Source organism: Aquitalea pelogenes (assembly GCF_001515305.1).
GTDB classification, from domain to species: domain Bacteria; phylum Pseudomonadota; class Gammaproteobacteria; order Burkholderiales; family Chromobacteriaceae; genus Aquitalea; species Aquitalea pelogenes.
Genome location: NZ_LNQV01000011.1, coordinates 54,959 through 103,131, shown reverse-complemented (window position 1 = coordinate 103,131; position 48,173 = coordinate 54,959). Strand labels below are relative to the sequence as shown.

Annotated in this window: 45 protein-coding genes and 1 pseudogene (1 of these 46 cut by a window edge); 33 read left to right on the top strand and 13 right to left on the bottom strand. The window is 60.6% G+C overall.

Going from position 1 to position 48,173, the window contains the following annotated elements; genetic code table 11:
• From AWT75_RS21210 to AWT75_RS06915, 3 genes are all read right to left on the bottom strand, one after another.
• Window positions 1–834 (bottom strand): fimbrial protein (locus AWT75_RS21210; RefSeq protein WP_161937729.1); only part of this gene is annotated, 834 nt, incomplete at its 3' end.
• A 368-nt stretch (window positions 835–1,202) separates the two neighbouring features.
• A complete protein-coding gene (locus AWT75_RS06920; RefSeq protein WP_045846441.1) occupies window positions 1,203–2,519 on the bottom strand; it encodes an ABC transporter ATP-binding protein in 1,317 nt (438 codons plus the stop codon).
• 14 nt (window positions 2,520–2,533) lie between these two features.
• A complete protein-coding gene (locus AWT75_RS06915; protein ID WP_045846440.1) occupies window positions 2,534–4,273 on the bottom strand; it encodes an ABC transporter permease in 1,740 nt (579 codons plus the stop codon).
• Between the two features lie 478 nt (window positions 4,274–4,751).
• On the opposite strand from AWT75_RS06915, the gene secA reads away from it, so the two are divergent.
• The 7 genes from secA to AWT75_RS06880 all read left to right on the top strand — a co-directional run bounded on the left by secA (window position 4,752) and on the right by AWT75_RS06880 (window position 13,173).
• Entirely contained in the window at window positions 4,752–7,469 is a 2,718-nt protein-coding gene (gene secA, locus AWT75_RS06910) for a preprotein translocase subunit SecA (RefSeq protein ID WP_062788430.1), read from the top strand.
• A gap of 319 nt (window positions 7,470–7,788) precedes the next feature.
• Complete coding sequence (locus AWT75_RS06905; protein ID WP_045846555.1) at window positions 7,789–8,385, top strand: Maf family protein; 597 nt, start codon at window positions 7,789–7,791, stop codon at window positions 8,383–8,385.
• Between the two features lie 14 nt (window positions 8,386–8,399).
• Window positions 8,400–9,896 carry a ribonuclease G gene (gene rng / locus AWT75_RS06900; protein WP_045846438.1) on the top strand — a complete coding sequence of 499 codons (1,497 nt, stop codon included), beginning with the start codon at window positions 8,400–8,402 and terminating at the stop codon, window positions 9,894–9,896.
• A 46-nt stretch (window positions 9,897–9,942) separates the two neighbouring features.
• Window positions 9,943–10,728 carry a serine O-acetyltransferase gene (cysE, locus tag AWT75_RS06895; RefSeq protein ID WP_045846437.1) on the top strand — a complete coding sequence of 262 codons (786 nt, stop codon included), beginning with the start codon at window positions 9,943–9,945 and terminating at the stop codon, window positions 10,726–10,728.
• On the top strand, window positions 10,725–11,504 hold the full coding sequence (locus AWT75_RS06890; protein ID WP_062788428.1) for a DUF3658 domain-containing protein: 780 nt from the start codon (window positions 10,725–10,727) through the stop codon (window positions 11,502–11,504). Before cysE ends, AWT75_RS06890 begins: the two co-directional genes overlap by 4 nt.
• Before the next feature lie 105 nt (window positions 11,505–11,609).
• The gene (locus AWT75_RS06885; RefSeq protein WP_045846435.1) at window positions 11,610–12,452 is read left to right on the top strand and encodes an isopenicillin N synthase family dioxygenase; all 843 of its coding nucleotides are present in this window, start codon (window positions 11,610–11,612) and stop codon (window positions 12,450–12,452) included.
• 184 nt (window positions 12,453–12,636) lie between these two features.
• Entirely contained in the window at window positions 12,637–13,173 is a 537-nt protein-coding gene (locus AWT75_RS06880; protein ID WP_153013259.1) for a cell division protein FtsI, read from the top strand.
• On the opposite strand, the gene AWT75_RS06875 is transcribed toward AWT75_RS06880, so the two are convergent.
• Window positions 13,160–13,846, bottom strand: coding sequence for a flagellar basal body L-ring protein FlgH (locus AWT75_RS06875; RefSeq protein ID WP_153013258.1), 687 nt, complete (start codon window positions 13,844–13,846; stop codon window positions 13,160–13,162). The two genes, AWT75_RS06880 and AWT75_RS06875, sit on opposite strands and share 14 nt — an antisense overlap.
• A 205-nt stretch (window positions 13,847–14,051) precedes the next feature.
• Here AWT75_RS06875 and AWT75_RS06870 point away from each other — a divergent pair, with 205 nt between their 5' ends.
• On the top strand, window positions 14,052–14,273 hold the full coding sequence (locus tag AWT75_RS06870) for a hypothetical protein (protein ID WP_062788424.1): 222 nt from the start codon (window positions 14,052–14,054) through the stop codon (window positions 14,271–14,273).
• On the opposite strand, the gene AWT75_RS06865 is transcribed toward AWT75_RS06870, so the two are convergent.
• The gene (locus AWT75_RS06865) at window positions 14,257–15,171 is read right to left on the bottom strand and encodes a substrate-binding periplasmic protein (protein ID WP_082695989.1); all 915 of its coding nucleotides are present in this window, start codon (window positions 15,169–15,171) and stop codon (window positions 14,257–14,259) included. The genes AWT75_RS06870 and AWT75_RS06865 overlap by 17 nt on opposite strands.
• A gap of 126 nt (window positions 15,172–15,297) precedes the next feature.
• On the opposite strand from AWT75_RS06865, the gene uvrD reads away from it, so the two are divergent.
• From uvrD to AWT75_RS06775, 18 genes and pseudogenes are all read left to right on the top strand, one after another.
• A complete protein-coding gene (gene uvrD, locus AWT75_RS06860) occupies window positions 15,298–17,448 on the top strand; it encodes a DNA helicase II (protein WP_045846432.1) in 2,151 nt (716 codons plus the stop codon).
• A 34-nt stretch (window positions 17,449–17,482) separates the two neighbouring features.
• Window positions 17,483–19,195, top strand: coding sequence for a tetratricopeptide repeat-containing response regulator (locus AWT75_RS06855; protein WP_045846431.1), 1,713 nt, complete (start codon window positions 17,483–17,485; stop codon window positions 19,193–19,195).
• Entirely contained in the window at window positions 19,183–19,923 is a 741-nt protein-coding gene (locus AWT75_RS06850) for a LytR/AlgR family response regulator transcription factor (protein WP_045846430.1), read from the top strand. The genes AWT75_RS06855 and AWT75_RS06850 overlap by 13 nt, the downstream gene beginning before the upstream one ends.
• A gap of 236 nt (window positions 19,924–20,159) precedes the next feature.
• A complete protein-coding gene (locus tag AWT75_RS06845) occupies window positions 20,160–21,641 on the top strand; it encodes a sensor domain-containing diguanylate cyclase (protein ID WP_052693968.1) in 1,482 nt (493 codons plus the stop codon).
• Between the two features lie 105 nt (window positions 21,642–21,746).
• A complete protein-coding gene (locus AWT75_RS06840) occupies window positions 21,747–21,926 on the top strand; it encodes a DUF3460 family protein (RefSeq protein ID WP_045846552.1) in 180 nt (59 codons plus the stop codon).
• A 118-nt stretch (window positions 21,927–22,044) separates the two neighbouring features.
• On the top strand, window positions 22,045–22,713 hold the full coding sequence (locus AWT75_RS06835; protein WP_045846428.1) for a class I SAM-dependent methyltransferase: 669 nt from the start codon (window positions 22,045–22,047) through the stop codon (window positions 22,711–22,713).
• A gap of 133 nt (window positions 22,714–22,846) precedes the next feature.
• Window positions 22,847–23,260 (top strand): biopolymer transporter ExbD, encoded by a 414-nt coding sequence (locus tag AWT75_RS06830; protein ID WP_045846427.1) that lies wholly within the window; start codon window positions 22,847–22,849, stop codon window positions 23,258–23,260.
• A 3-nt stretch (window positions 23,261–23,263) separates the two neighbouring features.
• A complete protein-coding gene (locus tag AWT75_RS06825; RefSeq protein WP_062788421.1) occupies window positions 23,264–24,223 on the top strand; it encodes a TonB C-terminal domain-containing protein in 960 nt (319 codons plus the stop codon).
• Window positions 24,224–24,317: 94 nt separating this feature from the next.
• Window positions 24,318–25,583: a Tol-Pal system beta propeller repeat protein TolB gene (tolB, locus tag AWT75_RS06820; RefSeq protein ID WP_233160798.1), complete on the top strand. Its 1,266-nt coding sequence runs from the start codon at window positions 24,318–24,320 to the stop codon at window positions 25,581–25,583.
• A gap of 31 nt (window positions 25,584–25,614) precedes the next feature.
• A complete protein-coding gene (pal, locus tag AWT75_RS06815; protein ID WP_062788417.1) occupies window positions 25,615–26,142 on the top strand; it encodes a peptidoglycan-associated lipoprotein Pal in 528 nt (175 codons plus the stop codon).
• Between the two features lie 129 nt (window positions 26,143–26,271).
• A complete protein-coding gene (gene ybgF / locus AWT75_RS06810) occupies window positions 26,272–27,027 on the top strand; it encodes a tol-pal system protein YbgF (RefSeq protein ID WP_062788440.1) in 756 nt (251 codons plus the stop codon).
• Window positions 27,028–27,180: 153 nt separating this feature from the next.
• On the top strand, window positions 27,181–27,903 hold the full coding sequence (locus AWT75_RS06805) for a CPBP family intramembrane glutamic endopeptidase (protein ID WP_204376894.1): 723 nt from the start codon (window positions 27,181–27,183) through the stop codon (window positions 27,901–27,903).
• 121 nt (window positions 27,904–28,024) lie between these two features.
• Window positions 28,025–28,513 carry a 5-(carboxyamino)imidazole ribonucleotide mutase gene (gene purE, locus AWT75_RS06800; protein WP_045846422.1) on the top strand — a complete coding sequence of 163 codons (489 nt, stop codon included), beginning with the start codon at window positions 28,025–28,027 and terminating at the stop codon, window positions 28,511–28,513.
• Entirely contained in the window at window positions 28,514–29,644 is a 1,131-nt protein-coding gene (locus AWT75_RS06795) for a 5-(carboxyamino)imidazole ribonucleotide synthase (RefSeq protein ID WP_045846421.1), read from the top strand.
• 111 nt (window positions 29,645–29,755) lie between these two features.
• Window positions 29,756–30,636, top strand: a pseudogene (locus tag AWT75_RS06790) (phosphoribosylaminoimidazolesuccinocarboxamide synthase).
• A gap of 134 nt (window positions 30,637–30,770) precedes the next feature.
• Window positions 30,771–31,352, top strand: coding sequence for a GNAT family N-acetyltransferase (locus AWT75_RS06785; RefSeq protein ID WP_062788413.1), 582 nt, complete (start codon window positions 30,771–30,773; stop codon window positions 31,350–31,352).
• Window positions 31,353–31,543: 191 nt separating this feature from the next.
• Entirely contained in the window at window positions 31,544–32,485 is a 942-nt protein-coding gene (locus AWT75_RS06780; protein WP_062788411.1) for an AEC family transporter, read from the top strand.
• Between the two features lie 130 nt (window positions 32,486–32,615).
• A complete protein-coding gene (locus AWT75_RS06775; RefSeq protein ID WP_062788438.1) occupies window positions 32,616–33,560 on the top strand; it encodes an alpha/beta hydrolase in 945 nt (314 codons plus the stop codon).
• On the opposite strand, the gene AWT75_RS06770 is transcribed toward AWT75_RS06775, so the two are convergent.
• The gene (locus AWT75_RS06770; RefSeq protein ID WP_045846418.1) at window positions 33,557–33,925 is read right to left on the bottom strand and encodes a DUF1294 domain-containing protein; all 369 of its coding nucleotides are present in this window, start codon (window positions 33,923–33,925) and stop codon (window positions 33,557–33,559) included. The two genes, AWT75_RS06775 and AWT75_RS06770, sit on opposite strands and share 4 nt — an antisense overlap.
• A 228-nt stretch (window positions 33,926–34,153) precedes the next feature.
• Between AWT75_RS06770 and AWT75_RS06765 the strand changes: the two genes are divergently transcribed.
• Complete coding sequence (locus AWT75_RS06765) at window positions 34,154–36,175, top strand: NADPH-dependent 2,4-dienoyl-CoA reductase (protein ID WP_062788409.1); 2,022 nt, start codon at window positions 34,154–34,156, stop codon at window positions 36,173–36,175.
• Between the two features lie 80 nt (window positions 36,176–36,255).
• On the opposite strand, the gene AWT75_RS06760 is transcribed toward AWT75_RS06765, so the two are convergent.
• Window positions 36,256–36,744 carry a TlpA family protein disulfide reductase gene (locus tag AWT75_RS06760; protein WP_062788406.1) on the bottom strand — a complete coding sequence of 163 codons (489 nt, stop codon included), beginning with the start codon at window positions 36,742–36,744 and terminating at the stop codon, window positions 36,256–36,258.
• Between the two features lie 138 nt (window positions 36,745–36,882).
• Here AWT75_RS06760 and AWT75_RS06755 point away from each other — a divergent pair, with 138 nt between their 5' ends.
• The 5 genes from AWT75_RS06755 (at window position 36,883) to AWT75_RS06735 (ending at window position 41,758) form a co-directional block, all read left to right on the top strand.
• On the top strand, window positions 36,883–37,830 hold the full coding sequence (locus AWT75_RS06755) for a carbohydrate kinase family protein (protein WP_062788404.1): 948 nt from the start codon (window positions 36,883–36,885) through the stop codon (window positions 37,828–37,830).
• Between the two features lie 163 nt (window positions 37,831–37,993).
• A complete protein-coding gene (gene gshA / locus AWT75_RS06750) occupies window positions 37,994–39,277 on the top strand; it encodes a glutamate--cysteine ligase (protein WP_062788402.1) in 1,284 nt (427 codons plus the stop codon).
• Between the two features lie 4 nt (window positions 39,278–39,281).
• Entirely contained in the window at window positions 39,282–40,223 is a 942-nt protein-coding gene (locus AWT75_RS06745; protein WP_062788400.1) for an XAC2610-related protein, read from the top strand.
• Window positions 40,224–40,266: 43 nt separating this feature from the next.
• The gene (gene gshB, locus AWT75_RS06740; protein ID WP_062788398.1) at window positions 40,267–41,223 is read left to right on the top strand and encodes a glutathione synthase; all 957 of its coding nucleotides are present in this window, start codon (window positions 40,267–40,269) and stop codon (window positions 41,221–41,223) included.
• 148 nt (window positions 41,224–41,371) lie between these two features.
• Window positions 41,372–41,758, top strand: coding sequence for a diacylglycerol kinase (locus tag AWT75_RS06735; protein WP_045846412.1), 387 nt, complete (start codon window positions 41,372–41,374; stop codon window positions 41,756–41,758).
• On the opposite strand, the gene AWT75_RS06730 is transcribed toward AWT75_RS06735, so the two are convergent.
• Window positions 41,755–42,504 (bottom strand): hypothetical protein, encoded by a 750-nt coding sequence (locus AWT75_RS06730; protein WP_062788396.1) that lies wholly within the window; start codon window positions 42,502–42,504, stop codon window positions 41,755–41,757. The genes AWT75_RS06735 and AWT75_RS06730 overlap by 4 nt on opposite strands.
• 125 nt (window positions 42,505–42,629) lie before the next feature.
• On the opposite strand from AWT75_RS06730, the gene AWT75_RS06725 reads away from it, so the two are divergent.
• A complete protein-coding gene (locus AWT75_RS06725) occupies window positions 42,630–43,010 on the top strand; it encodes a DUF1622 domain-containing protein (RefSeq protein ID WP_082695987.1) in 381 nt (126 codons plus the stop codon).
• On the opposite strand, the gene AWT75_RS06720 is transcribed toward AWT75_RS06725, so the two are convergent.
• From AWT75_RS06720 to AWT75_RS06700, 5 genes are all read right to left on the bottom strand, one after another.
• Window positions 43,001–43,399 (bottom strand): hypothetical protein, encoded by a 399-nt coding sequence (locus AWT75_RS06720; protein ID WP_062788392.1) that lies wholly within the window; start codon window positions 43,397–43,399, stop codon window positions 43,001–43,003. The two genes, AWT75_RS06725 and AWT75_RS06720, sit on opposite strands and share 10 nt — an antisense overlap.
• A gap of 493 nt (window positions 43,400–43,892) precedes the next feature.
• Window positions 43,893–46,190, bottom strand: coding sequence for a type I DNA topoisomerase (gene topA, locus AWT75_RS06715; RefSeq protein ID WP_045846408.1), 2,298 nt, complete (start codon window positions 46,188–46,190; stop codon window positions 43,893–43,895).
• A 169-nt stretch (window positions 46,191–46,359) separates the two neighbouring features.
• Entirely contained in the window at window positions 46,360–46,818 is a 459-nt protein-coding gene (locus AWT75_RS06710; RefSeq protein ID WP_045846407.1) for a Smg family protein, read from the bottom strand.
• Between the two features lie 41 nt (window positions 46,819–46,859).
• Window positions 46,860–47,942 (bottom strand): DNA-processing protein DprA, encoded by a 1,083-nt coding sequence (dprA, locus tag AWT75_RS06705; protein ID WP_062788390.1) that lies wholly within the window; start codon window positions 47,940–47,942, stop codon window positions 46,860–46,862.
• On the bottom strand, window positions 47,939–48,173 hold the 3' end of the coding sequence (locus AWT75_RS06700) for a LysM peptidoglycan-binding domain-containing protein (RefSeq protein WP_275575695.1). Its footprint extends 641 nt past the window's final position; the window shows 235 of its 876 coding nt (coding positions 642–876); its start codon lies beyond the right edge, outside the window; the stop codon is at window positions 47,939–47,941. Before AWT75_RS06700 ends, dprA begins: the two co-directional genes overlap by 4 nt.

The following is a 48,173-nucleotide window of genomic DNA, read 5'->3' as shown; positions in this document are numbered from 1 at the left end:
CAGGCTAACAATATTGCTTGTCTGCCCGGGGGCGCTTATATCCGTGATGGTCATGTACAAATTAACCGGGCTTGGACAGTTAAGAGGCAGGCTGAATGCTGTATTGCCAGTAGTGGAATTAATGCTGTTCAATTGATTGCTGTTGATGTTCGGTAGTTTTATTTGCAAATTGCTAGCTGTGACTGAACAAGTTTGAAATAAAGTATTGGTATATGTGGCGTTTCCCGTAATGTATATGGCGTTTGGGTTGCTCGCATAAGGTTGAGTAGCGTATTTCCATTTAAAAATGGCTACTTGTAAGCCCATTAGGTTGATGGGTGCGGTGTTCGCGAGCGGAGCATGGCGAATTAGGCGGACTCGTGTAGTTATGGTAATGTAGTTGGTGTTACCAGGGTCGAATGAGTTATTTATGCCTGTATTTGCTTCCGGGATGACTGGAATAAGGTTGGATGCGTCAGGGCCAGCTGCGCCAATAAAGCCAACACCTGCTGGGAAACCTGTTTGGGTATATATTGCATACTGCTTGCCATCTGCAGGGTCGACATAATAACCTGCAAGATAAAATGATGATGGCCCATACACAAGAACCGTTCTGGCTACTCCATCATTACAGCCGGAGAATATGTTCATTGTCACTGGTGAGGACCATGGTCCCAGTGGGGTAATCAAGGGTGCATCGCGTGCTGGTACGCTTACTGTGGGTGAAATAGAAATCGATCCGAAAGACGTAGCAGTGCACGCTTCGCTTGTTATTGCCTGCAGTAAGCAAAGTATGGTGAGAAGGTAGTAGAGCAATGACAATTTCATTGTGGTGAGGCGGAGTGTAAGAGTCATGATGTTATTCAGCCAATTAGTATTGCCCAGCGATATGTTGTAGCTGTGCTTTTGCAGTAGTCGATAGTGGTATGCAGGTTCTGCATCCTTTTGGAGTGTCTTTGAGTCGCACTTTATCAGTAATAAAAACCATAATTTTTAATCTTTTTTTTGGTGATGATTCATAGGAAATTTCCTAAATATAAATAGGAAATTTTCTTAATATTAAGAGTCCCTGCGGTGATGTATTTTCACTATTTTTCTGGCTGATTAAAGGCATGGCATGTGCAGCAAAGTATTCAAATTATTTGTAGCAGCAGCTTGGCAGGCAAAGCAATAAAAAAAGGCCACATCGAGTGATGTGGCCTTGATGCTGGGGAAGAGCTGGCTTACTGCCCACCCTCCATGTCTTCCAGACTGAATGTTTCGCTGTGGTCGTTGTAAGAGAAGATTTCCGCGTAACGGCCCCAGCTGATCACGGTATCCAGCGTTTCCTCGGCGGCACCGTCACTCAGCGAGTCTTCCAGCTCCTGTTCAAAGCGCAGGCGCGGCGCGCGTTGACCCGGACGTTCCTGCAGCACGCGGCGAATACGGGCGGCCAGCGGAATATGACGCAGCAGATGCTCGGCAAACAGCACCTTGCGTTCCTGTGTGCCGTAGTCGGCAAACAGCTTGCCGGCGGCCGTCAGTTCGATATCACCGTCGCGCAGTTCGACAAAGCCCAGGTGTTCCAGCGTTTCGGCCACCGGGAACAGGTCGTCCACTTCCAGCAGCAGCTTGCTGCCGATTTCCGGCAGGTCGGCGCGGCCGTTGTACGGTGCGGCGGCCAGCGCTTCCATCAGGCCGGCCATCAGGTTGGTGGACACCTCGGTCAAGGGACTGCCGATTTCCAGTTGCACCTTGTGCAGGGTGTCGGCGCTGCGGCGCTGGGTCATCAGTGCGTAGATGTCATCCACCATCTTGCGGAATGCCGGATCCAGCCGGTTGCGCGGATGGGCGAACGGTACCTTGATTTCTGCCACCACACGGCCCGGATTGGACGACAGCACCATGATGCGGTCACACATGAACACCGCTTCCTCGATGTTGTGGGTGACGATCAGCACGGACTTGATCGGCAGCTGCTTCTGGTTCCACAGGTCGAGCAGGTCGGTACGCAGGGTTTCGGCGGTCAGCACGTCCAGCGCGGAGAACGGTTCGTCCATCAGCAGCAGGGTGGGGTTCACCACCAGGCCACGGGCAAAGCCCACGCGTTGGCGCATGCCACCGGACAACTCGCGCGGGTAGGCGTTTTCAAAACCGTCCAGGCCGATCAGGTCGATGGCGGCCAGTGCGCGGCGGCGGCGCTCCTTGGGTTCCACGCCCAGGGCTTCCAGCCCCGCTTCCACGTTTTGCAGCACGGTCAGCCACGGGAACAGGGCAAAGGTCTGGAACACCATGGCCACGCCTTCGGCCGGGCCGGTCAGCGGCTGGCCGCAGTAGTTCACTTCACCGCTGCTGGCCTGAATCAGCCCGGCAATGATGCGCAGCAAGGTGGACTTGCCCGAACCGGAACGGCCCAAGAGGCCGACGATTTCGCCTTCATGCAAGGTGAGGTTGACGTCGTCCAGTACCTGGATATCGTCTTCGCCACCCTTGTGATAGCCCTTGTCGACATGCTTGAGGGAGAAGATTTCCTGCCGCAGGGTTGTGGTTTCGTTGTGCATGATTTTCCCCCTGGTCAGTTGAGACGGAGTTTGTTTTCGGCAATGGCGTACAGCGGACGCCACAGCAGACGGTTGAACAACACGACAAACAGCGACATCACGCAGATGCCGAGCAGAATCTTGGGAAAGTCACCAGCAGCGGTCATTTGGGCGATATACGCGCCCAGGCCGTGGGCTGCCAGCTTGTCATCGCCCCAGGACACCATTTCCGACACGATGCTGGCATTCCAGGCACCGCCGGAAGCGGTGATGGCACCGGTGATGTAGTAGGGGAAAATGCCCGGCAGCATCACTTGCCGCCACCATTGCCAGCCCTTGATGTGGAAATTGGTGGCTGCTTCGCGGAAGTCATTGGGGAAGGCGCTGGCACCGGCCACCACATTGAACAGGATGTACCACTGGGTACCCAGCACGATCAGCGGCGACAGCCAGATATCCGGATTCAGCTTGAAGTGGACAATGAACACCACGAATACCGGAAACAGCAGGTTGGCCGGGAAGGCTGCCAGGAATTGGGCAATCGGCTGGATCATCTCGGCCAGGCGCGGACGCAGGCCGATCAGCACGCCCAGCGGCACCCAGATGACGGAGGCCAGCGCAATCAGCAAGGTGACGCGGATCAGGGTGATGAAGCCCAGGCCAACTACCTTGAAGGTTTCACCCAGCCCCACTTCACTGCTGATGAAGCTGTACAGCCGCCAGCAGACATAGCCTACCAGCAGGGTGATGAAGGCTCCCCATACGATATCCAGCCCGCGGGATACGCCGGAGTGGGATTCGGTGTGGATGGCACGCGGCAGGCTGATGTTCAGGCGCAGGCGCGCCAGTTTTTTCAGCAGCTTGCCAAACGGACGCAGGATCTGCTGGATGACGCGGGTGCGCTGGATCAGGTTCAGCACCCAGGATTCCGGTGCTGCCTGCGACATGGTGTCTTCCAGGCGGAACTTGTCGGCCCAGGCCACCAGCGGGCGGAACAGGAACTGGTCGTAGATGATGATGACCACGGTCATGGTGAGAATCACCCAGCCAACCGCCGTCAGGTTTTTCTGCGCAATGGCCATGGCCAGGTAGGAACCCACCCCCGGCAGGGTGACGGTCTTGTCACCCACGGTGATGGCTTCGGACGCCACCACGAAGAACCAGCCGCCGGACATGGACATCATCATGTTCCAGATCATGCCCGGCATGGAGAAGGGCACTTCCAGCTTCCAGAACTTCTGCCAGCCGGACAGGCGCAGGTTTTGCGACACTTCTTTCAGGTCGTTGGGCACGGTGCGCAGCGACTGGTAAAAGCTGAAGGTCATGTTCCAGGCTTGCGAGGTGAAAATCGCAAAAATGGCGGCAAATTCAGCGCCCAGTACCCGGCCGGGAAACAGCGCCAGGAAGAATGTCACGGTAAACGAGATATAACCCAGCACCGGCACCGATTGCAGGATGTCCAGAATAGGCACCAGCAACTGGCCGGCGCGGCGGCTTTTTGCTGCCAGCGTGCCGTAGATCAGCGTGAACACGATGGACGCAAACATGGCGGCCAGCATGCGCAAGGTGGTACGCAAGGCGTATTCGGGCAGATTGGCCGCATCCAGCGAGATGGGTTCGGTCTGCAAGGCGCTGATCGGGGCCCAGGTTCCTTGAATGCCGGTGGTGGCAAACAACAGGAAACCCAGGATCAGCGGGAAAGCAATCAAGTCCCAGCGATTGGGCAGCAGCCGCTTGGCTGTGGCGGGAATAAACGGACGGATAACGCTAGTCATCAGGCCTCTCCGATTGGTGTGGTTAACCTGGCGGCACGGTGCAGGCCCCGTTCCGCTTCTTCATCAGATGAGCACCATCTTTTGTTATGGCACGGCATGCCGTGGGCAAACATCAAACTGGCTCTGCAAATGCGCACGAATGATAACAAGGCGCTCATAAAATTTTGATGAAATTTGACATTTTTTTGTATGGATTATGTAACGACACGATTCGGTAGAAAAATAGCGGGAAATCAGCCATTTGCCGGTCTTTATGCTTGCTCTGCCTTAATTGGCAAATCAGGATTCATTGCCGTGTTGTGAAATTGCTTGTCATGGCAACGATGACAGCTTGTCATGACTGCCGTATGGCGGCGACAAGTTTGGCCCACATGGCTTGATTCAGCGCAAGCTCGCCCCCATAACCTTGTTCTCGGGATGTGCTACACTTTCGCCTATTTTGTTTTATCGGCCCGTCCGGGCCTCTGGATTGGAATACATGATTTCCTCGCTACTCAAGAAAGTATTTGGCAGCCGCAACGACCGTCTGCTGAAGCAGTATCGTCAGGAAGTGGCGCGCATCAATGCCCTCGAAGATGGCATGAAAGCGCTGTCCGACGAGGCTTTGGCGGGAAAAACCGCCGAGTTCAAGAAGCGCATCGCTGATGGCGCAACGCTGGACAGTATCCTGCCGGAGGCCTTTGCCGTCTGCCGCGAGGCCTCGCGCCGCGTGCTGGGCATGCGTCACTTCGACGTGCAGCTGATTGGCGGCATGGTGCTGCACAACGGCAAGATTGCCGAAATGCGCACCGGTGAGGGCAAGACCCTGGTGGGCACCTTGCCGGTGTACCTGAATGCGCTGACCGGCAACGGCGTGCATGTCATCACCGTCAACGACTACCTGGCCAGCCGTGACGCCGGCATCATGGGCCGCCTGTACAACTTCCTCGGCCTGACCGTGGGCGTGAACCTGTCGCAGATGGCGCATGACGACAAACAGGCTGCCTATGCCTGCGACATCACTTACGGTACCAATAACGAATTCGGTTTCGACTACCTGCGCGACAACATGGTGTTCACCACCGGCGAAAAAGTGCAGCGCAAGCTGGCCTTTGCCGTGGTCGACGAAGTGGACTCCATCCTGATTGACGAAGCGCGTACCCCGCTGATCATCTCCGGCCCGGCCGAAGACAATATCGACATGTACCAGCGCATGAACGCGGTACCGCCGCTGCTCAAGCGTCAGGAAACCGAAGACGGCGAGGGCGACTACTGGGTGGATGAAAAAGCCCATAGCGTGCTGCTGTCCGAAGCCGGTCACGAGCATTGCGAAGACATCCTGGTACAGCTGGGCATGCTGAAGGAAGGCGACAGCCTGTATTCCGCCACCAACATCACCCTGATGCACCACCTGATGGCCGCCTTGCGCGCCCATTCGCTCTTCCATCTGGACCAGCACTACGTGGTGCAGGATGGTGAAGTGGTGATCGTGGATGAATTCACCGGCCGCCTGATGGCTGGCCGCCGTTGGTCCGAAGGCCTGCACCAGGCAGTGGAAGCCAAGGAAGGCGTGGAAATCAACCGCGAAAACCAGACCCTGGCGTCCATTACCTTCCAGAACTACTTCCGCCTGTACGGCAAGCTGTCCGGCATGACCGGCACGGCCGATACCGAAGCCTACGAATTCCAGAGCATCTACGGCCTGGAAACGGTGGTGATCCCCACCAACCGTCCGATGCAGCGCAAGGACGCGCAGGACAAGGTGTATCGTTCGGCACGCGAGAAGTACGACGCCATCCTGGCCGACATCAAGGACTGCCACGAGCGTGGCCAGCCGGTACTGGTGGGTACCACCAGCATCGAAAACTCCGAGCTGATTGCCGAGCTGCTCAAGCAGGCCAAGCTGCCGCACAACGTGCTGAACGCCAAGGAACATGCGCGTGAAGCCGACATCGTGGTGCAGGCCGGTCGTCCGGGCGTGATCACCGTGGCCACCAATATGGCCGGTCGTGGTACCGACATCGTGCTGGGTGGCAACCCGGAACCGGAAATCCGCGCGGTACAGAAGGACGACAGCCTGTCCGAGGCCGAGCAGAACGCCCGCATCGAAGCCATCCGTGCTGAGTGGAAGCAACGCCACGACGCAGTGCTGGCTGCCGGCGGCCTGCACATCATCGGTACCGAGCGTCATGAATCGCGCCGTATCGATAACCAGCTGCGTGGCCGTTCCGGCCGTCAGGGCGACCCGGGTTCCTCCCGCTTCTACCTGAGCCTGGAAGACCCGCTGCTGCGCATTTTTGCTTCCGACCGCGTGGCCGCCATCATGGACCGTCTGAAAATGCCGGACGGCGAAGCCATCGAACACCCGTGGGTATCGCGCTCCATCGAAAACGCTCAGCGCAAGGTGGAAGGCCGTAACTTCGACATCCGCAAGCAATTGCTGGAATACGATGACGTGGCCAACGACCAGCGCAAGGTGATCTATCAGCAGCGTAACGACATCCTGCAGGATGAAGACGTCAGCGCGGTGGTGATCAATATGCGCGAAGGCGTGCTGTCCGACCTGGTAGACCTGCACCTGCCGCCGGAATCCATGGAAGAGCAGTGGGACCTGGTCGGTCTGGAGAAAACCCTGGAAGCCGAATTCCAGCTGGCCGCCCCGGTGGCCGACTGGATCAAGGCCGAATCCTCGCTGGACATTCCGGATATCAAGGCCCGCATCATCCAGCAGGCTGCCGATGCCTATCAGGCCAAGGTGGAGCTGGCTGGCGAGCAGGTGATGCGCCAGTTCGAACGCAGCCTGGTGCTGCAGATGCTGGATACCCACTGGCGCGAACATCTGGCCGCCATGGACCACCTGCGTCAGGGCATTCACCTGCGCGGCTATGCGCAGAAGAACCCGAAGCAGGAATACAAGCGCGAAGCGTTTGAGCTGTTTGCCGACATGCTGGAGCGTATCAAGCGCAGCGTGGTCAATGTCCTGATGACCGTGCAGATTCGCGGTCAGGAAGACGTTGACGCGGTCGAACCGCATCAGCATGGCGAGTACGAAATGCAGCATGCCGAGCCGGGCTCTTCGCTGGGTGCCGCGGACGAAGAGGACAATCCCTTGTCGCCCGAAGCGCTGGCCGAGCAGGGCCTGCGCGTGAGCCGCAACGACCCTTGTCCCTGCGGCAGCGGTAAAAAATACAAGCAGTGCCACGGCCGCCTGGCCTGAGTCCGACCTCGTCTGACCATGCCATACCAGCAAGCGCCCTGCTTTATGCAGGGCGTTTTGTTTGGAACCTGTTCATAGTCGGCTGCGCTTCGGTGATACTGCGTTAAAAACGTCTGCGGAATGCTCATTTACTTTATGTAAACTTCGCTTCCTTAGCCGTTTTCGCCTTGTCTCACTCTAGCTCGCGAGACTCTGAACCGGCTCCGTAGGTGCAGCTACGTAGCCGGGTACATTTTGCGGCGCAGCAGATGGTGGGCCAAGGGCCGCTCTGCTACCCTTGCAGCTCATAAATATTGATAACACTGGCAGCGACAACATCATGACCCCAAGCGATACCCGAATTTACCTGGCATCCGGCAGCCCGCGTCGTCGCGAACTGCTGGAACAGCTGGGCGTGCACCTGGAACGCATCCACGCCGACATCGACGAATCGGTGCTGCCCGGTGAAAACGCCGTAGCCTATACCGAGCGCCTGGCGCGTGAAAAAGCCGCTGCCGGCTGGGCCGTGGTGCAAAAATGTGGTTTGCCTTCACGCCCGCTGTTGTCTGCCGACACCACCGTGGTGCTGGACGGCGAAATCTTCGGCAAGCCGGCCGATGCGGCCGACGCTGCGCGCATGCTGCGGGCCTTTTCCGGCCGCAGCCATCAGGTGGTCACCAGCGTGGCCGTGCGTCAGGACGAGCGTGTAGAACTGCGCACCAGCATCACCGAAGTGCATTTCCGTGCACTGAGCGACAGCGATATCCAGCGTTACATCGACAGCGGCGAGCCGTTTGACAAGGCTGGTGCCTATGGCATCCAGGGCCTGGCGGCGGTGTTCATCGACCATATCGCCGGCAGCTATACCGGCGTGATGGGCCTGCCGATGTTTGAAACCGCAGAACTGCTGGGCCTGTTCGGCCACCCATTCCCTTGAGCGGAGACAAGACCATGCTGCATCAGTCCATTCCGCTGCCGCGCGACATCCAGCGCCCCAAGGAACAAATCCTCGTCAACATCACCCCGCAGGAAACCCGCGTGGCGGTGCTGGAGGACTCCATCGTGCAGGAGCTGCACGTGGAACGCGCCGCCAGCCGCGGCATTGTCGGCAATATCTATCTGGGCCAGGTCAAGCGCGTGCTGCCCGGCATGCAGAGCGCTTTCATCGAAATCGGCCTGGAACGGGCGGCTTTCCTGCACATTGCCGATGTACTGGAACAGCGCCAGCACCCCACCGAACCGCAACGCATCGAAAAAATGCTGTTCGAAGGTCAGACCGTGCTGGTACAGGTGATCAAGGACCCGATCGGCACCAAGGGTGCGCGCCTGTCCACGCAAATCTCGCTGGCCGGGCGTTTCCTGGTGCATCTGCCGCAGGAAGAACACATCGGCATCTCGCAAAAGATAGAGAGCGAGTCGGAACGCCACAGCCTGAAGGCGCGGCTGGAAAAGCTGCTGCCGCCCAGCACGCCGCGTGGCTACATCATCCGCACCAGCGCGGAAACCGCCACCGATACCGAGCTGCAGGCTGACATCGAATACCTGTCCAAGCTGTGGGCCGACATCCGCCACAAATCGCAGCACCTGCCGGCGCAAAGCCTGTTGTACGAAGACCTGCCGCTGGCGGTGCGCGTGCTGCGCGACATGGTGAGCGACACCACCGAGCACGTGATTGTCGACTCGACCGAAAACTACAGCCGCATGGTGGAATTTGCCGAGCAATACGTGCAGTCTGCCGTGCGCAAGATCGAGCGCTATTCCGGTGAGCGCCCGCTGTTCGAGCTGTTTTCCATCGAGGCGGAAATCGACAAGGCATTGTCGCGACGGGTGAACCTGAAGTTTGGTGGCTACCTGATCATCGACCAGACCGAGGCGATGACCACCATCGACGTCAATACCGGCGGCTTTGTCGGCAACCGCAATTTCGACGAAACCATCTTCAAGACCAATCTGGAAGCCACCCAGGCCATTGCCCGCCAGCTGCGGCTGCGTAATCTGGGCGGCATCATCATTGTCGATTTCATCGACATGGACAATGAAGAGCACCAGACTGCGGTATTGAGCGAAGTGGCCAAGGCACTGGCGCGCGACCGCACCCGTGTCACCCTCAACGGCTTTACCAGCCTGGGGCTGGTGGAAATCACCCGCAAGCGCACCCGCGAGAGCCTGGCGCACGTGTTGTGCGAACCCTGCCCCACCTGCCAGGGGCGCGGCGAAATCAAGACCGCCCAGACCGTGTGTTATGAGGTACAGCGCGAAATCGTGCGCGAGGCACGCCAGTTCGATGCCAAGGGCTATCGCATCCTGGCGGCCCAGCCGGTGATCGATATGTTCCTCGACGAGGAATCGCAAAGCCTGGCCATGCTGGTGGACTTCATTGGCAAGCCGATTTCGCTGTCGGTGGAAAGCACCTATACCCAGGAACAGTTTGACGTGGTCCTGTTGTAAGCACGGCCCGGCATGGTCCGGGCCGCGTGGTAATGGAGTAACAAGCATGAAGCAAGATTCCGGCGACGCCCTGTGGCTCGCCATTTTGCAGGAAGCCGAACAGGCCGCGCGTGACGAGCCGCTGCTGGCCAGCTTCCTGCACATGACGGTATTGCGGCACAGCACGCTGGAAGACGTGCTGGCCTTTCACCTGTCCAGCAAGCTGGCCAGCCCGGTGATGGATGCCCGCGCCCTGATGGAACTGTTCCGTGAAGCACTGGCATCCGACCCGGTGATCAGCGCCTCGGTGCGGGCCGACATCCGCGCCTGTTTCGAGCGCGACCCCGCCTGCGACAGCTATTCCACCCCCTTGCTGTATTTCAAGGGCTTCCATGCGCTGCAAAGCCAGCGCATCACCCACTGGCTGTGGCAGCAGCAGCGCAAGACCCTGGCCTTGTTCCTGCAGAACCGCATTTCCGAAGTCACCGGGGCGGATATCCACCCGGCAGCGCGTATCGGCCAGGGCGTGATGCTGGACCACGGCACCGCGCTGGTGGTGGGTGAAACCGCCGTCATCGGCAATAACGTGTCCATCCTGCATGGCGTGACGCTGGGTGGTTCCGGCAAGGAGCGGGGCGATCGTCACCCCAAGATCGGCGACGGCGTGATGCTGGGTGCCGGTGCCGCCGTGCTGGGTAATATCCGCGTTGGCGACTGTGCCAAAGTGGGCGCAGGCAGCGTGGTGCTGGAAGACGTACCGCCACACACCACGGTAGCCGGTGTACCGGCCCGCGTGGTGGCGCAAACGGTGGAAGGCGCCATGCCCGCCCTCGACATGGACCAGCGCGTGTGACCCAGTCCACCGTGCACCTGCTGACCGGCCCTTCAGCCGCCCAGGCCTTGCGCACCCTGTTACCGGGCGATGAGGTGCTGGAGGTGGTGGAAGACTTCGCCCACGGCCCGCTGGCCGATGCCGATGCCATCGACCCGCAGGCGCGGGTGGCGTGGTGGAACCGCATCTGGTGGTCCATGCGCTGGCTGCCGGACATCGACGAAGCCTTTCTCAAGGACTACTGGCACTGTCGCAAGCAGTTGTTCCGCGTGTTTGCCCAGCGCCAGCCGCTCTGCCTGTGGCTGGGCGATGGCGCGCATGACCGCCTGCTGCTTGCCATGGTGTGCGCCCATGCCCACGCCAGCCAGCCGCTGTCGCTGGTGGAAGCCGGTGGCAAGGTGGCTATCCAGCACAACGGCCGTGTCGCCATGGGCATGTGTGGCCAGCAGGAAATCCGGCAGTTGATCGGCACAGCAAGGCCTGTCGGGCAGGCAGAGCGCCAGCGCCTTGCCGCCGAATGGGAACACTGGCAGCAGGCCCCGGCCGGCTGGCGTGAATTGCAACATGGCCAGCTGCTACAGCAGTCTGCTGACTGTTTCGATGCTGCCTTGCTTGATGCATTGCGTTGTGATGGGCCGCAGGCAGCCGCCCGGCTGGTGGGTGGCGTCATGGGGCAACATGTCACGGCTTTTGTGCCCGACACGTATCTGTTCTGGCGGCTGTCCATGCTGGCGGAAGCCGGCCTTGTGGTATTGACGCCGCAAGCGGACGGCCCGCCCCACGTGGCCCTGCGCTGAGTTCACTGCGCTGTGCTTTGCCTGCGACGGCGGCAAGGGTAGAATCCGCCGCCGCGGTCCGTCCCGATCTTGCCTGACGGCCGCATTCCGCGAGGATACCCTCCCATGAACGTCCGCATTGTCGACTACCGCGCAGCCGATGCTGCCGAACAATTCACCCGTTCCCTGCACGAAACCGGTTTTGGCGTGCTGGTGAACCACCCCATCGACCAGCAGCTGGTGGAAAAGATCTACAGCGACTGGCTGGCCTTCTTCGGCACCCCGCAAAAGCACGATTACGCTTTTTCCGTAGAGAAGCAGGACGGTTATTTTTCCCCGGCCATTTCGGAAACGGCCAAGGGCGCCAGCCTGAAGGACATCAAGGAATACTTCCACATCTACCCCTGGGGCCGTGTGCCGCCACAGCTGGCCGATGATGCCCGCCGCTACTATGCCAGTACCAATGCGCTGGCGCGCGAGCTGCTGGGCTGGGTAGAGCAGTACACCCCGGCCGACATTGCAGCCCATTACAGCGAACCGCTGTCCGGCATGATTGCCGACAGCCAGCAAACCCTGCTGCGGGTGCTGCATTATCCGCCGCTGACCGGGCAGGAAGCGCCCGGCGCATTGCGTGCCGCCGCGCATGGCGACATCAATCTGCTCACCATCCTGCCTGCTGCCAGCGAACCCGGCCTGCAAGTGCAGGACAAGACAGGCAACTGGGTGGACGTGCCGTGTGACTTCGGCATGCTCATCATCAATATCGGCGACATGCTGCAAGAGGCATCACGCGGCTACTACCCGTCCACCCAGCACCGGGTGGTGAATCCGCAAGGCGAGGCCGCGCGTAGCAGCCGGGTGTCGCTGCCGCTGTTCCTGCATCCGCGCCCGGAGGTGGTACTGTCGGAACGCCACACGGCAGGCAGTTATCTGGATGAACGCCTGCGCGAACTGGGCGTGAAAAAGTAAGACCGGTCAATCCGGTGTAAATGACTGTAAATGCCCTTCGGGGCATTTTTTTTTGCTGCTAGGGTGGCTCTGTTTCAATTGTCCGGTGAGTTTCAAGGTGAATGTTCTGTGGCGCTGTCTTATTGCACCTGCGGCCCTTTCTTTAAGTGCCTGCAGCCTGATTACCTCACCGCTGGTGGCCGGTGTGCAATTGGCCAGTACCGCCATCACATCGGTTGCCAATATGGCACCCAATACCAGTACCAATGGCATGGCTCATCCGCATGATGAGCTGCGCAATATCTGTATCGAATTGAATGCCAATGTGATCGTGGCGGATTTCATTCCCGAATTGCAAAAGCAATTGCGCGACCGCGAAGTGGAAAGCCGCATTTATGCGCCCGGCAATGCGCCGTCAGATTGCGAAGCCATGCTGTATTACACCGTGCTCACGCAATGGGGCTCGCCCATGTTCAGCGATGAATTGCGGCCCTACATCACCGACATCAACCTGCTGCTGAAAAAGAATGGCAAGGTGCTGGCCAATGCCGCTTACCGGCTGGATGGCATGGCCTATGACAAGTGGAGTTCGACCGGCAGGAAGCTGTCACCCTTGCTGAACAAGATGTTGTCCGGCGAAAACATGGCCCAGTGGCAGGGCAGTGGTGATGGTGCCAATGGCGCGGCCCGCTTTGAGCAGGATGTCAGCAAGCGGGCCGGTGCAACGACTACCAGAAATTGATCAGCCCGGCGAAGAAGCGCTGGGCATCGGTGCGCGAAGCCACTTCGCTGGCGATCCCGTTGACGATCTGCTCGATGCGGGCATCACCCACATCACTGGAAGACACCACATTGCCCACCTTGATGTCACGCTTGTTCACAATGCCGGAAAAGCGCAGCACGGTGGTATTGCCACTGGCCGCCACGGCCTTTTCCCCGGCAATCGCCAGATAGCCATTGGGCAATACATCGGTGACCGACACCATCAGGCTGCCGCTGATCTGGTTGGAGTTGCTGACCTGACCGGTGCCTTTAAGGCTGCTGCTGCCGGATGCCTTGCCGCTGTAATCAAAGATCTCCTTCAGCAAGCCACCCATGGAAGACAAGGCACCGGGGCCGGATTCGGAAATGGTGGAGGTGCGGTTGGAGGTGGTATTGGCGTTATTGCTGGACGTCAGGTTTTCCGCAATATTGATTTTCAGCGCATCACCCACATGGCTGGCAATCGGCTCTTCAAACAGCAGCATGGCCTTGTTGGGCTGGTAGATGGAGCCTGGGCTGTCTTCTAATGCCACCGGGGTAAATTGTGGACGAATATGTACCGGTGCAGTCACCAGCATTTGCGGAGAAGAACAGCCGGTGACGAAACCGGAAATGAGCAAACCAGCCATTATCTTGATTGCCTGATTTTTCACGATATCACCTGCTTTCTCTTTGATTACTCCTTATTAATTCTATTGGCATGGAAAGTTAATTAGGGTTACCGATGCCAAATTAAGGTAATAAGATGTAAAGCAATTGGCTCTGGCTCTTAACCCTGCATAACGTAAATTTACATGGCAGCCGGTACTGACCATGTAATGGCGGACAACAGCCAATTAACGGTATGGGGAGAACAAAATGAGCACAATCGGCGGTATCACTAATCAGGCACCCACGACTTACCAGGTGCTGAAGCAGGGGGCGAAGAAGGTGGCAGACGACGTGGAGTCAGTGGCCAGGGCGGCGGGAAGTGGCCTGGCAAGTGGTGCCAGCGGTACCGGCAGTGCCATCGCGCATGGCCTGACCGCGGCGGGCGACGGCCTGAGCACGCTGGGACGTACCATCAATACCCTGGTTTGAGCGGGCAAATGCCTTCCGGCCCGGCCCGGTGCTTGTGGCGCCAGCCACTGCCCTGGCCGGGTTCGGGGCAACGGGCGGAAGGCTTGTCGTTGTCCGCCAGCAAGAGCGGGCCATCCTGACGCAGTTGCGCATACAGATCGACCAGCTCGCCAGGGAACTCTTCCGTGCCGATGTATTTCAGGCGCAGCCGTTTGAGCTCGCCGTTTCTCACCAGCGCATCCAGTGCATTCTGCAGCTGCCGGATGGTGGCATCCGGGGTTTGCCGGTTCAGGGCAAACCAGTACTGTGCCTGACCATCCAGCAGCGCTACTGGGCGGACCTGATTGTCCGGCATGCCGGTTTGCCGTGTCTGCCAGTGCATGGCCCAGTCCAGCATGGCCACCATGTCCACGCGCCCCATTCTCAGCTTGGCCAGGTTGCTGGCATCATCCGGTGCATTGTCCTGCTCTATTCCCGGCCGCAAACCAAGTTGCTCCAACTGCTTTTGCGAGGCAGAAGCAAAAATGGTACCGACACGCCATTGCGCCAGCTGCCGGATATCGTTGAGCCGGATGTCCTCGCGCTTGCTCAAGCGGTACAGATAAATATGGCGTTTGCCGATGGGGCCAACCCAGCGGAACTGGTTCTCCCGCTCCGCGGTGCGTACGGTGCTGAACAGGATGGTGTCCGGCGTGGATTGCACCGTGGCATAAGCGCGCGACCAGGGCAGCAGTTGCAGCCTGAGCGCCAGGCCGGCCTTGCTGGCCATGGCAGTCAGCAATTCGCTGGCAAAGCCACTCACCTGCTGGCCTTGCAGATAATTCAGCGGCGGCAATTCCTCGGTATAGGCAGTCAGCCCCGCCGCGTGGGCAGGGAAGTGCAGCAGCAGGAATAACGCGACAAGCAGGCGTGAGCGCATGGGGAAGGGGGCAGTTGTTTGACAGAAATTAACCTGTCGCCGCCTGTCAGGCAAGCCTGCCCACGGCTTGCCGGTCAGCTGGTGTAAAATGCCACCCATCAACCACGCCCAGAAGAAATACCTGTCATGAGTGAGCTTTTAGCCGGATTGAATAATGAACAGCTGCGTGCCGTCACCTGGCCGGCCAAAAGTGCGCTGGTACTGGCAGGTGCGGGCAGTGGCAAGACACGGGTACTGACCACCCGCATTGCCTGGCTGATAGCCACCGGCCAGGTCAATCCCTCCGGCATTCTGGCGGTTACCTTTACCAACAAGGCGGCGCGGGAAATGCATACCCGGCTGGGGGCCATGGTGCCGGTCAATGTGCGCACCATGTGGATTGGTACTTTCCACGGCCTGTGCAACCGCTTCTTGCGTGCCCATTACCGCGATGCCGGACTGCCGCAGGCGTTCCAGATTCTGGATTCCGCCGACCAGCAAGCCGCGATCAAACGCCTGCTCAAAAGCCTGGAGCTGTCGGACGAGAAATATCCGCCACGCGCGGTACAAAGCTTCATCAACGGCAACAAGGAAGCCGGGCTGCGCGCCGACCGCCTGCCGCCAGCCCTGACGCCGTACGAAGCCAAGCTGGTGGAACTGTACGCCGCCTACGATGCCCAGTGCCGTCGCGAAGGCGTGGTGGATTTTGCCGAGCTGCTGCTGCGCAGCTACGAACTGTTGCAGGCCAACGCTGCCTTGCGCGCCCATTATCAGGGGCGCTTCCGCCATATCCTGGTGGACGAGTTCCAGGATACCAACCGTCTGCAATACGCCTGGCTCAAGCTGTTGTCCGGCGAGCACAACGTCCTGTTTGCCGTGGGCGATGACGACCAGTCCATCTACGCCTTCCGCGGTGCCGAAGTGGGCAATATGCGCGCCTTGCTGACCGACTTCCAGGTAGCCGAGCCGGTGCGGCTGGAGCAGAACTACCGCTCGGTGGGCACCATCCTCAATGCCGCCAATGCCCTGATCGAACGCAACGATGGCCGGTTGGGCAAGAATTTGTGGACCGACGCGGGCGAGGGCGAGCAGATCCGCCTGTACGAAGCCTATTCCGATGGTGACGAAGCCCAGTTCATCATCGATGAAGTGAAGAACCTGCAGCGCGAAGGCATGAATCTGTCGGACATGGCCATCCTGTACCGTTCCAATGCCCAGTCACGGGTGCTGGAACATGTATTGGTGAATGCCCAGCTGCCCTACCGCATTTATGGTGGCCTGCGCTTCTTCGAGCGCCAGGAAATCAAGCATGCTCTGGCCTACTTGCGTCTGGTGAGCAATCCGGATGACGACAATGCCCTGCTACGTGTCATCAATGTACCGGCGCGCGGCATCGGTGCCCGCACCGTGGAAAACCTGCAAGCCATCAGCCGCGAGCAGGGTGTCACCCTGTGGCAGGCCTGCTGCGCCGCGGGTGGTGGCCGTACCGCCGCCAAGCTGGGCGAGTTCGTGCTGCTGATCGAAGCCTTGCGCAACAAGAGCACTGACATGACGCTGGCGGAAACGGTCAGCCTGATCATCGACCACTCCGGCCTGCGCGCCATGTACGAGCAGGACAAGAAAGAAGGCGAAGAGCGGCTGGCCAACCTGGACGAACTGGTCAGCGCCGCGGCCGGTTTCTTCCCGGATCAGCCGGAGCTGGCCATTGTCGAATTCCTCAGTGCGGCCAGTCTGGAAGCGGGAGAGCATCAGGCCGAAGCCGGCGAGGACGCGCTGCAACTGATGACGGTGCATGCGGCCAAGGGCCTGGAGTTCGACGCCGTGTTTGTGTCCGGTCTGGAAGAAGGGCTGTTCCCGCACGAAAACAGCATGAACGACAGCAAGGGGCTGGAGGAAGAGCGCCGCCTGATGTATGTGGCCGTCACCCGCGCCCGCAAACGCCTGTACCTGAGCTGCGCCCAGAGCCGCATGCTGCATGGCCAGAGCCGCTATCCCATCCGTTCGCGCTTTGTTGAGGAAATACCGGCCGAGCTGGTACGGATACTGTCTGCTACAGTGAAACCTGTGCCGCCAGCAAGCCCGCGTCGCGCGCCCTGGCTGGACGAGGCGGCTGCGCCGGCCGCCAGCGTCTCCTTGCAGGGCTTTCGCATTGGCCAGGGCGTCAGTCACGCCAAGTTCGGTTCCGGCGTGGTGATCAATGCCGAAGGCAGTGGCAGTGATGTGCGCTTGCAAATCAATTTTGCCGAACACGGGTTGAAGTGGCTGGATTTACGCTATGCCAAACTGACCGCCGAATAATGACATTTCAGCCAGGCTGGCAGATGATGACGCCATGAGTGACAAACTACCTTCCACCACCTACCAGAGCCTGACAGCAGGGCAGAGCGGCGCTGATGCGACGCGCCGCCCCTATGAGGACCCGTACGCCAACCGGCTGTTCCTCATCATCGACAGCCTGCCGGAAATGCAACGCGCGCTGGCCATGACGCTGGCCTCGTTTGGTGCCGACAAGGTCGAATACGCCAGCAAGGCCGGCGATGCGCTGGCCAAGATGGCCAAGTTCGAATTTGACGTGGTGCTGTGCGACTACGATCTGGGCAATGGTTACGACGGTCTCTACCTGTTTGAAGAGGTTAAGGAACGCAACCTGATCAAGCAGTCCTGCGTGTTCATGATCGTCACCGGCGAGCGGCGGGCACAACGGGTGATTTCCGCGGCTGAACTGGCCCCGGATGACTACCTGCTCAAACCCTTTACCGGCGAAGTGCTCAGCCAGCGTCTGGAAAAGGCCATGCGCCGCCGCGAGGCCTTTCGCGTGGTGGACGAAGCCATCATGCGCCACGAATATCTGGCCGCCATTGATGCCTGTAGCCGGCGCATCAGCCAGCGTGGCGAGTTTACGCTGGACTTCATGAAGCTCAAGGGCAGTCTGGCGCAGAAGATTGGCGACTATGACACCGCCCGCAGCCTGTATATGGATGTGTTGCGACTCAAGCCGCTGGCCTGGGCCAAGCTGGGTCTGGCCAAATCGCTCACCGGCCTGAAAGCCTACGACGAAGCCAAGCTGTTGTTCGAAGAAGTACTGGCCGACAATGAGCGAGTGATGGAGGCCTACGACTGGCTGGCCAAGTTGCATCGCATTCATCACGACCTGCCCGGCGCGCAGGACACCCTGCAAAAGGCCACCGCGCTGTCCCCGGTGGTATTGCGTCGGCAAAAGCAGCTGGCCGAAGTGGCCTTGCTGAACAAGGATCTGGAAACCGCCGAGGCTGCCAGCGAAGAAACCCTCAATATTGCCAAATACACCTGGCATCGCAGCCCCACTCATTACGCCATGCTGGCGCGGGTGCAGCTGGCACGTGGCGAAACCGGCACCGCCGCCCGCACCCTGGGTAATTTGCGCCGTGATTACCGCTACAACGAGATGGGCGAGTGGATGTGCAATGTCATCGACAGCCAGTTGCAAACCAGGCTGGGTAATCACGAAAAGGCGCGCACCCTGCTGGCCAGTGCCGAAACGGCTTACCAGAAGCTGGGCAGCAATCTGCCGGCCGAGGCGCAAATGGAATTTGCCCGTGCCTGCTTTGCCCAGGGCAAGCAGGACAGCGGCAATGCCGCCATGCGCGACCTGGTGCGTAACAATCATGATGATGAAGAACTGCTGTCCAGCATTGGCAGCCTGTTCGAGGAAGTGGGGCTGGGTGATGTCGGTCGCCAGCTGATTGCCGAAAACGTGCAGTCGGTACTGGAGCTCAACAACCAGGCGGTACGCGAAGCCCAGGCCGGACGTTTCGAGCAGGCCATCGAGCGCTTCGTCAAGGCGCACGAGGAAATGCCGCACAATGTGCAGGTGATGCTCAACCTGGCCAATGCCACCATGGCCTATGTCCACGGCAATGGCTGGCACGAAAGCCATATGCGGCGTGCCTATGACATGCTGACCCAGGTACGGGACCTGGCACCGACCAACAACAAGTTCCAGAAAATCCTCAAGGCCTGGCGGCAACTGGTGGAAAAGCTGGGCAAACCGCAATGGGTGCTGTAAACAGGCTGCGCGTGCTGGTGGTGGATGACGAACCACTGGCGCGTGAACGCATGGTGGGGCAGGTGGCCCAGTGCGGTGCCACTGCAGTGGCAGCCTTGCCGGATGCCGCCGAGGCTGCCCGCTGGCTGGAACGGCAGACGGTGGATGTGGTACTGCTGGACATCTCCATGCCCGGCATGAGCGGGGTGGAACTGGCCCGCAAACTGCGTACCCAGCAACTGCCTCCGCAGCTGGTGTTCACCACCGCACACGAGCAGTATGCGGTGGATGCCTTCGAGCTGGATGCCGCTGACTACCTGCTCAAGCCGGTACGGCTGGAACGATTGCGACAGGCACTGGACAAAGCCGCCGCCCGTCGTGGCCAACTCCCGGCCATCGAAGCCCATTTCACCGTGCGCCATCGCGACAGCCTGCTGAACATTCCCATTTCCGCCGTGCGCTATCTGAAAGCCGAGCAGAAATACGTCAGCCTGGTCACCGCCACTGGCGAATACCTGCTGGACGAATCACTGGTAGCGCTGGAACAGCGACTGGGCGACAGCGTGCTGCGCATACACCGCAATTGTCTGGTGATGCGCCATGCCTTGCTGGCGCTGCTGCGCATCGGGAATGAAGAAGATGAGCAATGGGGTGTGCAGCTGCGGGATATCGCACAGCCACTGGCCATCAGCCGGCGGCAGTTACCCCAGATTCGTGCCTGCTTGCGTCAGGCAGACCACCTGCCCTGAGCGCTGATTTCCTCCGGCCGCAAGCGTGCTGTCAGTCACTTTTCATGGTTCGTCAGCATTGGTTTACACAGCTAAAGCCCGCTATTTAGATTAAGGACCAATAAGTCTAGGTGTAATTACTTAGTTGGCGGCTGAGTTCGGCTTTGCCCATCCGGGCTGCCATCGCTTTCTATAGAATTCCGTTTTTCCCTTCTCCTCCCTCGTCCATGCGGATAAAACTGACCACGCTGGGATGCGTGCTGCTGTGGCTTTTGCTCAGCCTGCTCATTTCCCTGGCCTTCATCAGTCGTGCCGTACTCAGTGCCGAACAAGAGTTCGACATGCTGGGCGAGCGCCTGTCCGAGCAATTGAACCAGAAGTTGCTGGTCAACCAGACCATCCTCGACAGCTATGCTGCATTCAGCATGCTTGATGCCCAGCACGCCGGTGAACAGGAGCTGCTGTTTGTCCAGCAAATGGCGGAGCGTTATCCGCAACTGGTCTCGCTGGAGCGCATCGAGCGGGTGCGGGCGCAGGATGTGCCGTCCTGGCATCGGGCCATGCAGGCCAGCCTGGGCAGCGATTTCCACCTGCACGCCTATACCAGGCAGGGACAGGCTCCACTGACCGCCATGCCGGTTCAGGCCGAGTACTACCCGGTCGTGTCGATTCTGCCGATGAACCCTACCGTGCGCCCGTTGCTGGGCACCGAACTGTCGGTGGATGAGCGCTTCCGCCGGGCCTTGCAGGAGGCGCAGCATTTTGGCCGCACCGCGATGTCGGCCGCCTTCACCCTGCGCGAGGGCTATCGCGGCCATTTGCTGTTGCAGCCACTCAATACCAGCAGCGTGCTCTTACGTGGCCAGCTGGCCGATCAATTCGTGGCGCTGGTGTTACGCACCGATTACCTGCGCCCGGCCAATACCGCCCTGCCGGTCGGGCTGAGTTTGAGCCTGCGCGCGCGCGGGCCTGGCAGTCAGGGCCTGGAGCCTTATGTGACCATACCGGGCCAGAACCATGGCTGGCTGGACACCCTGGGTTTTCCGCGACTGCGGCTGGAGCGGGCCGTCGGCAACGATTCGCAGCCCTTGCTGCTGCAACTGGACTGGCAGCTGGGCTGGTATCTGCTCAGTGGTTTCGAGCGCAGCGTCATCCTGTGGCAGTCGCTGCTATTGCTGGTGTTGCTGGGTCTGGGCCTGCGCTTTTACTGTGGCCAGCTCACCAAGCAGCAACGGCGCGAGAATCATCTGTTTCATCTGGCCAATCACGACCGCCTGACCGGGCTTGCCAACCGCAACCTGTTCTACGACCGTCTGCAGCATGCCATCTCGCGCCTCAAGCGCAGTGACAGACGACTTGCCGTACTGTTTCTGGATCTGGACCGCTTCAAGCCGGTCAACGACCGCTTCGGTCATGCAGTAGGCGACAAGGTGTTGCAACTGATTGCCGCCCGCATCTTGGCGGTGATGCGCAATGAAGACACGGTGGCGCGGCTGGGCGGCGATGAGTTTGTCCTGTTGATGGAAGATGTGGAGTCCAACCGCGAGGCGGACCGGGTGGTGGAGCGGCTCAAGCATGCCATCCAGCAGCCTTACGAGGTGGATGGCCATACCGTGTTGCTGGGCGTGAGCATAGGCATTGCCTATTATCCACAGGACGGCATGCTGATCGAGGAACTGCTGGATGTGGCCGACCGCAAGATGTATGGCGACAAGGCGCCTGCCATCGAACGCCATTGAATGCTGTGGTGTTTGTGCTGCCATGCAGCGCAAATATCCGGCCTCACCGTGGTCAGCGCCGCCGCTTATGCATTAGAATCCTGCGATCATAGCCAGGGGAACACCATGTACCAGTCCGACTTCACCAAATTCATGAGCGAATTTCTGGACAAGCATCCGGAAGTAGACCAGCAACGTCGCGAACTGCGCCTCACCCTGTGGGATCGCAAGGTCAATCTGGACGACCAGCGCCGCTGGAAAGAATCGCGCGTACCGCAAAAGCCTTACGTCTACCAGCCGGAATAAGCAGTCCCGGCCCGGCGCTCGCCGTGGCCATTTGCCAACGCCCCCTGTTGCCACCGACGGTCCTCCCTGTCGGACCGGCGCTACCAGCGGGCGTTTTGTCATTTTTCCGAGAGTATCCATGACCAGTCGTACCGTGCCGCTGGACGGCACCTTGCATGATTACCTGATGGCCATTGGCCTGACCGAACACCCGGTGATGCGTGAGCTGCGCGAATTCACCGCTGGCCATCGCATGGCCAAGATGCAGATCGCCCCGGAGCAGGGCCAGTTCATGGGCTGGCTGGTGCATGTGCTGGGCGTGCGCCGTTATCTGGAAATCGGCGTGTTCACCGGTTACAGCATGCTGGCCGCGATGCTGGCGATGCCGGCAGATGGCGACGCAGTGGCCTGCGATGTCAGCGAAGAGTTCACCAGCATTGCCCGCGACTACTGGCAGCGTGCCGGGGTGGCCGGGCGTATCCGGCTGGAGTTGCAGCCCGCCTTGCTCACCTTGCAGCAACTGCTGGCAGAGGGGCAGGCCGGTCAGTTTGATCTGGTGTTCATCGACGCGGACAAGCCTTCCTATCAGGACTACTTTGAAGCCTGCCTGCAACTGGTACGGCCCGGTGGCGTCATTGCCATCGACAATATCTTCCTGTCCGGCCGCGTGGTGTCGCCACGGCCGCAAGACCCGCCCGGCGTACACCTGATGCACGCCTTCAATGCCCGATTGCAGCAGGATGCGCGCATCCGTCACTGCGTGCTGCCCATTGGTGACGGCCTGACCCTGTGCACCCGTCTGCGCTGATGGCCGGCTGACCGGTCAGAACTTTCCGCCCGTCCGGCAAGTCTGACCGGTTTTTTGTTAAGCAAGATGTTTGTCATCCGGCCGCTGTGCTTGCGGTGCTATGATGGCAAGCTGAACTTTGGTCTGGATTGTCATGCTCAACCGCCGTCCCCGCCGTCAAATGAACCAGATGAACGTGGTGCCCTATATCGACGTCATGCTGGTGCTGCTGGTCATTTTCATGGTGACAGCTCCCATGTTCACCCCCGGTGTCATTCAGGTGCCCAGCGTATCGCAGGCCGCCACGCTGGATGCGCCGCCGCTGGAAGTGGTGCTGGATGCCGGTGACAAGATGCAAATCAAGGATGGCGACAAGGTGACTCCGGTGGATTCGCGCAGCACGCTCGCCAGCCAGGTTGCCGCCATGCTGGCCGGAGCCGACCGTCCGGTGGCCATCTCGGCCGACAAAGACCTCAAGTACGCCGATGTGGTGGCCGTGGCCGATGACCTGCACAAGGCCGGCATCAAGCGCGTTGCCCTCACCGTCAAGCAGCAGAATCATCAGTAAGGCATGAACCGTTCTCCTTCTTCCTCCTGGTCCTTGCTTGCTTCCTTGCTGCTGCATGGCGCAGTGATCGGCCTGATGCTGTGGGCCGGCCTTGCCAGCAAGCAGCCGGTGAGCGAAGTGCCGCTGGCGCTGGAGTTGTGGAGCAGTCCACCGCCGGCCCCTGCTGCCGTGGTAGAACCGGTGCCGGTCAGCAAGCCGCTTCGTGTTGTACCTCCCCCAACTCCCCCCGCCCCGCCGCCGGAGCCGCCTGCCGAGGTGAATCTGGGTGCCAGGAAAAAGCCGGAACCCAAGCTGCAGCATCTGGTAAAACCACCGGTTGAAGTACCGAAAAAGCCGGAGCCGGTACATAAGCTGCTGCCGGAAAAACCCAAGCCGGAGCCGGTGAAAACACCGCCAGCCAAACAGCCTGAACCCGCGAAAAAGCAGGAAAAACCAGCCAAAACGGTAGAAAAAGCCCCGGCCAAGCCCGTTACACCGGTTGTGACGGAGAAAAAGCCGGTCAAACTGCCGCCAGCCACCACGCCGGGCAAGGGCAGCAAACAGTCGAAAACCTATGACAATCAGGCTGACGATTTGCTGTCGCAACTGGATGCCCCCAATACCGGCCACAAGGCCAATGCACGCAGCACCCAGGCCGGCAGTGCCAATGGCGTGGCCGGCGGTGCGGTGAATGGTTCGGCCGCAGCCAAGGGCGGCTGGATCGACAAGGTCAAGGCCAAGATCACCCCGCTGGTGCAACTGCCGCCCGACCTGAGCGGCAACCCCAAGGTGGTGGTGCTGGTCACGCTGTTGCCCACGCTGGAAGTGAGCAAGGTGCAGGTGATCGGGCCGAGCAGCAACAGTGCTTACAATGAGGCGGTGCAACGTGCCATCTGGGAAGCACGCACCTTCCCCAGCTTGCCGCCAGGTGCCAATTTCAACGATGGCTACCGCCAGTTCAAGATGGAATTCCGCCCGCGCTGAGTAACAGCGCCGGGAGGAATACCGTGTTTTGCAAAAATTTCAGTCTCAGAGGGAACTCATGCCGGGCATTCGTACTCTGTTTAAGCTATTGCTAATGTTTGTCTTGCTCGCCGGCCAGTCTGCCCGTGCCGAGATGACCATCGAGATTGTCGGCGGTGGTGCCAGCAAGCACGCCATTGCCGTGGTGCCGTTCAAGGATGAAACCACGCGCATGCGTGAGGCGCTCACCCCCATCATCCGCAGCGATCTGGAACTCTCCGGTGTATTCCGCATGGTGGATGGCTCGGCCATTGCCAATGTGCCGGTCGAGCCGGTGGATATCCGTTACCCGCTGTGGCAGGCCGCCGGGGCGCAGTCCATCGCCATCGGCAAGGTCGAAGCCGTGGCCGGTGGTCAGGTAAAGGTCAGCTTCCGGCTGATGGATGTGGCGCAGAAAAAGCAGCTGACCTCTGGCGAGTTTACCGTGACGCCGGACCGCAGCCGCGAAGTGGCACACACCATTGCCGACATGATTTACGAGGCCATCACCGGGCAGAAGGGCATTTTCAATACCCGCGTGGTGTATGTGCTCAAGAGTGGCCGCAACTACATGCTGCAAGTCGGGCTGATTACTGATGTGGACAGTAACCGGGCGCAAACCATCCTGCGCTCCAAAGAGCCCATCATCTCGCCCAGCTGGAGTCCGGATGGCCGTTATCTGGCTTATGTCTCCTTCGAGAGCAAGAAGCCGGTGGTATGGGTGCAGGATCTGGCCACCGGCCAGCGCCGTGCGGTGGCCAATTTCAAGGGCAGCAACTCGGCACCGGCCTGGAGTCCGGATGGCAGCAAGCTGGCAGTGGTACTGACCACCACCGGCAATTCGCAGATTTACCTGGTCAATACCCTGGGTGGAGCGCCGCGCCGTATCAGTTACAGCGATGGCATCGATACCGAACCGACCTTCACCCCGGACGGCAGCCAGATCTACTTTGTGTCCGACCGTACCGGCGGGCCACAAATTTATCGCATGGCTGTCAGCGGCGGAGCCGCCCAGCGCGTTACTTGGCAAGGTAACTACAATGTTTCACCGCGCGTATCGCCGGATGGTCGCACCCTGACCTTCATCCGGCGGGAATCCGGGCGTTTCCGGGTGATGGCACAGGATCTCACCACCGGGGACGTCCGTGCGCTGTCGGAAAGTGGTTATAACGAACGACCCAGTTTTGCCCCCAATGGCCGCATGGTGCTGTATGCCAGCGACACCGGCGGCAAGAGCGTGTTGTATGCCACCACGCTGGATGGCAGCAGCAAGGTCAGACTGGCAGTGATTAATGGCGAAGTGCAGGACCCGTCGTGGGGCCCTTTCAACAATCCGCAATGATGTAGTGCATTCAAATCCAAGGAGCGAAGGCATGAACTGGAAACAACTCGTACTCGGCACCGCTACGGTTACCCTGTTGGCTGCTTGCGCCAGCACCAAGCCGGCCGCCGTCACCAGCAACACCACCCCGGCCACCGCCAATCAGGGCGTGGCTCCGGCTGATACCGGCAGCAGCAATCAGGGCCAGCTGAATGCCGACCCGCTGCACGACCCGAACAGCCCGCTGTCCAAGCGCAGCGTGTATTTCGACTTTGACTCCTCCACCGTCAAGAGCAGCGACAAGCCCACCGTGGAAGCCCATGCCGGCTACCTGAAGGACCATGCCGACCGCAAGGTGATCATCCAGGGTAATACCGACTCCCGCGGCAGCCGCGAATACAACCTGGGCCTGGGTCAGCGCCGTGCCGAAAGCGTGAAGCGCTCGCTGGAAGTGCTGGGCGTGAAGGACAGCCAGGTTGAAGCAGTCAGCCTGGGCAAGGAAAAGCCGAAGGCTACCGGCAATACCGAGGCTGATTACGCCGAGAACCGCCGCGCCGACATTCTGTATAACGGCGAATAAGGCAGGGTAGGGCAGGCTGTTGCGGCCTTGCCGACTTGCCACTCCATCAGGCCGGACATCTAGCCAGAAACCTGTTTCAGGCTGCTATGATGTCGGCCATCCTGTATGCAACGGACCGAGAACCGCCCCATGAAACGCCTTGCCCTCAGCGCGGCGCTGCTGCTTACCCTGTCTGCCTGCGCTACTACCAGCGATATTGAAGCCACCCGCTACCAGATCGACCAGGTCAATCGTCAGGCCAATGCGCGCCTTACCGAAGTGGAAAGCAAGCTGTCCAACGAGAAGCTGCTGGAAATGGTCAATCAGGTGGAAAGCCTGAAAGCCGAAGTCGCCAAGCTGCGCGGCGAAGTGGAAGTGGCCAACTACAATCTGCAAACCACGCAAAAACGCCAGAACGATTTGTATAACGATCTGGATGGCCGACTGAGCCATCTGGAGAGCGCCGGCAAGGAAGCCGCCGCCCAGCAGGCGGCCAGCCAGCCGGCCAGCAGCCAGCCTGCCGCAGCGACCGATACCCAGACCAGCCCGGACTACGACAAGGCGCTGAACCTGCTGCGCGCACGTGATTTTGCCAAGGCAACAGCCGCGCTCAGCCTGTACATCCAGCAGAACCCCAATGCGCCGCAGGCGGTTGATGCCCTGTACTGGCTTGGTGTGGCCCATACCGCGCAGCGCCAGTACGATGCCGCCATTGAAATCCACCGCCGCTTTGCCGAGCAATACCCTGACAACCCCAAGGCACCGGACGCGCTGCGTAATGTGGCCAACTGCCAGCGTGACCTGGGTCAGGTGGATATTGCCAAGGCCACGCTCAAGCGCCTGATCAAGCTGTATCCGTCCAGCTCTGCCGCGCAGAAAGCGCGCGAGCAGCTCACCAAGATGTAAGTCACCACAGCCCGCCACGCGGCAGATGCCGCCCGGCGGGCTGGGCCCACCCCATGATGCTACCCGCCCCCATCGAACTGGCCAGCTTCGGCCTGCTGGCCATGGCCTTGCTGCTGCAATGCCTTGGTCTGCCACGCTCGTCGCTGCTTGCCGGTGCCGCAGCCGTCGGGCTGGCGGCTTATTGCGGCTTGCTGCAGCTGGCTGGGCCTGCTGGCGGTTGTGCTGGCCGCTGGGCTCAGTTATGTGGTGTACCGCTTTCCCCGGCCGGCCTGGACTGCCTTGTGGCTGGCACTCTTGCTGGCGCTGGCCTTGCATGTGCTGCCCGGTTTTGACAATCCGCTGCTGTGGCAGGGCAAGCTGACGCCGGACAGTCAGCCTTACCGGCTATTCTGGAGTTTTGACAAGGGCGTGGCCGGCTGGCTGCTGTTGCTGGGCCTGCACGATGCGCCCCACCATGGCCGGGCCTGGGGCGGTACTGTGGCGGCGGTGGGGGTGTTGTTGCTGGTACTGGTGCTGGCGCTGGCGCAGGAAAGCGGCATGGTTGCCTATGCACCCAAGCTGCCGGCCTGGTTGTTGCCCTGGCTGTTTGCCAATTTCTTCCTGACTGCCATGCCAGAGGAGGCCTTGTTCCGTCATGGCCTGCAACGCTGGCTGGAAAACCGGGTGGAGCCCCTGCCTGCGCTGATTGCTGCCTCCCTGCTGTTTGGTGCCGCCCATGTGGCAGGCGGCTGGGGCTGGGTGGGTCTGGCCACGCTGGCCGGGCTGGGTTATGGCCTGGTGTATGCCGCCACCCGGCAGGTGGCGCTGGCTGCGCTGGCGCATCTGGCCTTCAATACCGCGCACTTGCTGCTGTTTACCTACCCGCGTCCGGGCTGAGCCAGAGACAGCGCGTGCGACAGTTGGTGCAACTGTCTTGATATCAAAATAAAAAACCATTCCGGCAGCACCCGGCTCTCAGGTAAAATCACGTCTTTATTCCTCCCTGAGCTTCACCGCCATGATTGAAGTCGGCATCGTGATGGGTAGCAATAGCGACTGGGAAGTCATGCAGAACGCCGCGCGCGTGCTCAAAGACTTCGGTGTCGCTTTCGAAACCCGCGTCGTCTCCGCCCACCGTACCCCGGATTTGTTGTTCCAATACGCTGAAACCGCCGCCGAGCGCGGTCTGAAAGCCATCATCGCCGGTGCCGGCGGTGCTGCCCACCTGCCGGGCATGCTGGCCGCCAAGACCCACGTGCCGGTGCTGGGCGTGCCGGTGCCGTCCAAATACCTGCGTGGCGAGGATTCGCTGCTGTCCATCGTGCAAATGCCCAAGGGCATTCCGGTGGCCACCTTTGCCATCGGTGAAGCCGGTGCCGCCAATGCCGCGCTGTTTGCCGTGGCCATGCTGGCCAATGCCGTACCGGAACTGGCCGAGAAACTGATCGCCTTCCGCAAGCGCCAGGAAGAAACCGTGCTGGGCATGACCTTGCCGGAGGTGGAATAAATGGCGGCCATCCTGCCACCGTCCATGCTGGGCATTCTCGGCGGCGGCCAGCTGGGCCGCATGTTTGCCGTGGCTGCCAAGACCATGGGCTACCGCGTGACGGTGCTGGACCCGGACAGCAATGCCCCGGCCGCCCAGTTCGCCGACGTGCACCTGTGCGCCCCGTTCAACGACGCCGATGCACTCAAGACGCTGGCGCAGACCTGTGCCGCCGTCACCACCGAGTTTGAAAACGTCAATGCCGACGCCATGCGCGAACTGGCCCGTACCACCCGGGTATCGCCCTCGGGTGACTGTGTGGCCATCGCCCAGGACCGCATTGCCGAAAAAGCCTGGATCAACAAGGCCGGTCTGCCGACTGCACCCTATCTGGCCATTGAAAGCGTGGAAGACATCCAGGTCGACCTCACGCCCTACCTGCCCGGTATCCTGAAAACCGCGCGTCTGGGTTACGACGGCAAGGGCCAGGTACGGGTCAGCACCCAGGACGAAGCGCGCGCCGCCTATGCCAATCTGGGTGGTCAGGCCTGTGTGCTGGAAAAAATGCTGGACCTGAAGCTGGAAGTATCGGCCATTGTCACCCGCGTCAGTGCGGCGCAGATGGCGGTGTTTCCGGTCGCGGAAAACAGCCACGCAAACGGCATTCTGGACGTGTCCATTGTCCCGGCACGCATTGCCCCGGCGCTGGCGGCATCCGCCCAGCAGATGGCGCAGAATCTGGCCGAAGCGCTGGACTACGTTGGCGTGCTGGCGGTGGAATTCTTCGTGCTGGCCGACGACAGCCTGGTGGTGAATGAAATCGCCCCGCGCCCGCACAACTCCGGCCATTACACCCTGACTGCCTGCCTCACCGACCAGTTCCAGCAGCAAGTACGCGCCATGTGCGGCCTGCTGCCGGGCCGCACCGACCTGCTCAGCCCGGTGGTGATGGTGAACCTGCTGGGTGATGTATGGAAGGAAGACGGCGGCGAGCCCAATTGGGATGTACTGGCCGAGGCCCCCAACGCCCAGCTGCACCTGTACGGCAAGAAGCAGGCGCGTCCGGGTCGCAAGATGGGCCACTTCAACGTGATGGCCGCCACTGCCGACGAGGCACTGGAACAGGCGCAGGCCTTGAAGGATACGCTGTAAGCCATTCCGGCTCCGCCAGCCGACTACCGGTTGGCGGCGGAGCCCACCCGTTTTCAAAATCGCCAGCCCGCCCACAAGGCAGGCCGGCCCAGCCTTTAGCAAGGACGTGTCATGAGCGGACTCAACACCACCAATCTGAAAAGCCTGAAGAAAATCTACTCCGGCAAGGTACGCGATCTGTACGAGATCGACGACAAGCGCATGCTGATGATCGCCACCGACCGTCTGTCCGCCTTTGACGTGATTCTGGATGATCCGATTCCGGCCAAGGGCCAGATCCTCACTGCCATTTCCAACTTCTGGTTTGAAACCCTGAAGGACGTGGTACCCAACCACCTGACCGGTGACAAGCCGGAAGACGTGGTGTCCGCCGAAGACCTGCCGCAAGTGGAAGGCCGTGCCGTGGTGGCCAAGCGCCTGAAAGCGGTGCCGATCGAAGCCGTGGTACGTGGTTATCTGGCCGGTTCCGGCTGGAAGGAATACCAGAAGTCCGGCACCGTGTGCGGCATTGCACTGCCGGCCGGCCTGCAGGAATCCAGCAAGCTGCCCGAACCCATCTTCACCCCGTCCACCAAGGCGGCCGTGGGCGATCACGACGAAAACATCAGCTACGAGCAGTGCGTGGGCATCGTTGGTGCCGAGCTGGCTGCCAAGGTGCGTGACACCGCCATCCTGCTGTACAAGACTGCTGCCGAATTCGCCGCCAAGCGCGGCATCATCATCTGCGACACCAAGTTCGAGTTCGGTCTGGACGAAGACGGCACCCTGGTGCTGATGGACGAAGCGCTGACCCCGGACTCCAGCCGTTTCTGGCCGGCGACAGCTACGCTGCCGGTACCAATCCGCCGTCCTTCGACAAGCAGTTCGTGCGTGACTGGCTGGAAGCCTCCGGCTGGAACAAGCAGGCGCCGGCCCCGGCAGTTCCGCTGGACGTGCGCGAAAAAACCGCGGCCAAATACCGCGAGGCACTGGAACGCCTGACCGGCAACTAAGCCGCCACGCGCAGCACCGCCAGACCCGACGCCCGGCCCTGTCCGGGCGTTGTCGCATCCGGCGTGGCGCTTGAGTGTGGCATGGCGCAACGCTTACACTGCCTGTCTGCCGCCATTGTCGAAGGATGTGCCTCATGACCACCTTGCAAGCCGTGCTGGTCACCCCGCGTTTGCACTTGCTGCCGCCCCATACCGGGCTGGCCCGCGCCATGCTGGATTATCAGGTAGCCAACCGCCAGCACTTTGCCCCGTGGGACCCCAAGCCCGGAGACATGTTCTACACCGAGCTGTACTGGACCATGCAGTTGCGCCAGCAGGCGCTGGGCTGGGAGCAGGGCATGTGCGCGCGCTATTTGCTTACCCTGCCGGAAGAGCCGCAGCGCATTGTCGGGACAGTGAGCCTGAGCAATATCGTGCGCGGGGTGTTTCAGGCGGCACATCTGGGTTATGGCATCGACCACAGCCTGCAAGGGCAGGGGCTGATGCATGAGGCAGTCAGCGAGATCATCCGCTTTGCCTTTGACGACTTGCGCCTGCATCGCCTGCAAGCCAATTACCAGCCGCACAACCAGCGCAGCGCCGCCCTGCTGCGGCGCCTGGGCTTTGTCGAGGAAGGCCTGGCGCGCGATTACCTGTATATCAACGGCGCATGGCGCGACCATGTGCTTACCTCGCTGACTCATCCCGCGTTCGATCCGGCGCGGATGCTGGCCTGATGTTGCCATGCTGAGCATGGCTGCACGATGGCTGGGGCAAGTTTCCTCCTGCTTGTCCCCTGCCATTTTGGCTGGTTTTGCAGCGTTGTTAGTGTGACCGGCACTGCTGGACCGGTGTTGCCCTGCCATGCACCATGCGGCATGGTGCCCAGCCAGCGCGGGGCACAGCTCCTTCTGACGCCGGAGAATCCATGCTGCACACCATCCTTCTGTCTTTACTGCCCATGTTCTTCGTCTTGGCATTGGGCTTTTATGCGGGCAAACGGCAACGTGTAGACAATGTGCATATCGAGTCACTCAACAGCCTGCTGATGCGGTTTGCCTTGCCGTGCTCCTTGTTTTTGACCACGGCGAATGCCTCGCTCGGCATGTTGCAGCAACAGCTGTCCTTGTTTGTCGTATTGGTGTTGTCCATGCTGTTGTTGTTCGGCTTCAGTTACGGGCTGGAACGACTGTTATGGCGACAAAATCCGCCGCTGGCGGCGGTACAGGCCTGTACTGTGGCCTTGCCCAACTATGCTGCTGTCGGCATCCCCTTGCTTGCTACGGTGATATCACCAACAGAATCACTGGCTGTTGCGGTGGCAATCATTGCCGGCAGTGTCATCATTTCGCCACTAACCTTGTTTTTCTTGCAGAGCAAGCCCGCCACCGGAGCCGGGGCCGAGCGTTGGGCTGTGCTGGCCACGTTGCTGAATATCCTGCGTAACCCCGTGGTGCTCGCCCCTTTGGCAGGTACCCTGCTGGCCATATTGCAATGGCCATTGCCAGATTACCTGCGTGCTGCTTTCTCGCTGATGGGCGTGGCCGTGGGCGGTATTGCACTGTTTGTTACTGGCTTGCTGGTTTCCGCCCAGCCCTTCCGGCTGGATCGGCATATCCTGTTGGGCGCGCTGTTGAAAAACGTCTTGCACCCGGCACTGGTTTATGGCTTGGCTCTGCTGCTGGCATTGCCCCGGGAAGTGACACAGGCAGTGGTGTTGTTGGCGGCCATCCCCTCGGGTTTCTTTGGCATCCTGTTCGGGGTGAACCAGCGACTGCCCTATACCTTGTCGGGTGCCACACTGCTGTGTAGCACCGTCCTGGGGATTCCCACCCTGGTACTGACCATTGCCTTGCTGCCTGCCCTCTAGCCGCTGGTTAGCACCGTTGCGGTATTTTGCTTGCGACATTGACTGGCAAGGACGCATGATGACTGCATCATCAATGCAGCTCCGCACCCCGTGTCCGGGCAAGCGGAGCGCAAAGCGCAACGAGGAAAACATGGAGCACTTCACCTTGCAGGTGGCCGATGGCCATCGCATTCATGGCTGCAGCTGGCAGCCGCCGGCAGGCGTGGCGGTACGTGCCGCACTGCTGATCTGCCACGGCATGAGCGAACATGCCGCCCGTTACCAGCCGCTGGCCCTGCAACTGGCGCAACACGGCATTGCGGTCTACGCCCACGACCATCGCGGCCATGGCCCGCACGCTGCCCGTCATGGCTGGTTTTCCGCCGAGGATGGCTGGAACAAGGTGGTGGCGGATGTCGACCATGTACGCCAGTTTGCTGCCAGCCAGCATCCTGCGGTGCCGCTCATCCTGCTGGGTCACAGCATGGGTTCCTTCATTGCCCGCCATTACTTTTTGCAACAAGGTGCCAGGTTTGACGGGCTGGTGTTGTCGGCCACCGGTTACCGGCAGCGCCCGCTGGCCTGGCTGCTGCGTCAGCTGGCCTGGCTGGCAGGCCGGCTAGGCGGGGACGATGTGCCATCCACCTTCATGGCAAGGCTGATTTTTGGCAGCTTCAATCTGGGCTTTTTCCCGGCCCGCACCAAGGCGGACTGGCTGTCACGCGACACGGCACAAGTGGATGCTTATCTGGCCGATCCCTTATGCGGTTTCGACCCCGCCCCCGGACTGTGGGCGGACCTGTTTGGTGGCATCATCGCGCTGGAGAAGGGCGAGGCCAGCGCCGGCGATAATCTGCCACGGCATTGCCCGGTCTACCTGCTGGCGGGCAGCCGCGACCCGGTCAGCCTGGGACGCCTGGCGCTGGGCCAGCTGGAAATCCGCTATCGGGAGGCCGGCCTGCTGAATGTCAGCAGCAAGGTTTACCCTGGCGGGCGGCATGAGATGTTCAACGAAACCAATCGGGAAGAAGTGGTGACCGACCTGCTGCAATGGCTGGATGCGGCCATTCAGGCGGCAACGCGACGGCGCACCTAGACCGCATGCGCCACATGCCAGCGCCAGGCAATCCAGCTGCCCCATAGCAGCCAGTGTGCCAGCACGATCAGCCAGAACATCAGCTGGTAGCTGCCCTTGCTGGATTTGTGGTGCAGCCAGTACTGGCCCAGCAAGCCGCCCGGCCAGCCGCCCAACAGCTCCAGCCAGTGCAGCAGTTTTTCCGGTGTACGCCGCCCGTGATGCACGGCCTGGCGCTTGTCCCAGCCATACACGGCAAAGGTCAGCAGGCTCATGGCCAGATACAGCAGGACGGGCCAGAACAGGCTGTCGGTGAGCGCAAAGCTGCCGGCGGCCAGCAAGGGTGGCAGGGCAAGCAGATTGGCCAGCGGGCGGGGCAGGGACATGGGTTTTCCAGCAGAAAAGACACAGTGTAAGCAGGCTGCCTGTACACGCCAAGCACGGTGAGCGCGCATGCGCGGTGCAGGAGGGCATCCGGGCGATGGCTTGCGTTGACAACTTACTTACTAGTAAGTATTGTCGAGTGACAATAATGCATGCCATGCCGGCAAATGACCGGCTGCTGAACCACAATCAGGGTGAGCGCCTGCTCGCCACGTCGACGAGGACGAAACATGACTGCATATCCGCATTTGCTGGCCCCGCTGGACCTGGGCTTTACCACACTGAAAAACCGCGTGTTGATGGGCTCCATGCATACCGGGCTGGAAGAAGCGCCCGGTGGTTTCGACAAGATGGCCGCCTTCTACGCCGAACGCGCCCGTGGTGGTGTCGGCCTGATCGTGACCGGCGGGGTGGGACCGAATGCGGAAGGCTGTGTGGCCGAAGGCGCGTCCATGCTGGCCGATGAACAGCACGTGCCGGACCACCGCAAGGTAACCGATGCCGTCCATGCCGCAGGCGGCAAGATTGCCTTGCAGATCCTGCACTCCGGCCGTTACAGCTTTCAGGAAAAATGCGTGTCGGCCTCGCCGCTGATTGCGCCCATCAACTTTTACCGCCCGCGTGAATTGAGCGACGCCGAGGTGTGGCAAACCATTGCCGACTTCGCCCGCTGCGCCAGACTGGCCCAGCAGGCCGGCTATGACGGCGTGGAAGTGATGGGCTCGGAAGGCTATCTGATCAACCAGTTCATCGCCCGTGCCACCAACAAGCGCACCGATGACTGGGGCGGCAGCTTTGAAAACCGCATCCGCTTCGCCATCGAAACGGTCAAGGCCGTGCGTGCCGCCGTGGGCAGCGATTTCATCATCATCTACCGCCTGTCCATGCTGGACCTGGTGCAGGACGGCAGCAGCTGGGACGAGGTGGTGCAACTGGCGCAGGAGATCGAACGCGCCGGTGCCAGCATCATCAATACCGGCATCGGCTGGCACGAAGCCCGTGTCCCCACCATTGCCACCATGGTGCCGCGTGGCGGCTTTGCCTGGGTCACCAAAAAGCTGATGGGCAAGGTGAACATTCCGCTGATCACCACCAACCGCATCAATACTCCGGAAGTGGCGGAAGACATCCTGGCCAGCGGTTGTGCCGACATGGTGTCGATGGCGCGTCCCTTCCTGGCCGACCCGGATTTCGTCAACAAGGCGGCAGCGGGCAAGGGCGATGAAATCAACACCTGCATCGGCTGCAATCAGGCCTGTCTGGACCACATCTTCCAGGGCAAGCTCACCAGCTGCCTGGTGAACCCGCGTGCCTGTCGCGAAACCGAACTCAATTACACCCCGGCGGCAGTGCGCAAGAAAATTGCCGTGGTGGGCGCTGGCCCGGCAGGCCTGGCCTGTGCCACCGTCGCTGCCGAGCGCGGCCATCAGGTGACGCTGTTCGATGCCGCAGGCGAAATCGGTGGCCAGTTTAACGTGGCCAAGCGCATTCCTGGCAAGGAAGAATTCTACGAAACCCTGCGTTATTTCGACCGCCGTCTGGCCGCGACCGGCGTGACTTTGCAACTGAACACCCGCGCCGATGCCGCCATGCTGCGCGACTTTGACGAAGTGGTACTGGCCACCGGCATTGCGCCGCGCCTGCCGCAGATCGACGGCATCGACCATCCCAAGGTGCTCAATTACCTGGATGTGCTCAAGCACGGCAAGCCGGTGGGCAAGCGTGTCGCCATCATCGGTGCCGGTGGTATCGGTTTTGATACCGCGGAATTCCTCACCCATGAAGGCAAGTCCACCTCGCTGGACGTGGCGGCCTTCATGCAGGAATGGGGCGTGGACATGCAGGTGGCACAGCCCGGCGGCCTCAGCCCGCAAGGCCCGCAGCCGCATGCCAGCCCGCGTGAGGTTTACTTGTTGCAGCGCAAGCAAAGCAAGGTGGGGGATGGCCTTGGCAAAACCACCGGCTGGATTCATCGCGCTAGTCTGCAAATGAAAAAGGTGAAGATGCTGTCCGGCGTCAGCTATCAGAAAATCGACGATGCCGGCCTGCATGTCATCATCAAGGACGAGCCGCAAGTACTGGCCGTGGATAACGTCATCATCTGTGCCGGTCAGGACCCGCTGCGCGAATTGCAGCAGCCGCTGCAGGATGCCGGCAAGACGGTACACCTGATTGGTGGTGCCGATGTGGCGGCGGAGCTGGATGCCAAACGTGCCATCCGTCAGGGCAGCGAGCTGGCGGCCAGTCTCTGATGACTGCAGCCACCCGCTGGCAGAAATGAAAATCCCCGCCGACAACGGCGGGGATTTTTGCTGTCGGGCTGGCGCAGGGCTTACAGGAAGTGACGCAGCGTGTCTTCCAGGTTCTTTTCGTTCAGACGGCCCAGCAGGCTGCCCACCTGCTTGCCATTGCGGTCCAGAATGATGCTGTAAGGCAGCGCACCAGCCGGATTACCCAGGCTGCGCAGCAGGCTGAGGGTGTCGCTGTCGCCCAGCACGATGGGGTAGTTGATTTTCAGCTGGCGGGCAAAGTTATAGGTCTCGGTCTTGTTGTCCAGCGCCACGCCCACCACCTCCACACCCTTGGGCGCCAGCTTCTCGCGCAGCGCATTGAGCATGGGCATTTCTTCGCGGCAGGGGCTGCACCAGGTGGCCCAGAAGTTCACCAGCACCACCTTGCCCTGATACGCACGTAGCGACACCGAGCTGCCGCTCTGGTCGGTGAAACGGGTTTGCGCCAGCGTGGGCGCAGCGCTGGCAGCCAGTGGCAGCAGGCAGAGCAGGGCGGCCAGCAGCGTGGCGCGCAAGGATGTCAGGTTCATGTGGCCTCCGGAACGAGCTTGCAGAATGGGAAAACGGGTTTGCTGCCTTTGGAGAGAGGGCGCAGGCGCAAGTTTCGCTCCGCATGCACAAAAAAGTTTCATGTTAAAATGTTCAGTTGAATTTTATTCGGAGTGAGCATGTCTCTCCTGGTATGCGGGGCGCTCGCCTACGATACGCTGTTCTCGTTTCACGGTCGATTCGACAGTCAGATCCTGCCCGATCAGCTGCACAAGATTTCCACCACTTTTCTGGCTCCCACCATGCGACGCGAATTTGGCGGCATGGCGGGCAATATCGCCTACAGCCTCACCCTGCTGGGCGAAAAGCCGCTGGTGATGGGCACGGTGGGCGAGGACTTCCAGCCCTATCGCCAGCACCTGCTGCGTGCCGGGGTGGATGATAGCCACATCCGGCTGATCCGCAAGCAATACACCGCCCAGTGCTTCGGCATTGCCGATGAAGACGGCAACCAGCTGATGGCATTCCATCCCGGCGCGATGGATTTTTCCACCGAGAATCACATCGCGGATATCCAGCAGCCGGTAGAGCTGGCCATCCTGTCGCCCGGTGGTCATCGTGCCTTCCTGCAGCACTCGCAGGAGCTGTCCGCTGCCGGCATTCCCTTCATTTTCGACCCGGGCCAGGAGCTGCCGCTGCTGTCGCGTGAGGAAATCCACCAGATTGTCGAGCTGGCCAGCTACATCACCATCAACGACTACGAAAGCGAGCTGATGCGCGAACGCGCCGGGCTGACGGTGGAGGATTTGCGGCGCAAGGTGCAGGCGGTGGTGGTGACCCGTGGCTCGCGCGGGGCCGATCTCTACGTGGGGGCGGACCACATCCACCTGCCGCGGGTGGAAATGCCGCAACCGCCAGTGGACCCGATGGGCTGTGGCGATGCCTTCCGCGCCGGGCTGATGTTCGGCATCAGCCGCCAGCTGGACTGGCAGTTGACCGGGCGTCTGGCCAATATGATCGGTGCCATCAAGGTCACCACTGCCGGTTGCCAGAACCACTTTTTCGACTGGGAACAACTGCAGGCCATGTACCAGCGCGCCTATGGGGAAGTATGGCCACTGGCTTGAGCGGCCAGCTCCAGGCCGGGGGAAGAGCGTGCCGGATGGCACTCCGCGCGCTTCCCCATGGCACGCGATGAAGCTTTCCTTCATGCAAAAGGGTTGAATTCCCCAAGGCCAACCCCCACCATAGACCAATTACTCGCAAGTCATCCGACGCCTAGGGGAGCCCATGACCGTCCCACATCTGTCCACCGCATTGACCGGCCCGTTGCTGGAGCTGGAAAGCCGCATCCTGACCGCCCAACCCCATATCGAGCACTGGTTCCGCAGTCAGTGGCATAACCATGCCGCACCGTTTTACGGCTCGGTTGACCTGCGCAACAGCGGTTTCAAGCTGGCCCCGGTAGACATGAACCTGTTCCCTGGCGGACACAACAACCTGAATCCGGACTTCCTGCCGCTATCCATCCAGGCGGCGCAGGCTGCGGTGGAGAAGGTTTGTCCGGAAGCACGCAGCATCCTGCTGATTCCGGAAAACCACACCCGCAATACCTTCTATCTGCAAAATGTGGCCACGCTGGTGCATATTTTCGAGCAAGCCGGTCTGAGGGTGCGCCTGGGTACGCTGAACCCGGAAATTACCGAAGTCACCGAGCTGACCAGCGCTGGTGGCGACATCGTCAAGCTCGAACCCATCCTGCGCCAGGGCAACCGCCTGCGGCTGGCCGATGGCTTCAACCCCTGCGTGGTGTTGCTGAATAACGATCTGTCCGGTGGCATTCCCGACATCCTGAAGGACCTGGAACAAAACCTGCTGCCGCCGCTGCATGCCGGCTGGGCGGTGCGCCGCAAGAGCAACCACTTCACCGCTTACGATCAGGTGGCCGACCAGTTTGCCCAGCTGATTTCCATCGATCCGTGGATGATCAATCCCTACTTCGTCAACTGTAGCGGGCTGGATTTCCATGCCCGCCAGGGCGAGGACGCGCTGGCCGAAGCCGTGGCCGGCACGCTGGACAAGATCAAGCTGAAATACCGTGAATACGGCATCAAGAACGACCCCTTCGTCATCGTCAAGGCCGATGCCGGCACCTATGGCATGGGCGTGATGAGCGTGAAGAGCCCGGAAGAAGTCATCGGGCTGAACCGCAAGGCGCGCAACAAGATGTCGGTGGTGAAAGAAGGGCTGGAAGTTTCCCAAGTCATCGTGCAGGAAGGTGTGTACACCTTCGAAACCGTGGATGATGCGGTGGCCGAGCCGGTGGTGTACATGATGGACCGCTTTGTCACCGGTGGTTTCTACCGCGTGCATACCGGCCGTGGCATTGACGAAAACCTCAACGCACCGGGCATGCAGTTTGTACCGCTGTCGTTCGAAACCCCCTGCCTGCCCGACAAGCACGGCTCGCCGGACTGTGCGCCCAACCGCTTCTACGCCTACGGCGTGATTGCCCGTCTGGCGCTGCTGGCCGCTTCGCTGGAGCTGGAAAACACCGACCCCGAGCGCGACTGAGTCCATGCCGACCTTGCGCCGCTTGCTGCTGTGGCTGCCGCTTCTGTTGCCGATGCTGGCGACAGGGGCAAGCTTCGACTGCAGCAAGGCGGCAACAGCCACCGAGCAGGCCATCTGCCGCCAGCCGGAACTCTCTGCGCTGGACGAGCAAGTGGCTGCCGCCTACCGGCAGCACAATCAGCAAGGCCTGCTGCAAGATAACCAGCGCCAGTGGCTGGCTGGCCCGCGAGCCGAGTGCAAGGCGGATGCCAGTTGTCTGCAAAGTGTCTATAAAGAGCGGCTGGCGCAATTGCAGCACGCGCAGCTGGTCCGTCAGCAAATCGACAATGCCATGCCGGCATACCGCTTTGACATCACGCTGCTCGACTGGGGCGAGCGTGACTGGGCAGCCGAAGGCCCGGCCATCATCAACATCATCGACCAGCGCAGCCAGCAGCGTATCCAGCAGCTGCGGCTGGACAATGTCTACATGGCGCGTGGCGACAATGGCAAGCCGCTGGTCAATACCGCGCGGCTGTATGATTTGCAGGGGGTGATCAACGCGGCCGATTTCGACTTCGACGGTCATGCCGATTTCGCAGTGCAAAACGGTAATGACGGCCCCTATGGCGGCCCCACCTACCGGGTTTACCTGTACGACACGGCCCGCCAGCAATTTGTGCTCAATGATGAATTATCAACGCTGACCGAAGAAAACCTGGGCCTGTTCCAGGTGGATGCCAAGCGCAAGCGGCTGCGTACCTTTGCCAAGAGCGGCTGCTGTTACCACGAAACCACCGATTACCAGTTCGACGCCCGCCACCATTTGCAGGTCGTGGAGCGGCTGATTGAGGACGCGCAGGACCCGGAAGGCAAACAGGTACGCGTCACCCGCGAAACCCTGGTCAATGGCCGCTGGAAAACATCGACCCGGCGCTATGCGCTGGACGCCTACTATCATCAATGAATCCGACGGCCCCAGCTGGCCGCCCCCAACTCTGGAGAGCAGCATGCGTATCCTGTTCATCGCCGACCCGCTGGAACAGTTCAAGATTTACAAGGACACCACCTTTGCCATGATGGAAGAGGCGGCGCGACGCGGTCATGCCATCAGCTATGCCCAGGCGCACCAGCTGTCGGTAGAGGGCGGCCGTCTGCTGGTGGATGCCCGAGGCCTTACCGTCACCGATGAGCGCAAGGGCGATCACCCGGCCTGGTACAAGCTGGATGATGTGCATCGCCAGCCGCTGACCGCCTTCAATGCGGTGGTGATGCGCAAGGACCCGCCGTTCGACATGGAATACCTGTATGCCTCGCAGCTGTTCACGCTGGCCGAAGCACAGGGCGTCAAGGTATTCACCAGCGGTCAGGCCCTGCGTGATTTCAACGAAAAGCTGGCCATCCTGAATTTCCCGGAGCTGACCGCCCCCACCATGATCACCGGTGAAACCCCGCGCCTGAAAGCCTTTATCCGCCAGCATCTGGATGTGATTCTCAAGCCGCTGGACAGCATGGGTGGCGACAGCATTTTCCGGGTGACCCCGAACGACCCCAACCTGTCGGTGATTCTGGAAACCATCACCCTGCGCGGCAAGCGCACCATCATGGCCCAGCGTTACATTCCGGAAATCCGCGATGGCGACAAGCGCGTGCTGGTGATTGACGGCGTGCCGGTGGACTACTGCCTGGCACGTATTCCGGCCGCCGGTGAAACGCGTGGCAACCTGGCAGCCGGTGGTCGTGGTGAAGCCCGACCGCTGAGTGCCCGTGACCGCGAAATTGCCGAAGCAGTGGGCCCGGAGCTGAAAAAGCGCGGCATCCTGCTGGCCGGTCTGGATGTCATCGGCAATTACCTGACCGAAGTGAATGTCACCAGCCCCACCTGCTTCCGCGAAATCATGGATCAGACCGGCCTGAACGTTGCCGGCCTGTACATCGACGCACTGGAACGCGCCACCGCACATTAAGCCTTGCCATCAGCCTGTCATCTGCCAGCGGCACCATCGCCGCTGGCCATCTGGCAAGCCAGGCTTGCTGCACCGGAGTGCAGGGATTAACATGCCGCTCGCCAGACTGGCACCACCCGGCTGACACTGCGCAATCACAGGACCCGACATGAGCAAGCATGAGGAAAGCCCGTTCAAGGGCAAGACCGGCATTCGCCGATTGATCAACGCCTTCGGCTATTCGCTGGACGGCATCAAGGCGGCCTTCCGCCATGAAGATGCCTTCCGCCAACTGGCCTTGCTGGCCATCATCCTCATCCCCACCGCCCTGTTCATCGTACCGGCCAGCCCGCTGGCCCGTGCGCTGCTGGTGGCCAGTTCGCTGGCCACGCTGGTGATCGAACTGCTCAATTCCGCCATCGAGGCAGCAGTGGACCACACTTCACTGGAGCGCCACCCGCTGGCCAAGCGCGCCAAGGACATGGGCAGTGCGGCCCAGTTGCTTGGCCTGATCAACCTGGCGGCCATGTGGTCGCTGGTGTTGTTCGGCCACTAGGCTGCCAGCAAACGGCGTGACAGCAGCTGCAAGCCAATGGCCGTGGCGGCAGCCAGCAAGAACGCCAGATTGCCGTCCATCAGCGGCAGCAAGAGCCACAAGGCCAGACAAAAGCCGGCAAAGCCAAGCCGACCCAGCAGCATGCCGCGCAACAATGCCTGGGTGGCGGCCACCCCCTGTGCCCGCTGGGTTGCCACCGCCATCACCACGGCCAGCAGCGGGAAGACAGCCAGCATTCCACTCCAGCGCGCCCCCAGATGACTGGCGGCCAGGCTGACCAGCAAGGTCAGCACGGCGGCGGCCAGCATACGCAAGCCCAGGGTTTCATTCACCGCAGCCACCACGCCTGACAGGGCCGGGCGGGGCAGGCAGACGCTGTTGATCAGCACTGCCAGTACCGCCATGAGCAGTGCGACGGGGAGAGTCAGTATCAGGCTTTGCAGCAGACAGGCCCCTGCTAGCCAGCCGCACAGGGCAGACATCAGCGTCAGCGGCCAGGCAAGGCGGGCAGCCAGGCGGGCATAGATCAGGTTGAACAACTCGGAGGCGGCAATGGCGGCAATGGCCTGCAGTGCCGCACTGGCAGCAAAGGCGGGGCCATGTTCCCGCATCAGCAGCCACAGGATGGGCCCGGCCACCACCGGCAGGCCGGCCATCCAGCCAGCGCGCTGTGGCCCCCAGTAGCGGGCCACCAGAGCCAGCAGATAGAGAAAGGCAGGAACCAGCGTCAGTTTCAGTAACAGCATGCTGTGGGGTAGGCTGGATAATCCGATAGCATAACATGCTGCCTGCATGGTCAGGCGCTCAGCAGCTGTCTCTTGTCCGCCTTGTGTGTATGCTGGGCATTCCCCAACAAGCACAAGGAAAACGCATGCTGTCACCTGCCGAATCCGGAGTGGAAGAACTGGTGCTCAATCTGGTGCAATGGCTGAAACTGGCGGTGGAAGCCAGCGGTGCCGTGGTGATCGGCATTGGCGTACTGGTGGCCGGGGTGCGCTACCTGCAGCGCTGCCTTGAGCCTGGCATGGCGCAGTTCAATGCGGTGCGGCTGAGTTTTGCCCGCTTTCTGGCTCTGGCGCTGGAATTGCAACTGGCGGCTGACATCCTGTCCACCGCCGTGGCGCCAAGCTGGGACCAGATCGGCAAGCTGGCCGCCATTGCCGTGCTGCGAACCGCGCTCAACTTTTTCCTGGGCAAGGAAATCCGTGATACCGAGCACGAGGGTGAAGGGCGGCGGACGGATCAGTCCTGAGCAGTCACGTGAGGCTGGCGGCGGTACAGATAGCCCGGGTAAACGCGGATGCAGCCACTATCGTCTTCTACCTTGCCGTATTCGCCAACCAGCTCCCAACGGGCGCCATCGGCCTGCAAAACGCGGTAAACCGGGCTGCCGGCCTGGTAAAACATCAGGTCGTTGCCGTGGAAGTGGTCCAGCGGCAATAGCGGGTGCTGGCTGGGCAGCACCAGCAACATGGCAGCGGTACGGTCATCCATGTCCGCCAGTTGCTCGCGGTCGGCCACCACCATGCCGCAGAATGCCAGCAGGAAGGCAATGGGAAGCATCAGCCAATGGCCACTGACGAGGCCAAACAGAGTCAGTACCGATGCGCCGGTAAAAAAGAAGCTGCTGTGTGTTTTCATGATGTGTGCTTTGCCGGGGGTGGCCCGTAAAACGACGAACGCCGCCTGTGATGGCGGCGGCGTATGGTTTGGAAACGATGTGGCCCGTCGCAAGAGCCCTCAGACTGTTTAGCTGTTTACGGTTTAGCCTGATTTCCGAATTATATGGCGGCTTTTCTGAACTTGATTAATAAAATCAGCACATTGCCAATGCTGATGGCGTAGCGCCTCTGCTTGCATGGTTTGGCTGCCATGGCCAAAAAAGCAACGCCACCCGGAGGTGGCGTCAGGCTGCTGACAAAACAATGTGTTGCGCTGGCGCAGGACCCGGCAAAGCCGGGCCTTCCGGCTAACTAATCGATTCCGCAGCCTTCCCTTCTACTCCCTATTCCCCACCCTTACCCTGCCAATTGAAAAGGTAAGCCTCGATTTCCTGCGGGAAAGCGAGAAGATATTGTCAAAAAATAACGCCACCCGGAGGTGGCGTTATTTGCTGCAATCCGCTGGCGGCGATTTACTCTTCCGCTGGCTTGGCTTCCGGCGGGGCAATCACCTCGCTGTAGCCGCATTCCTTCTGCGGGCAGACTTTCTCGGTACCTCGACGCTTTGTGGTCTTGATGGTGAGAATCGGCCAGTTGCACTTCGGGCAGGGCTCTGCCACCGGCGGGTTCCAGGTGGCGTACTTGCACTTGGGGTAGGTGTTGCAGCTGTAGAACAGCTTGCCGTAGCGGCTCTTGCGCTCGATCAGGTGACCGGATTTGCACTCCGGGCATTCCACGCCGGTGTCACGCGGCTTTTCCAGCGGTTCGATGTGCTTGCACTTGGGGTAGTTGGCACAGCCGATGAACTTGCCGTAACGACCTTTCTTGATGTGCAGTTCGCCACCGCAGTCCGGGCAGACCCGGCCTTCGATCACTGTCGGGGCTTCGGCTTCTTCTGCCGCCTGCTCTGCGGTTTCACCGATATTGCGGGTGTAGTCGCAGTCCGGATAACCGGTACAGGCAATGAAGCGGCCACGCTTGCCAAACTTGATCGACAAGGGCTTGCTGCATTTCGGGCAGGCTTCGTCCAGGCTCTCGGTGGTGACTTCGGCGCGGGAGATGCTTTCCTTCTCGGCAATCTGCTTGGAGAAGCCCTTCCAGAAGCTGTCCATCACCGGCACCCACTCGCGCTGGCCGCTGGCGATATCGTCCAGCTGGTTTTCCAGCTTGGCGGTGAAGTTGTAGTCCACGTACTGGCTGAAGTGCTCAGTCAGGAACTTGTTGACGATGTCGCCGGTATCGGTGGGCAAGAAGCGTTTCTTGTCCAGGATCACGTACTCACGGTCTTTCAGCGTGGAAATGATGCTGGCGTAGGTGGACGGACGGCCGATGCCGAATTCTTCCAGTGCCTTCACCAGACTGGCTTCGGAGAAGCGCGGCGGCGGCTGGGTGAAGTGCTGTTCACCGTACAGCTTGTCCACCGGCAGGCTGTCGCCTTCTTCCAGCAGCGGCAGCTTGGCGTTGTCCTCGTCCTCGGCATCGTCCACGTCTTCTTCGTACACGGCCAGGAAGCCGGCAAAGGTCTGTACCTGACCGCTGGCGCGGAAAATGCCTTCACCCACGGTGATGTCCACGCTGGTGGTGTCAAACTTGGCCGGAGCCATCTGGCAGGCCAGGGTACGCTTCCACACCATGTCGTACAGCTTGAACTGGTCGGTGGTGAGGAAGGGCTTGACCGATTCCGGCGTACGCAGGATGGACGTCGGGCGGATGGCCTCGTGCGCTTCCTGTGCGTTCTTGGACTTGTTCTTGTAGGCAACCGGGTTTTTCGGCAGGAAGTCGTTGTTGAAGGTGTCGCCGATATAAGTACGGATTTCTTCAACGGCTTCGTTGGCCAGTGCCACCGAGTCGGTACGCATGTAGGTGATCAGACCGACCGTGCCCTGGCCGATGTCGATACCTTCATACAGCTGCTGCGCGGTACGCATGGTGCGGTCGGTGGTCATGCCCAGCTTGCGCACGGCTTCCTGTTGCAGCGTGGAAGTGGTGAAGGGCGCGGCGGGGCTGCGCGACTTCTTTTTCTTCTCGATGCTGGTGACGGTGGCCGGCTGGTCTTGCAAACGGGCCAGGATGTCGGCGTGTTCGGCATCACCGGGAATGTCGAACTGGTCCAGCTTTTTGCCGGCAAGCTGGGTCAGCTTGGCGGAAAACTTGGTACGGCCCTTGTGGCTATCCAGATGTACCGACCAGTATTCCTGCTGCACAAAGGCCTTGATCTCGTTCTCGCGTTCGCAGATCAGGCGCAGCGCCGGGCTTTGCACCCGTCCTGCCGACAGGCCACGGCGGATTTTCTTCCACAGCAGCGGCGACAGGTTGAAACCCACCAGATAGTCCAGCGCCCGGCGTGCCTGCTGGGCATCCACCAGGTCCTGTGCCACTTCGCGCGGGTTGCCGATGGCTTCCAGCACCGCATTCTTGGTGATTTCGTGGAACACCACGCGCTGGGCGGTCTTGTCCTTCAGCAGCTTCTTGCTGTTGAGGATTTGTACCAGGTGCCAGGAAATGGCTTCGCCTTCGCGGTCCGGGTCAGTTGCCAGGTAGACATGGTCGACTTCGGCCACGGCCTTGACGATGGCATCAACGTGTTTGCTGTTGCGGGCGATCAGCTGGTATTTCATGGCGAAGCCCTTTTCAGGGTCTACCGCACCGTTTTTCGGTACCAGATCGCGCACGTGACCGTAGGAGGCCAGGACTTCAAAGTCCGGTCCCAGGTATTTCTTCAGCGTTTTTGCCTTGGATGGCGACTCAACGATCAAGAGGCTGGAGGGCATGTTTTCGTTTCAGTGTGTACCGGAAACATCCGGTTGATAGCGGTTCTATCTATCAAATAAAGCAAGAGCGCAAATAAAACAAGAGCGCAATTGGCGCTCTTGTAAAAATTCCCTGCCGTAACTGTCAGGCGAGGCGGGATGGTAAGCCCGTAGCGCCAGCGCTGACAAGTCATTGCATGGTGGGTTCGCCATGAATGGCATCCAGCAGTTCTTCACCCAACAGGATGGGCAGTTCCGCTTTTTGTGCCCACAGCACCATCAGTGCCACCAGCTTGGCCGAGCCGACATTGATGTCGTCATCGGGTAGTTCGCACAGCCGGTCTATCACCATTTCCCGCTGCGATGGCGACAGCGCGCCATGATCTTCCAGAAACTGGATCAGGCCGCGCACATCGGTGGGCAGGCGTTCCAGTTCGGCATCGGCGTAAATGCGCATGCCCACCGCGTCATCCGCGCTGGCATACAGGCCGTCAACCATATTGGCGACATTGTCCAGCCAGTCGAGTGCATCGTTGATTTCTTCGTCTTCGAAGCCGGCGGCTTCCAGCTGGCGCATCAGCGAGCCGCGGTCGCCAAAGGCATCCGGATCACGATACTGCTCGAACAAATAAGTGAGAACGTCAAACATCAGGTCTTCTTCAAATGAACTACTACAGGGACTGGTCCGGATCAGACCAGTCGCTGAACCCGTCCGCCGGGCAGGCTGGTCAGCTTGCCGGCAAGTTCCAGCTCCAGCAGCATCGCGTAAACCTCTCCCTGCGTCAACCCGAGTTGTGTTGCCAGCGCCTCGCTGCTCACCGGATCAAAGCCCATGATCGCCAGAATCGGGTCGTCCACCGGCTGATTTTCCCCTGCTGTTGCTGCCGGCGTGATCGGGGGCGAAGACACACGGCCGATTTCATCCAGCACGTCATCCACGGTTTCGATCAGGCGGGCACCATCACGCAGCAAGCGGTGACAGCCGCGCGCTTGCGGGTTGTGAATCGAACCGGGAACCGCCATGACTTCGCGCCCGCTTTCCGCAGCCAGCCGGGCGGTAATCAGCGAGCCGGAATTGATATTGGCTTCCACGACCAGGCAGCCGCGGGACAAGCCTGCGATGATGCGGTTGCGGCGCGGGAAATGGCCGGCAACCGGACCGGCACCAAGCGGAAATTCCGACAAAATCAGGCCTGAGCGGCCGATCTGATGGGCAAGCTCGCGGTTGCTGGCCGGATACACCCGGTCAATCCCGGTGCCGATGACGGCAATGGTGGAGCCTGATTCCTGCAAGGCACCACGGTGTGCGGCGGCATCAATGCCACTGGCGAGGCCACTGACGATGGTGTAACCGTGGGCGGACAGCTGGCGGGCAAAGTCCTCGGCGATCTGCTTGCCCGGCGGGGTGGCACTACGGCTGCCTACCATGGCCAGCATCGGACGTTGCAACAAGGCGCGCTGCCCGCGGGCAAACAGCAGCGGAGGCGGGGCGGCAGTTTCTGCCAGTGCTTGCGGGTAATCGTCATCCAGCAGGCTGAGCAGGCTGCAATTCTCTTGTTCGGCCCAGGCGAGGGCCGCCTTGGCGTCTGCCTCGGCACGTCTCTCGCGCAGTGCCTGGGCGATGTCCTGCCCGATCAGCGGTGCGGTTTGTGCGGTGCTGGCCGCCAGCACATGGCTGGCGGAGCCAAAGGCGGCAATCAGCTTGAGAAAACCGGCCGGGCCTATGCCCGGTGTCAGGGCCAGCAGCAGCCAGTTTTCGTTCAGCTGGCTCATTCGCTTTCCGGCGAGTTGACTACATCCCCCACGCTGGCCGCGTCGGTGCTGTCCAGCACCAGGCCATAGGAAACCTTGTCGAATACGCGGTAGATGAAGATCTTGCCAATGCTCTGACCGGGCAGGGTGACTTCTTTTTTCTCTCCATCCGCCATGATCAGGGTAACCGGCTTGGCATTCTTGACGATGTTGAACACATCGCCCGGTTCCACCTGCTCACGTTTGCCACGG

Excerpts from the sequence above, each read along its gene's own strand:
- AWT75_RS06920 (WP_045846441.1), bottom strand. The coding sequence starts at position 2,519 with ATGCACAACGAAACCACAACCCTGCGGCAGGAAATCTTCTCCCTCAAG.
- AWT75_RS06915 (WP_045846440.1), bottom strand. The coding sequence starts at position 4,273 with ATGACTAGCGTTATCCGTCCGTTTATTCCCGCCACAGCCAAGCGGCTG.
- secA (WP_062788430.1), top strand. The coding sequence starts at position 4,752 with ATGATTTCCTCGCTACTCAAGAAAGTATTTGGCAGCCGCAACGACCGT.
- AWT75_RS06905 (WP_045846555.1), top strand. The coding sequence starts at position 7,789 with ATGACCCCAAGCGATACCCGAATTTACCTGGCATCCGGCAGCCCGCGT.
- rng (WP_045846438.1), top strand. The coding sequence starts at position 8,400 with ATGCTGCATCAGTCCATTCCGCTGCCGCGCGACATCCAGCGCCCCAAG.
- cysE (WP_045846437.1), top strand. The coding sequence starts at position 9,943 with ATGAAGCAAGATTCCGGCGACGCCCTGTGGCTCGCCATTTTGCAGGAA.
- AWT75_RS06885 (WP_045846435.1), top strand. The coding sequence starts at position 11,610 with ATGAACGTCCGCATTGTCGACTACCGCGCAGCCGATGCTGCCGAACAA.
- AWT75_RS06870 (WP_062788424.1), top strand. The coding sequence starts at position 14,052 with ATGAGCACAATCGGCGGTATCACTAATCAGGCACCCACGACTTACCAG.
- AWT75_RS06865 (WP_082695989.1), bottom strand. The coding sequence starts at position 15,171 with ATGCGCTCACGCCTGCTTGTCGCGTTATTCCTGCTGCTGCACTTCCCT.
- uvrD (WP_045846432.1), top strand. The coding sequence starts at position 15,298 with ATGAGTGAGCTTTTAGCCGGATTGAATAATGAACAGCTGCGTGCCGTC.
- AWT75_RS06855 (WP_045846431.1), top strand. The coding sequence starts at position 17,483 with ATGAGTGACAAACTACCTTCCACCACCTACCAGAGCCTGACAGCAGGG.
- AWT75_RS06850 (WP_045846430.1), top strand. The coding sequence starts at position 19,183 with ATGGGTGCTGTAAACAGGCTGCGCGTGCTGGTGGTGGATGACGAACCA.
- AWT75_RS06840 (WP_045846552.1), top strand. The coding sequence starts at position 21,747 with ATGTACCAGTCCGACTTCACCAAATTCATGAGCGAATTTCTGGACAAG.
- AWT75_RS06835 (WP_045846428.1), top strand. The coding sequence starts at position 22,045 with ATGACCAGTCGTACCGTGCCGCTGGACGGCACCTTGCATGATTACCTG.
- AWT75_RS06830 (WP_045846427.1), top strand. The coding sequence starts at position 22,847 with ATGCTCAACCGCCGTCCCCGCCGTCAAATGAACCAGATGAACGTGGTG.
- AWT75_RS06825 (WP_062788421.1), top strand. The coding sequence starts at position 23,264 with ATGAACCGTTCTCCTTCTTCCTCCTGGTCCTTGCTTGCTTCCTTGCTG.
- tolB (WP_233160798.1), top strand. The coding sequence starts at position 24,318 with ATGTTTGTCTTGCTCGCCGGCCAGTCTGCCCGTGCCGAGATGACCATC.
- pal (WP_062788417.1), top strand. The coding sequence starts at position 25,615 with ATGAACTGGAAACAACTCGTACTCGGCACCGCTACGGTTACCCTGTTG.
- ybgF (WP_062788440.1), top strand. The coding sequence starts at position 26,272 with ATGAAACGCCTTGCCCTCAGCGCGGCGCTGCTGCTTACCCTGTCTGCC.
- purE (WP_045846422.1), top strand. The coding sequence starts at position 28,025 with ATGATTGAAGTCGGCATCGTGATGGGTAGCAATAGCGACTGGGAAGTC.
- AWT75_RS06795 (WP_045846421.1), top strand. The coding sequence starts at position 28,514 with ATGGCGGCCATCCTGCCACCGTCCATGCTGGGCATTCTCGGCGGCGGC.
- AWT75_RS06785 (WP_062788413.1), top strand. The coding sequence starts at position 30,771 with ATGACCACCTTGCAAGCCGTGCTGGTCACCCCGCGTTTGCACTTGCTG.
- AWT75_RS06780 (WP_062788411.1), top strand. The coding sequence starts at position 31,544 with ATGCTGCACACCATCCTTCTGTCTTTACTGCCCATGTTCTTCGTCTTG.
- AWT75_RS06775 (WP_062788438.1), top strand. The coding sequence starts at position 32,616 with ATGGAGCACTTCACCTTGCAGGTGGCCGATGGCCATCGCATTCATGGC.
- AWT75_RS06770 (WP_045846418.1), bottom strand. The coding sequence starts at position 33,925 with ATGTCCCTGCCCCGCCCGCTGGCCAATCTGCTTGCCCTGCCACCCTTG.
- AWT75_RS06765 (WP_062788409.1), top strand. The coding sequence starts at position 34,154 with ATGACTGCATATCCGCATTTGCTGGCCCCGCTGGACCTGGGCTTTACC.
- AWT75_RS06760 (WP_062788406.1), bottom strand. The coding sequence starts at position 36,744 with ATGAACCTGACATCCTTGCGCGCCACGCTGCTGGCCGCCCTGCTCTGC.
- AWT75_RS06755 (WP_062788404.1), top strand. The coding sequence starts at position 36,883 with ATGTCTCTCCTGGTATGCGGGGCGCTCGCCTACGATACGCTGTTCTCG.
- gshA (WP_062788402.1), top strand. The coding sequence starts at position 37,994 with ATGACCGTCCCACATCTGTCCACCGCATTGACCGGCCCGTTGCTGGAG.
- AWT75_RS06745 (WP_062788400.1), top strand. The coding sequence starts at position 39,282 with ATGCCGACCTTGCGCCGCTTGCTGCTGTGGCTGCCGCTTCTGTTGCCG.
- gshB (WP_062788398.1), top strand. The coding sequence starts at position 40,267 with ATGCGTATCCTGTTCATCGCCGACCCGCTGGAACAGTTCAAGATTTAC.
- AWT75_RS06735 (WP_045846412.1), top strand. The coding sequence starts at position 41,372 with ATGAGCAAGCATGAGGAAAGCCCGTTCAAGGGCAAGACCGGCATTCGC.
- AWT75_RS06730 (WP_062788396.1), bottom strand. The coding sequence starts at position 42,504 with ATGCTGTTACTGAAACTGACGCTGGTTCCTGCCTTTCTCTATCTGCTG.
- AWT75_RS06725 (WP_082695987.1), top strand. The coding sequence starts at position 42,630 with ATGCTGTCACCTGCCGAATCCGGAGTGGAAGAACTGGTGCTCAATCTG.
- AWT75_RS06720 (WP_062788392.1), bottom strand. The coding sequence starts at position 43,399 with ATGAAAACACACAGCAGCTTCTTTTTTACCGGCGCATCGGTACTGACT.
- topA (WP_045846408.1), bottom strand. The coding sequence starts at position 46,190 with ATGCCCTCCAGCCTCTTGATCGTTGAGTCGCCATCCAAGGCAAAAACG.
- AWT75_RS06710 (WP_045846407.1), bottom strand. The coding sequence starts at position 46,818 with ATGTTTGACGTTCTCACTTATTTGTTCGAGCAGTATCGTGATCCGGAT.
- dprA (WP_062788390.1), bottom strand. The coding sequence starts at position 47,942 with ATGAGCCAGCTGAACGAAAACTGGCTGCTGCTGGCCCTGACACCGGGC.